This is a genomic window from Bacillus sp. VA13, assembly GCF_055710085.1.
The window spans coordinates 403,357-461,027 of the sequence record NZ_JBVQPP010000001.1; the positions used below are offsets into that span (position 1 = coordinate 403,357).

General features: G+C 43.9%; 21 protein-coding genes and 1 pseudogene (1 of these 22 running past the window's edge). 6 read left to right on the forward strand and 16 right to left on the reverse strand.

Annotated features, from left to right (window positions below):
* Nucleotides 1-402 precede the first annotated feature (402 nt).
* The 6 genes from AC0C66_RS01785 (at nucleotide 403) to uptA (ending at nucleotide 6,238) form a co-directional block, all read left to right on the forward strand.
* Entirely contained in the window at nucleotides 403-1,800 is a 1,398-nt protein-coding gene (locus tag AC0C66_RS01785; protein ID WP_072566340.1) for an alanine/glycine:cation symporter family protein, read from the forward strand.
* Between the two features lie 321 nt (nucleotides 1,801-2,121).
* On the forward strand, nucleotides 2,122-3,621 hold the full coding sequence (locus tag AC0C66_RS01790) for a cellulase family glycosylhydrolase (protein WP_088679170.1): 1,500 nt from the start codon (nucleotides 2,122-2,124) through the stop codon (nucleotides 3,619-3,621).
* Between the two features lie 74 nt (nucleotides 3,622-3,695).
* Complete coding sequence (locus AC0C66_RS01795; RefSeq protein ID WP_072181945.1) at nucleotides 3,696-3,962, forward strand: YnfE family protein; 267 nt, start codon at nucleotides 3,696-3,698, stop codon at nucleotides 3,960-3,962.
* A 289-nt stretch (nucleotides 3,963-4,251) separates the two neighbouring features.
* Nucleotides 4,252-4,656, forward strand: a complete 405-nt coding sequence (locus tag AC0C66_RS01800) for a GtrA family protein (RefSeq protein WP_242733173.1) — start codon at nucleotides 4,252-4,254, stop codon at nucleotides 4,654-4,656.
* Nucleotides 4,657-4,680: 24 nt separating this feature from the next.
* The gene (gene galU / locus AC0C66_RS01805; RefSeq protein WP_242733171.1) at nucleotides 4,681-5,571 is read left to right on the forward strand and encodes a UTP--glucose-1-phosphate uridylyltransferase GalU; all 891 of its coding nucleotides are present in this window, start codon (nucleotides 4,681-4,683) and stop codon (nucleotides 5,569-5,571) included.
* A 70-nt stretch (nucleotides 5,572-5,641) separates the two neighbouring features.
* Nucleotides 5,642-6,238 carry an undecaprenyl phosphate transporter UptA gene (gene uptA, locus AC0C66_RS01810; RefSeq protein ID WP_014113955.1) on the forward strand — a complete coding sequence of 199 codons (597 nt, stop codon included), beginning with the start codon at nucleotides 5,642-5,644 and terminating at the stop codon, nucleotides 6,236-6,238.
* Nucleotides 6,239-6,286: 48 nt separating this feature from the next.
* On the opposite strand, the gene nrnB is transcribed toward uptA, so the two are convergent.
* The 16 genes and pseudogenes from nrnB to dacB form a co-directional block, all read right to left on the reverse strand.
* A complete protein-coding gene (gene nrnB, locus AC0C66_RS01815) occupies nucleotides 6,287-7,486 on the reverse strand; it encodes an oligoribonuclease NrnB (RefSeq protein WP_072181942.1) in 1,200 nt (399 codons plus the stop codon).
* A 171-nt stretch (nucleotides 7,487-7,657) separates the two neighbouring features.
* Nucleotides 7,658-9,193, reverse strand: coding sequence for an acyl-CoA carboxylase subunit beta (locus tag AC0C66_RS01820; RefSeq protein ID WP_327816398.1), 1,536 nt, complete (start codon nucleotides 9,191-9,193; stop codon nucleotides 7,658-7,660).
* A gap of 10 nt (nucleotides 9,194-9,203) precedes the next feature.
* On the reverse strand, nucleotides 9,204-9,986 hold the full coding sequence (locus AC0C66_RS01825) for an enoyl-CoA hydratase (RefSeq protein ID WP_461845571.1): 783 nt from the start codon (nucleotides 9,984-9,986) through the stop codon (nucleotides 9,204-9,206).
* 17 nt (nucleotides 9,987-10,003) lie between these two features.
* Entirely contained in the window at nucleotides 10,004-10,906 is a 903-nt protein-coding gene (gene ldeG / locus AC0C66_RS01830; RefSeq protein ID WP_061186382.1) for a hydroxymethylglutaryl-CoA lyase, read from the reverse strand.
* A gap of 14 nt (nucleotides 10,907-10,920) precedes the next feature.
* Nucleotides 10,921-11,142: an acetyl-CoA carboxylase biotin carboxyl carrier protein subunit gene (locus tag AC0C66_RS01835; protein WP_072181940.1), complete on the reverse strand. Its 222-nt coding sequence runs from the start codon at nucleotides 11,140-11,142 to the stop codon at nucleotides 10,921-10,923.
* Nucleotides 11,143-11,156: 14 nt separating this feature from the next.
* Nucleotides 11,157-12,485 carry an acetyl-CoA carboxylase biotin carboxylase subunit gene (locus tag AC0C66_RS01840; protein WP_061186380.1) on the reverse strand — a complete coding sequence of 443 codons (1,329 nt, stop codon included), beginning with the start codon at nucleotides 12,483-12,485 and terminating at the stop codon, nucleotides 11,157-11,159.
* Between the two features lie 9 nt (nucleotides 12,486-12,494).
* Complete coding sequence (locus tag AC0C66_RS01845) at nucleotides 12,495-14,144, reverse strand: AMP-binding protein (protein WP_461845572.1); 1,650 nt, start codon at nucleotides 14,142-14,144, stop codon at nucleotides 12,495-12,497.
* 42 nt (nucleotides 14,145-14,186) lie between these two features.
* Nucleotides 14,187-15,329, reverse strand: coding sequence for an acyl-CoA dehydrogenase family protein (locus tag AC0C66_RS01850; protein WP_461845573.1), 1,143 nt, complete (start codon nucleotides 15,327-15,329; stop codon nucleotides 14,187-14,189).
* Nucleotides 15,330-15,439: 110 nt separating this feature from the next.
* Nucleotides 15,440-15,947: pseudogene (locus tag AC0C66_RS01855) on the reverse strand (GNAT family N-acetyltransferase).
* A gap of 113 nt (nucleotides 15,948-16,060) precedes the next feature.
* Entirely contained in the window at nucleotides 16,061-17,593 is a 1,533-nt protein-coding gene (locus AC0C66_RS01860) for a glycoside hydrolase family 10-like protein (protein ID WP_072181936.1), read from the reverse strand.
* A 154-nt stretch (nucleotides 17,594-17,747) separates the two neighbouring features.
* Nucleotides 17,748-18,140: a DUF1360 domain-containing protein gene (locus tag AC0C66_RS01865; protein WP_003220186.1), complete on the reverse strand. Its 393-nt coding sequence runs from the start codon at nucleotides 18,138-18,140 to the stop codon at nucleotides 17,748-17,750.
* Nucleotides 18,141-18,294: 154 nt separating this feature from the next.
* A complete protein-coding gene (locus tag AC0C66_RS01870) occupies nucleotides 18,295-26,130 on the reverse strand; it encodes an amino acid adenylation domain-containing protein (RefSeq protein WP_461845574.1) in 7,836 nt (2,611 codons plus the stop codon).
* Between the two features lie 97 nt (nucleotides 26,131-26,227).
* Nucleotides 26,228-42,325: a non-ribosomal peptide synthase/polyketide synthase gene (locus AC0C66_RS01875; RefSeq protein ID WP_461845575.1), complete on the reverse strand. Its 16,098-nt coding sequence runs from the start codon at nucleotides 42,323-42,325 to the stop codon at nucleotides 26,228-26,230.
* 56 nt (nucleotides 42,326-42,381) lie between these two features.
* On the reverse strand, nucleotides 42,382-54,303 hold the full coding sequence (locus AC0C66_RS01880) for an amino acid adenylation domain-containing protein (protein WP_472973478.1): 11,922 nt from the start codon (nucleotides 54,301-54,303) through the stop codon (nucleotides 42,382-42,384).
* Nucleotides 54,304-54,323: 20 nt separating this feature from the next.
* Nucleotides 54,324-55,523 (reverse strand): ACP S-malonyltransferase, encoded by a 1,200-nt coding sequence (gene fabD, locus AC0C66_RS01885; RefSeq protein ID WP_088679182.1) that lies wholly within the window; start codon nucleotides 55,521-55,523, stop codon nucleotides 54,324-54,326.
* Between the two features lie 971 nt (nucleotides 55,524-56,494).
* Nucleotides 56,495-57,671, reverse strand: the 3' portion of a protein-coding gene (gene dacB / locus AC0C66_RS01890) for a D-alanyl-D-alanine carboxypeptidase/D-alanyl-D-alanine endopeptidase (RefSeq protein WP_090557896.1). 299 nt of this gene lie beyond the right edge of the window; the window shows 1,177 of its 1,476 coding nt (coding positions 300-1,476); its start codon lies beyond the right edge, outside the window — the gene reads right to left on this strand; it ends in the stop codon at nucleotides 56,495-56,497.

Genomic DNA, 57,671 nt, shown 5'->3' on the forward strand with positions numbered 1-57,671 from the left:
AAAATAAATTTCACTTTGTTAAGTATATATCTTTTTGCTTATTTTTGAAAGAGAAATTTCTTTTATTAGTGTATGTATACCCGGTCTAAGATGTGAATAAAAACACATTTTAAAAGATATGTTTGTTGTTTAGGAATTATGATTTTATTTATCAAAGGAAACGGAAGGTGGCAGGAAAGAAATTCTTACTTTTAAAAGAGAAATCTTGCTTATAAGAAATATTTTTATTCATAGGAAAATAATAGAGAGGGAGACCAAAGGAGTGAAGCATCAATCTAGGACAACAATCTTCACGAAAAAACTTCCTAATTCGACATATTGTGATATAATAAAACTCGTTATGTTAAAAAATCTAACATCAAATATGAATTCACAATGAATTGATGAAAACGGGAGGTCAATATGGAGTCTTTTTTCAACAGTTTGATCAATATTCCAAGTGATTTTATCTGGAAATATTTATTTTATATTTTAATAGGACTTGGACTATTTTTTACACTTCGTTTTGGTTTTATCCAATTCCGTTATTTTATTGAAATGTTCAGAATAGTAGGTGAGAAGCCTGAAGGAAATAAAGGTGTTTCGTCTATGCAGGCGTTCTTTATTTCTGCTGCATCCCGAGTCGGTACAGGGAATTTGACTGGTGTTGCCTTAGCAATTGCGACAGGCGGACCAGGCGCTGTATTTTGGATGTGGGTTGTAGCTGCTGTAGGTATGGCTTCAAGCTTTGTTGAGAGTACGTTAGCACAGCTTTATAAAGTGAAGGACGGAAACGATTTCCGCGGCGGACCGGCCTACTATATTCAAAAAGGTCTTGGAGTCAGATGGCTCGGCATCGTATTCGCTGTCTTAATTACCGTGTCATTCGGTTTAATCTTTAACGCTGTTCAATCCAATACCATTGCGGGAGCGTTAGAAGGCGCATTTCATGTGAACAAAACAGTTGTGGCTATTGTTCTTGCTGCTTTAACGGCTTTTATTATTTTCGGCGGTTTAAAACGTGTAGTCGCAGTGACACAATTGATTGTTCCAGTGATGGCTGGCCTTTATATTCTCATTGCACTATATGTTGTATTCACCAATATTTCTGCATTTCCAAGCGTTATTGCGATAATTGTCAAAAATGCTTTGGGATTTGAACAAGTTGTCGGCGGCGGACTGGGAGCTATCATCGTCATCGGTGCACAGCGCGGGCTTTTCTCTAACGAAGCGGGAATGGGTAGCGCGCCTAACGCTGCTGCGACAGCTCATGTTTCGCATCCGGCAAAGCAGGGCTTTATTCAAACATTAGGCGTGTTTTTCGATACATTTATCATATGTACGTCTACAGCGTTTATCATCTTACTATACAGTGTAACACCAAAAGGTGACGGCATCCAGGTTACACAAGCTGCTCTGAGCCACCATATTGGAGGCTGGGCGCCTGGTTTCATAGCAATTGCAATGTTCTTGTTTGCCTTTAGTTCAGTTGTCGGAAACTACTATTATGGTGAGACAAACATTGAATTTATTAAAACAAGCAAAACATGGCTGAATATTTACCGCATCGCGGTTATTGCTATGGTTGTCTTTGGATGTGTAGCAGGGTTCCAGATTGTGTGGGACATGGCGGACCTCTTTATGGGTATCATGGCGCTGATTAACTTAATTGTTATTACACTGCTGTCGAACGTTGCTTACAAAGTGTATAAAGATTACGCGAAGCAGCGTAAACAAGGACTTGATCCTGTATTCAAAGCGAAAAACATCCCGGGTCTTAAAAACACTGAAACTTGGGAAGATGAAAGACAAGAAGCATAAGAACACGGCTGCATTCAATCAATTGAATGCAGCTTTTTATTTGGCGAAAAGAAGCGGAATGTTTTGATTTCATAAAAAAATAACGTGTAAAGTCCTGGTTACATACTTTTATATGTGGTCCACATGTATCAGCAGTATCTGAAACAAGACAAAAAGAGCAAATTGGCAGGCTTTTAAACCGCCTAAAAACAAGAAATTAGGTTGATAGACAATCATGAGAAAGATTTTTACAATGAGTCCGTGCTAAAAAAGCGAAAGGGAGGAGAACGGTACTAGGCATATGTTTTACATAATCATTTGAAGGAGGAAAGAATATTCTATATGAAACGTTCAGTCTCTATCTTAATTGTATGTTTATTTATTGCATTACTAGCAAATAGCGGCTTGACTGCTCCAGAAGCATCTGCAGCAGTGACAAAAACGCCAGTATCCATAAATGGCCAGCTTAGCATAAAAGGTACACAGCTAGTCAATCAAAACGGCAAAGCGGTGCAGCTGAAGGGGATCAGTTCACACGGATTGCAATGGTATGGCGATTTTGTCAATAAAGACAGCTTAAAATGGCTGAGAGACGATTGGGGCATTACGGTTTTCCGCGCGGCGATGTATACGGCCGACGGCGGTTATATTGATAATCCGTCTGTGAAAAACAAAGTAAAAGAAGCGGTTGAAGCGGCAAAAGAGCTTGGGATATATGTCATCATTGACTGGCATATCTTAAATGACGGCAATCCAAATCAAAATAAAGAGAAGGCAAAAGAATTCTTCAAGGAAATGTCAAGCCTTTACGGAAGCACGCCAAACGTCATTTATGAAATTGCGAACGAACCAAACGGCGATGTGAACTGGAAGCGTGATATTAAACCGTATGCGGAAGAAGTGATTTCCGTTATTCGCAAAAACGATCCCGACAACATCATTATTGTCGGTACCGGTACATGGAGCCAGGATGTGAATGATGCTGCCGATGATCAGCTAAAGGATGCAAATGTCATGTACGCACTTCATTTTTATGCCGGCACACATGGCCAGTTTTTACGGGATAAAGCAAACTATGCACTTAGCAAAGGAGCACCTATTTTTGTGACGGAGTGGGGGACAAGCGATGCTTCCGGAAATGGCGGAGTATTTCTTGACCAGTCGAGGGAATGGCTGAATTATCTCAACAGCAAGAACATCAGCTGGGTAAACTGGAATCTTTCTGATAAGCAGGAATCATCTTCAGCTTTAAAGCCGGGAGCATCTAAAACAGGCGGCTGGCCGTTATCAGGTTTATCCGCTTCAGGAGCATTCGTAAGAGAAAACATTCTCGGTACCAAAGATTCGACGAAGGACATTCCTGAAACGCCAACACAAGATCAACCCACACAGAAAAACAGCATTTCTGTGCAATACAGGGCAGGTTATGGTAGTGTGAACGGGAACCAAATCCGCCCGCAGCTTCACATAAAAAATAACGGCAACACCAGGGATGATTTAAAAGATATCACTATCCGTTACTGGTATAACGCAAAAAACAAACCTCAAAACTTTGACTGTGACTACGCGCAGATTGGATGCGGCAATGTGACCCACAAGTTTGTGGCGTTACATAAACCTAAGCAGGGTGCAGATACCTATCTGGAACTAGGGTTTAAAAATGGAACGCTGTCACCAGGAGCAAACACAGGGGATATTCAGCTTCGTCTTCACAATGATGACTGGGGCAATTATGCACAGGGTGAGGATTATTCCTTTTTCCAATCAAATATGTTTAAAACAACGAAAAAAATCACATTATATAATCACGGAAAACTGATTTGGGGAACAGAACCCAAATAGTTTAGCTTTTGGCGGGCATCAGCAATGATGTCCGTTTTCATCATCTTATACAGCAAAACAAGGAGGTATAGGTTGTGGATGAAACACTGAAGCAGTATATGATGCTGTTCAAAGAAATGAATAATGCGATAAATGGTCCGGACTATCCTGGTAAGGAAAAAGACATCCAACATCAAAAAGAACAGATCGAAGCTTACGAAAAACAGCTGCAGCAAGGTTTTTCTACAGATTATGACTACGATGTATTTGCTGACTCGGTTATCAAATGCGCATATGGCGATATGACGCTGGAAGATTTGGAAGCAGTTTATTATGGATTGACAACGCCATTTTTTGATTAGACCTCCAACAGTAAAATTTCAATTTCTGTCTCACTAACTTAAGTATACTTTTGTATTGAGACAGAAATTCATTTATTTTGTTTACTTCCTAGAATATATATTATGTAAACTAAAAAATGAAAACAGGCAGCAGTTGTATTTCATTATCGTCCTCCCCTTCTTTTTTAATGGTTTGTTCATATTTTAGTAATTGTTTATTCAACTCTATTCTTTAAAGTGATTTGTACATAAGATGGCTTCCGCGGCCACTACTGAATTTCTTCGATTGGAGGTAAAATGGAATGCCGTTATGCTGAAGAAACAAATGACTACGCTTATACGTTTTTGTACCGTCGGAGTTGGCAACACGCTTATTGACTTTTGTGTATTTTTCCTTTTAACCGCTTTACAGGTGCCATATCTCATTGCCCAGGTTTGTTCTTATACGTCCGGAATCGCCAACAGTTATATTTGGAATCGGATTTGGACGTTTGAAGTGGCGAAAAAAGCCGACAAACAGGAAATGATTCGGTTTATCGCCGTTAATCTCGCAGCGTCCGGTATGACGTTTTTGCTGCTATTCGGCCTTCAAAAAGCCGGATTGTCTCTTCTGATCAGCAAATTGATTGCAACTGTCGGCGGTATGGTGATTAATTTTATCGGGAATCGCCTCTGGGTCTTCCGCGATCCGTTGAAAAAATCAGAATCAATGTAAGAAAACTGAAATGGAGTGAAGGAAATGAAAAAAATCAGAAAAGCCGTCATCCCTGCAGCAGGTCTAGGAACACGTTTTTTACCTGCAACGAAAGCTCAGCCTAAGGAAATGCTCCCTATCGTTGATAAGCCTGCTATTCAATATATCGTTGAGGAAGCGGTTCAGTCAGGTATTGAAGATATTTTGATTATTACAGGGCGAAACAAGCACGCGATTGAAGATCATTTTGACCGTTCCATTGAGCTTGAACAGAATTTGATTGAAAAAGGGAAAACAGACATCTTAGGCGAAATGCAGGACATTGCAAATCTTGCGAATATCCATTATATTCGTCAGAAGGAGCCGCTTGGCTTGGGACATGCCGTTTTGTGCGCGGAGCATTTCATTGGCGATGAACCGTTTGCCGTCCTTTTAGGCGATGATATTATGGTGTCTGAAACACCGGCTCTTCGGCAATTAATGGATGTATATGACGTTTATGGCACAGAGGTTGTCGGTGTACAGTCAGTTCTCCCTGAGGATGTCAGCAAATATGGTATTATCAATACATCAGGGTCTCAAGGGCATGTATACGAAGTGAACGATTTAGTGGAAAAGCCTTCTCCTGAAGAAGCGCCTTCGGAAATCGCCGTGATGGGACGTTATGTGCTGAATTCATCGATCTTCCCCGTTTTAAAGTCCATTGGCAGAGGCGCGGGCAACGAAATTCAGCTTACAGATGCGCTTCGTGAGGCTTGCCGTAAGCAGCCTATCCATGCCCGGCTGCTGGAAGGAAATCGATATGACATTGGCGATAAGCTGGGCTGTTTTAAAGCAAGCACTGAAATCGGCTTAATGCGCCCCGAAATGAGATCTCAGCTTTTGGCCTATTTAGAAGATGTGATCAAACGGGAAACGAAAGAAATGCTGCGATAAAAAATTGTAACCATCTTGCTCGTCAATCAGTCATATAATAGAGAAAAAGATTAGGACAGGTGTGAAGAATGTGGGCAGTTTGATAAGCGAAATTTTAACATGGCTGACGAACATGGGATATGCGGGCATTGCGATTGGCTTGATGATTGAAATCATTCCGAGTGAAATTGTATTGGCCTATGGCGGCTATATGGTATCGGAAGGCACGATTGGGTTTATTGGCGCCATCATTGCGGGTGTTATCGGGGGCACCATTGCCCAGATCTTTATTTATTGGATCGGACGCTATGGTGGCAGACCGTTTTTGGACAAATACGGGAAGTACTTATTGATTAAAAAGCATCATATCGACATGTCAGAAAACTGGTTTCAAAAGTACGGCACGGGTGTTGTCTTCTCGGCACGTTTTATACCAGTTGTCAGACATGCGATATCCATTCCCGCAGGCATTGCCAAAATGCCGTTTCTCAAATTTGTGGTACTGACTGTACTTGCTATCATTCCGTGGTCTATCCTCTTTGTTTATTTAGGTATTCAGCTCGGAAGCCAGTGGGATGACGTTGAGAACATTGCGGGCACTTATACAACGCCGATAATGATACTGGCTATTGTCGTTATCGCCCTTTATTTTGTGATTAAAAAACGTACAGCGATATTTAAACGATAGCTAGCGGATATGCATAAGGATGATTGATTCATCCCTATGCATATTTTTTTATCTGCGATGCTGGTTTGCCAGCTTCAAATGCTCCGCTAAAAAAGCGACAAATACTTCATCCCGCACGAGCGATGCGGCATAATTTCTTTTAATAAACCATTCTGCTTCTTCAAAAGCTGCGAATGTTTCATCCTGTGTTTCTCCGTTAATTTGGATATTCCACTCGTTGTCTAAAGGAAACAGAAAAAATCTCATTTGTGCGCGATTTTCATATAATGATCCGTTCGCCGATCCCTTTAGGTTATAGATATTACGGAAAGCATCTGGACGGACAGGTTCAATCCGGAATGCTTCAGCAACAAACAATTCGTATACTTCGTCGGTGATTGAACATCCAGATGCCTTTGCATGCCCCCCGCCTCCGTATCGGCCGGCGATTTCTGACACATCGATGTAATCATGAATGGTGCGCAGGCTGACTCGTTTTGACCCCATGCTTAAAATCGCAATGTAATCGAGGTGGGGATTTTCTTTTCCTAGTCTGTTTCCAAGCTCTGAATGATACGATTCTGCGTGGACAATGCCCACACAATGTTCATGAACAAAGGTTTGCACCATCTCCCTTTTCTTTCTGCGGAGGTAGCGCTCGATTTTTGCATCTTCTAAATCAAGCAGTTTCTCTTCAAAATCATCAAAGAAAAATTCATCATGCGCAGAAAGACGCTGAATCATTTTTTCTTCAAATTCATCGATTGACAGCAGAAAGAAAAGATCATTAAGCCGCTTCGCCTGTTTTTGATCATACTGCTCCCACTCCCATGTATCATATTGGCGGACGAGCTCTGTAAATTGATCTAAGGCATTTGTCGGTTTCATAAAACCATTTTCAACGAGATAGCCATATAAAAGCGATGTGGCCGATGAGAGCCTTCCATCATCGTACTCCACTTGGACAAATCCCCATTCATGCTCATTCAAATGAAGCGCTGTTTTATGATGGTCAATCAGCTTCACTTTTCCGCCCGCATGAACATACTTATTTAATCTCTCTTCGTTTTCTTCGTTGACGGCGAGATCGGTGATGAATAATGCGTCTTGTCTGTTGCTCTCCTTCGCTTTTTCTAAAAAGTACTGCACTTGAGCGTTTAAGCCGTTGACAGAGTTATACCGGACCTCAACATCTTTCCCGAATGCCAATTTTGCTACGATTCCGCATCCTACTCCGTCCAAGTCGTTATGTGAATATAAATGATACATAATGTAGGCCCCTTTTTATGATGAACTGACAATTGCCGCTAGAGGTGCGGCACCCTTTATTTACTATTCTAAAAACCATGGTGTTTTATGCAAAGTTAATTGGTTTACATAATATTATTATTGCAAATATAAAAAAAGAGCGCTTTTTGCGCTCCTTAAGTCCTTGCTTTTTTATACAGGGTAAACCGGATGCTTTCGATTGGTAAATGTCATTTCCTTTGTCATGTATGCCTTGAGCCGTTTGGCCAGCTCATCACGCAGCGAATTGGCTGGGATCACGGCATCAATGATCATTTCTGAAGCCAGGCGGTAGATATTGATGTCCTCTTTGTATTCCTCCCGTTTGCTGCTGATAAATGATGCCCTCTCTTCTTTCGGCAGCTCAGCGATTTTTTTTGCATAGACGGCGTTTACAGCTGCTTCAGGGCCCATGACGGCAATTTGGGCGGTTGGGAGCGCTAAGCAGCAATCCGGTTCAAACGCAGGCCCTGCCATTGCGTACAACCCCGCTCCGTACGCTTTGCGGACAATGACAGAGAGCTTTGGAACAGTTGCTTCCGACATCGCTGAAATCATTTTTGCTCCGTGCCTGATAATGCCCGCTTGTTCTACCTTTGTGCCGATCATAAAGCCGGGGATATCCGCTAAGAACAGCAATGGAATATGAAACGCGTCACATAAGGTAATAAATTTAGCCGCTTTGTCTGCTGAATCGTGAAATAAGACGCCTCCTTTTACCTTTGGTTGATTAGCAACAATGCCGACAGGCTGTCCGTGAATTCGTGCGAGTCCCGTTATTAATTCCGGTGCGAATAAAGCTTTGATTTCAAAAAATGAATCTTCATCAATAACCCGCTCAATCAGCTCATGCATATCAAAAGGCGCATTTTGATTTTGCGGAATGATGTCGGCAAGCGGGATGTCGAAGTGTTTTGGCGGGCGTTTCTCTTGCATAGGCGCTTTTTCTTGATAATTAGCCGGAAAATACGATAAATAAGCCCGTGCCAGACGTATGGCTTCTTCTTCAGTTTCTGCAAGAATATCTCCGCAGCCGGAGATTGAGCAATGCATACGTGCCCCACCCATTTCTTCGAGAGACACTTTTTCGCCAATGACCATTTCCGCCATCCTCGGCGAGCCTAAATACATGGAGGCGTTACCCTCTACCATAACGACAATGTCACAGAAGGCTGGAATATAAGCGCCCCCTGCCGCAGACGGTCCGAAAAGCAGGCAGATTTGCGGAATGCGTCCCGATAATTTGACTTGATTGTAAAAAATTCGTCCTGCTCCACGTCTCCCTGGAAAGACATTGATTTGGTCAGTGATTCTGGCGCCAGCCGAATCGACTAAATAAATGAGCGGACAGTTTAACTTTTCGGCTGTTTCTTGAATTCTGATGATTTTTTCAACGGTTTTGGCTCCCCATGAACCTGCTTTCACTGTTGAATCATTGGCCATGACGCAAACGGTTTGGCCACCGATTTTGCCGATAGCCGTCACCACTCCATCAGCGGGAAGCCCGTCTGACATACATTCCGCAAAAAAAGCGTCTTCAAGCTCGATATCATTGTCAAACAAACGAGCAAGCCGCTCTCTGACAAAGAGCTTGCCTTTTTCTTGGTTGCTCTGATGATACTTTTCCGCCCCGCCTTTTCGAATCTGTTCGGCCCGTTCTGTTCGTTCCTTTTCATAGTCCATGAGCATTGCCTCCCTTTTATATTCCCTTATATACGGCCCGTCTTTTTTCTTGAAACGCTTCAAGTCCTTCTCTCCTGTCTTTTGTCGGAATGGTATGTTCATATGCTTTTTGTTCAATTGCCAGGCCTGTAGCAAGATCTGTCTCCAACCCTTTATTAATTGCGAATTTAGCCTGACGGACAGCAATCGGCCCGTTGGCAGAAATAGCTGCGGCCAGTTCCTCTGCTTTTGGCATGAGGTCACGAGGAGCCGTGACATGCTCTACAAGGCCTATCTCTTTTGCTTCGTGTGCGGTTACGCGTCTGCCTGTATAAATTAATTCTTTTGCTTTTCCTCTGCCAATCAGCCGGGGCAGCCTTTGGGTCCCACCAGCGCCTGGGATAATAGCTAACCCTGTTTCCGGGAGGCCCAGAACAGCTGATTCAGCTGCGATTCGAAGGTCGCATGCCAATGCCAATTCTAGCCCGCCGCCTAATGCGCTTCCGTTTATCGCGGCTATGACCGGCTGCGGCAAGGCTTCAAGGAAAGCCGCCGTTCTTTGAATGAGAGATACACTTTCCAGAACCTGATCTTCTTTTAGTTTTATCCGTTCTTTCAGGTCTGCGCCCGCGCAAAACGCTTTTTCACCGGTGCCTGTGAGGATGACGCAGCGGATGTTCGAGTTGAATTCAATTTCCTGAAGAATCAATTGCAGGCTTCTAAGCATTTCCTCTGAAAGAGCATTTGCCGCCTGAGGCCTGTTTAAGGTGATCAACGCAATATGTTCATTTTGGACAGTAAAAAGAACCGATTCTCCCATTGTATTTGCCCTCTCTTTTATGAAGATGATTTAAATACCTGTAAATTTCGGCTTGGCAGCTGCTTGCCCATTTTTTCTTCTATCCATTTGGCTGCGGATAGCAGTTTATCAAGATTTACATTTGTTTTGATGTCCATCTGTTCAAGCATGTATACGATATCCTCAGTTGCAGCGTTTCCGGAGGAACCTGGGGCATATGGACAGCCTCCGAGTCCGCCTGTCGAGCCGTCGAACACAGTGATGCCCATTTGGAGAGCTGTGACCATGTTGGCCAGCGCCGTTCCTCTCGTATCATGAAAATGCAGGGCAATTTGATTGGCCGGGAATCGTGCCAAAAGAGCTTCAAGCACGGTTTCAACTTGGGCGGGATTTGCCGCTCCGATCGTATCTCCAAGCGATAGTTCAGAAATCCCGAATTCAAATAGGGCTTCAGAAAGGCGGATGACTTGTTCAATGGGGACATCTTTCTCGTACGGACAGCCGAAAACGGTTGAGAGGTAGGCTCTTGTTGAGAGGTTTGCTTTTTTTGCGTCATCGTTTACTTGTTTTAGAATATGAAGGGTTTCAGTAGTAGATTTGTTGATGTTCTTTCTGTTGTGCGTCTCGCTGGCGGACATAAAGACGCAAGCTTCGTCAATGCCTCCTTCAAGCGCATTCTCCAGCCCCTTTTGATTCGGGACAAGTGCCGCGTACGTTACCCCTTTTGCACGGTCGATGCCTTTTGCCACGTCTATAGCATCTCGAAGCGCCGGAATCCATTTTGGGTGAACAAAGGATGTGATTTCAATATACGAAAGCCCTGTCCGGGATAGCTGGTTGATCCAAGCGATTTTATCTTCTGTTTGTATCCATATGGGCTCGTTTTGTAAGCCGTCACGCGGGCCGACCTCTTTGATTTTCACTTTTTTAGGATATGACATGGTCTTCCTCCAAATTATTGAGTGGAATCGCTCAATTCGAGCAACACGTCTCCTTCATTTACAAAATCGCCTTCATTTTTTTTGACTTCTTTTACGGTTCCGCTTCTGTCTGCAACGATCGGGATTTCCATTTTCATTGATTCCAAAATGGCAACTTCCTGGCCTTTTTCAATGTGGTCGCCGGCTTTGACGTGCACTTTCCACAGGTTTCCCGCCATTTGTATCATAACCGTCATGACAACTGCCTCCTTTATAGGTGTTGTTTCAAAAAGTCAGTCGTGACATCCCCTTTTTTAAATGCTTTTGATGCCGCAGCCTGTATGAGAAGCGGAAGATTTGTTTTGATTCCCTCTATCCGATAGTCGCGGAGCGCTGTCTCCAGCTTTTCAATGGCCTCCGCTCTGGTTTGGCCTTTGACAATCATCTTGGCGATCATCGGGTCATAAAAAGGGGTAACGGTGCTGTCTTTTGCTACCGCACATTCGTGTCTGACCCCTTTTGGGAGTGAAAACGCAGTGATTGTACCTGGTGACGGATAGAAGGTCTTGGGATCTTCCGCGTATATTCTAACCTCTATCGCATGCCCATTTCGTTTGATGTCTTGCTGGGAGAATGTGAGAGTATGGCCCGCAGCAATCCGTAACTGATGCTCCACTAAGTCCAGGCCCGTTATTTCTTCAGTCACGGGGTGTTCAACTTGCAATCTCGTATTCATTTCAAGGAAATAAAAGTTTTGATTCGGGTCAACTAAAAATTCGATTGTGCCTGCATTTGTATAGCCGATCGCTTTCGCTGCTTTTACGGCCGTTTGCCCGATCTTCATTCTTAGTTTATCGTCTAAAAATGGTGACGGCGCTTCTTCAATGACCTTTTGATGCCGCCTCTGAACAGAGCAATCGCGTTCAAACAGGTGTATTGTATGGCCATGCTGATCGGCCAAAAGCTGAACTTCGATGTGGCGGGCATGTTCAATGACTTTCTCTATATACATTGAACCGTCACCGAAAAAATCTGCTGCGCGCTTTTTGTTCCCCTCGTACGCCTTTCTTAATGCTTCCTCGTTTTGAACAAGCTGCATACCGATGCCGCCTCCGCCTGCTGAAGCTTTCAGCATGACAGGATAGCCGATTTGTCTTGCAGTGCGGCAGGCTGCCTCTATGTCTCCGAGGGATTCTGAAACGCCGGGCACCACAGGGACACCTGCCGCTTCCATTGCTTTACGTGCTTCAATTTTGCTGCCCATCTTTGCGATGATATCGGGTGCAGGGCCGATAAACACGATGTTTTCTTGCTTGCAGCGTTCAGCGAATCGGCTGTTTTCTGATAATAACCCGTATCCCGGGTGGATGGCGTCGGCGTTTGCTTTTTTCGCTGTCTCTATGATTCTCTCTATATTTAAATAACTTTCACTGACTCTTGATTCCCCGATCAAATAAGCCTCTGTGGCCGCCTTTGTATGGGGAGCATCTCTGTCTGCTTCAGAATAAACCGCGACCGTTTTGATGCCGAGACGGCTGCACGTTCGGATAATTCTCATTGCGATTTCTCCACGATTGGCGATCAGTACTTTTGTAAACATGACTTCACCTCATTGACATGATGATAAGTTGAACATTTCAATCGTTTTTTCACGCAGTTTATATTTTTGAATTTTGCCTGAAGCCGTCATCGGGTACTCGTCTGTAAAAATAACATAACGCGGAATTTTGTGGCGGGCGATTTTTCCTTTGCAATAGTCCTTAAGTTCTTCAGGTGAAGCGGTTTTTCCGTCTTTCAGTTTAATCCAGGCTGCGGCCTCCTCCCCGAATTTGGCGTCAGGCACACCAACGACCTGTACATCTAAAATATCAGGATGCCGATATAAAAATTCTTCGATTTCCCGCGGGTAAATGTTCTCACCGCCTCTAATGAGCATGTCTTTTAATCTTCCGGTGATGCGGCAGTACCCGTCTTCATCCATGACAGCAAGATCTCCGGTAAACAGCCATCCAACGGGATTGATTGCTTTTCTGGTCGCTTCTTCGTCTTTATAATAGCCTTTCATAACGTGATAGCCGCGGGTGCAAAGCTCTCCCTGCACGCCTCTTTGAACTTCTTGACATGTCCCGGGTTCTACAATTTTCACTTCTGCATGAGGCAGGGCACGGCCGGTTGTTTCGACTCTCCTTAAGAAGGAATCATGCGCCCTCGTTTGCGTAATGACCGGTGAGGCTTCGGTTTGTCCATAGGCGATCGTAATGTCTTTCATGCCCATCTTTTCAATAACAGCTTTCATCACTTCACTTGGGCAGGGAGAGCCGGCCATGATGCCTGTTCGGAGCGTCGATAGATCATATGCATCAAAATCCGGATGATGCAGCTCGGCGATAAACATGGTCGGCACACCGTGGAGCGCTGTGCATTTCTCTTTTTCTACCGTTTTAAGGACGGTAACGGGATCAAATTCTTGTACAGGTATCATGGCTGCCCCGACGGACACACACGCTAAAACCCCAAGCACGCATCCGAAGCAATGGAAAAACGGAACCGGGATGCACATGCGGTCTTGCGAGGTTAATGCCATACATTCAGCGATATTGGCAGCATTATTGATGACATTAAAATGGGTCAGCATTACCCCTTTAGGGAACCCTGTCGTTCCTGATGTGTATTGCATGTTAATCACATCGTCTTTTTCAAGGCTGTTCATTCTGGCTTCCAGCTCAGCATCCGACACTGTTTTCGCCAGTATCTCTGTATCGTTCCAATGATACATGCCCGGCAAACGTTTATCGCCAATATAGATCAGCGTTTTTAAAAAGGGATATCGTTCTGATTTCAGCTGGCCAGGCTCTGTTTCTTGCAGCTCTGGAATGAGGCTCTTCAGGATGTCTGTGTATGAAGTGCCCCGGTATGAATCCATGACAATAAGAGCGGCAGCATCCGATTGCTTTAACAAGTAATCGAGTTCGTGTGCTTGATAATTAGTATTGACGGTCACGAGCACAGCTCCGATTTTTGCGGTGGCGAACTGAACGGCAAGCCATTCGGGGATATTCGAAGCCCATATGGCTACATGGTCTCCTTTCCCAATCCCCATCCGCATGAGTCCTTTAGCGGTTTGACGGCACAGACTGTCAAATTGGGCGTACGTATAGCGAATTTTTCTGTCTGGATAAACAACCGCTTCTTGATCGGGATAGGTTTCAGCGATTTGTTCCAGCAGTCTGCCGATTGTGGAATGGATGAGTTCAGCCATGCATTGTTCCTCCTTTCTAAGTAATTGGAAAGCGTTTACATTTTATTTCAATAGCTGTCTGGCAATCACGATACGCTGAATTTCAGAGGTGCCTTCACCGATTTCCATTAATTTTGCGTCCCGCAGCATCCGTTCTACCCCATATTCCTTCATGTAGCCTGAACCTCCATGGATTTGAATGGCTTGATTACAAGCTCTTGTCGCCATTTCAGATGCAAACAGCTTGGCATATGCTGCTTCTTTTGTGAACGGACGGTTATGGTCTTTCAGCCAAGCGGCTTTTAACACCATTTGCCGTGCAAGATCAATTTCCATCGCCATGTCAGCAAGCTTAAATTGGATGGCCTGAAAGGAAGAAATCGGCTGTCCGAACTGCTTTCGTTCTTTCGCATATGCCAATGATGCTTCAAGTGCCGCTTGGGCGATGCCGACTGCAAGAGCAGCGATGGAGATTCGTCCGCCGTCCAGCGTGTATAGAAACTGCTTAAACCCTTTTGTTGGATCGCCAAGTAAGTTGCCCGCAGGCACTTTCACATCCTCAAGCAAAATTTCCGCTGTATTTGAACCGCGGACACCCATTTTATCGTACGGGCTCGTAATCGTAAGTCCGGCTGTGTCAGTTGGCACGATCAATGCGGAAATGATGTTTTTTCCTTCTTTGTTTTTGCCTGTTACTGCGGTTACAATCACCGTTCGTGCGTAACTTGCATTCGTGATCCAGCACTTTTCGCCGTTGATTACATACTCATCACCATTTGTAATGGCTTTCGTTTGAGTCCCTCCTGCATCTGAGCCGGCATTTGGTTCCGTCAGGCCGAATGACCCGAGTGCTTTGCCTGAAGCCAGCGGAGTCAAATGCGCCCGTTTTTGTTCTTCTGTTCCGAAGTAATAAAGAGGACTTGCGCCGAGCGAGACCGCTGCAGCGTAGCTTAATCCAGTACTTCCGCAGGCTTTGCCGATTTCTTCAACCGCTAAGGCATATGAAATCGTATCGCCGCCTGATCCGCCGTATTCTTCGGGAAATGGAATACCCATCAGCCCGAGCTCACCCATTTTTTTAAATGTTTGTATCGGGAACTCGCCCGTTTGATCTATATGTTCAGCGTGAGGAGCGATTTCTTTTTTCGCAAAATCCTTTACCATTTCACGAACCATTTGTTGTTCTTTTGTCAGCTCAAAATTCACTTGATTTCCTCCTTCACATCTTTGTAACATCCTATTAGGCGAGTTCTGTAATCATTCCCTGACAAAAGAAGTCTGAAAATTAAAACCGAGTCATTTTTTACGTGAAAACATCAATGGGAAGCTTGTCTGACTAACCCTTCTTTCATAAAATTGTTTTTTAAGAGGACGTTTTTTGAATTCTCGTTTGCTGGCATGACTTCAGCTTAAATTCTATTTACATTGACTTTCTCAAATAAAAATGAGACAAGCATGCGGACGGATTCAGTGGCGAAGCCTTTCCCCCAGTATTTCTTCAGCCAAGTAGTATCCAATCGATACCATGTTTACTTTTTGGTTAAAATCCATCGCTTCAATGATTCCCGTCAATGTATTCTCTTGACTCTTCGGAAAAATTCCCCACTTGATTCTGCTTTTTTTGTTGTAATCCCTATCAAAATGGCTAATCATTTTCTCTACTGTTTTTATGTTATGTTTCGGAATGATGCCGCAGTATTCGAATACTTTGTCATGATCGTAGATTGAAAATACATCCTGTGCGTGCTCCTCTTCGATGTTACTTAAAACTAGATTTTCAGATTCCAATACTGGGAAATGTCCAAAAACCGCTTCCAAATTCATATGAGTCTCTCCCCTTCTTTTCTTTAACCAATTCAGCGGCTCATCATAAGTATCTTATCTCCCAAAATAACTTTTTAAAAAAAGACGACTTAGAAAGCCGTCCTTCTCATTTCTTATTTTGTCTTTCGTTTGGAAGCCTTGCTTTCGTTATGGAGCCGGTCTGCTGAAGTGACATAATACGTATATTTCTTGTTTGGTTCTGCCGTCTCATCTAAGAAGGTTTGCTGCTCATTTGTTTTTCTAGCGGTTGCCAGCAATGTTTTGTGCTTTTTCCCTTCGGCTCTGTATATCGCATAATAGGCTGTTTCTTTCGTTTCTTGATTTGATGGGTGGTCTTGTATGTGCAGAAGATTGCCGTTTTTGTCTTCGGTGACCTTCGTAAGCTTCGGTTTATTTGGGGCGGTACTGTCAAGCCAAGGCATTTGCGGAACCAGTGCCGGTTTGCTGTAAAGCTCGATAATGAGCCTGTCTTTGATGCCAAGCGGATTTTTGTTGAGGTCTTTGAGGCTGAAATGCATGCTTCCTTTCACAAGCTCAAGCTGACGGTTCAAGGTGATTTGTCTTACATACTCCTCCGGGTCGGACCATGGCGGATCAAAGTTATTATTGATTTTATAGGCTGCCTGGCCAATATATAAATGAACAGGCCTATTTTTGACTTCATTGCTCCACCAATCAGCCAGTACGTCGTAAGCTGCTGCATTGAAGCCGATGCTCCAATAGATTTGCGGAGCAATATAATCGATGTCGCCTTCTTGGATCCAATGTCTCGTATCTGCATAAAGGTCGTCATAGTTCCTGACGCCTGCTTTGGTATTCGATCCGGTTGGATCATCTGCCGCGTTTCTCCATACACCAAAGGGACTGATGCCGAATTTGACATATGGCTTTGCAGCTTTAATTGTTTGGTTGATTTGTTTGACAAGCTGGTTCACATTATCCCGCCGCCAGTCATCAATATTGGAAAAAGTGCCTATTCCGTATTGTTCATACTGTGTTTGATCAGGAAATTCCTGTCCCGCTATTTTATAAGGGTAAAAATAATCATCCATATGAACGGCGTCGATATCATAATGTTTTACCACTTCTTCAATACCTTTGACGATAAAATCTCTCGCTTCAGGAATGCCCGGATGATAATAAAGCTGGTTTCCATAAGCGGCAACCCAGTCTGGATGCTGTCTTGCCGGGTGATCCTTAGACAATTTATTGAGGTCCGTATGATTCATTGTAATGCGGTAAGGATTAAACCATGCGTGAAATTCTAAATTTCGTTTATGGGTTTCTTCAATCATAAATGCAAGCGGATCATAGCCCGGGTCTTTCCCTTGGACACCGGTTAAGTATTCAGACCAAGGTCCGTAAGCGGACGGATAAAAGGCATCTGCCGTCGGTTTAATCTGAACAATAACGGCATTCATCCCCATTTTTTGTACATCGTCCAGCAGTTTGATATACTCCTGCTTTTGCTCTTCCACCGATAAACCTTTTTTTGACGGCCAATCAATGTTCAATACGGAAGCAATCCATACGGCTCTCAGTTCCCTGTCAGGCTGCGCATTGGCCATAAACGGAACGGAGATGACAAACGTTCCGATGATCAAGCTGACAAGGAAACGGACAATCGACTTTTGACAAACCTTCATTCTGTTTCTTCTCCCCCATTACATCACTTTCACTATTCGCTATTACGGTATTCCCGGGCTGTAAAAGGGTGCTTAATCGGATTGAAGAAATCAGGATTTATGTCTATATCACCAGATAAACGAAAAAAGTCCTGAAGCATTTTGTTCCGCTGCTTTAGGACTTTTTATCATTTATCATGGTTTGCAGGCTCTTTAACACATCAATGAGTTTTACGCCGACACCGACAGCTGTTTCAAGAATCGCCTGTGCTCCTGCGATGGCTAAAATAAAGATGACTGGAACTGCAATACGAGGCAAAAAGAGATAACCCAGTCCAATCAAGATTGCACACCAAACGCCGGCACACCAGTAGCAATTGAGCATGTACCCAAAGTTAGAAGCCGGCACGCTTTTTTCGTCTACATGTCCGTTTTGATCAACGATCCTTTTCTTTTTCATAAAAGGTTTTCGGATAAATTCCGTGATTTTATCGAAGACAATCAAATGTGTCAGCCTGTAACTGGCTAGAATCAACATGATAAAAGTAAGCAAAGAAAGACGATCCATGACAAGCCTCCAAGAAAAAGGATGATGTTATCATTCCCAAGTGTCTGCTATCCATTCTTAATACAAAAAGAAAGACGGACAGAGAATGGCCCCTGTCCGCTAATCTGCTGCCTCAACTTTATGGGTGAAGTTAAAGCGTTCTTCAACCAGCACCTTATTTTCGCTCAGATTTTGTGCGACTCGTATATGGCAATTGTTCATGAGGTACAAGCTCACCAAAATGCCGTTCTTCAATACTTTTCATGATAGACCGAATCGTATTCACGTTCTCTTCAATATATTGAGGATCAAATATTGTAACGTGGCCTCCCTTTAATTCATATTCCTGGTAATTGTGAGCGGTTGAGTGCGTCCAACCTCTTTCGGTCATATCGTCGCATAACAAGTGATGAATGTTGGCATTGACGGTGCCGGAATTGATCAGTTGATTATGATATGCAAGATAGCCTCTAATTTTTTCTTTTATTGAAGGAATGGTTAATATCTCTCTATAATAAATCGGAATAATATCCAGATTTAGATGGACGATCTCTTCTACTTCCTTTTCAGATAAATGAGTCAACGAAGTGGTGATTTGAGAGTCCAGCATAATCACATCAGATACGGTGCGTCCTCGCTGCTCCAAGGCTTTGGCCACTTCAAAAGCCAAATTCGATCCTGAAGAATATCCAAGCAAAACAAATGGTCCCTGTTCTTGAATGTCTATCATGCTTTCTGCATACCGGTCAATTATCGATTTCTCATAGGATGGGTCTTCTGTAAAATCAGCGGCATAGACAACGCAGTCGCCATCAAGCCTGTTCGCCATTTCATTATAAACCAACCCATATCCAATTAATGGAGGGAAACAGAACACAGGGATCGAACCGTTTTGATTCAACTTGACGAATACGTTTTCCGTCTTGGACGGTAAAGCCGCGGCTTGAATAGCCCGTGCCATTGTTTCGATGGTAGAGGCTTCGTAAACGACGTGATAATGCAATTTGATTCCCATAACGGCTTTAATTTGATCAACTAATTGTAATACTTTGAGTGAATGGCCGCCAACGTCAAAGAAGTTATCTTTAATCCCCAGCTCAGAATGAGCCAAAACGTCTTTCCATATCTCAGCCAGCTGCTTTTCAATCAACGTTCGGGGAGCAGCATACTCGGTTCCGGCCAGCATATTTCCATCAGGAGCGGGCAAAGCTTTTCGATCGATTTTGCCATTGGCTGTTAAAGGCATTTCATCTACCCGTACAAAGTAGGCTGGAATCATATAAGCGGGCAGTTTGTCCTGCAATTGCTGCTTGAGCTGGAGCGTTTTTAATGATTCGTCTCCTGTCACATAAGCACACAACTGGTTGGAGCTCTCTTCTTCGACCGCGAGGACGACCGCTTCTTTAACAGATTCCACTTGCAATAAAGCCGCTTCGACCTCGCCAAGTTCAATACGGTAGCCTCGGACTTTCACCTGATGATCGATTCGTCCCAAATACTCTATATGTCCATCCGGCAACCAGCGGGCGGCATCGCCCGTTTTGTACATTTTCTCGCCTGCGGCAAACGGATGTTCAACAAATTTTTCAGCCGTTAAGTCAGGACGGTTCAAATATCCCCTGGCTACTCCGGCTCCGCTAATATACATTTCTCCGGGGACACCGATCGGCACCGGTTTCATACCCGAATCCAGCAGATAAATGTTCATATTGGCCGCAGGTGTACCAATTGGCACCGATTCCTGTCTGTCTTTCTTCGGATCGTAGAGATAAATCATACATCCGACTACAGTTTCCGTTGGCCCGTATTCGTTAAAGATTTCAATTTGATCTTGAAATTGTGCGCTGATGCTTTTTGCCAGCCGTGTACTTAAATTGTCGCCGCCGACAATCATTTTCCGGATCGTGCACTCAGGCGAGATGTTCATTTCTTTCAATAACTGCAAATGAGCCGGGGTCAGCTTGATAATATCAACCCTGGAATCCTCAACAATGGATGAAAGCAAAGTCGTCCTGTCTTTATCTCCGTAGACAATGATGGCATTGCCGCTGATGAGCGGTGTAAAAATAGATGTTACCGTTAAGTCGAAAGCAATGGATGAATATAGCGGAAAGGTCGTTTTCTCACCTTTTACATACACCCTGTCAGCCCACCAAATATAATTGGTTAAGCCTTGATGCTCGATTAATACCCCTTTAGGCTTTCCTGTAGAGCCCGATGTATAGATGACATACGCCAAATCTTTTATATTGCTTATCCGCTCAAGATTAGAGCGCTCTTCGTGATAAGAATTTTCATCATCCAATAGAACGATCGTGCCTTCAAGAGCCAATCGCTGCTGAAGATGGCTCTGTGTCAAGACAATTTCTGTTTTGGAGTCGTCTAATATATACTGTATGCGCTGCTCTGGATAATCCGGATCAATAGGCACGTAGGCGCCGCCGGCTTTTAATACGGCCAGAATTCCCACAACCAGTTCAATGCTGTGGTCGCTGACGATAGCTGCGGTTCGGTCCGGCCTCACTCCCTTGGCCCTTAAGGTTCGTGCCAATTGATTTGCTTGTTCATTTAATTGGCGGTAGGTCAGTTTCTGATCCTCAAAAACAATTGCGACCTGCTCAGGTGTTCGCGCCGCTTGTTCCTCAAACAATTGATAAATTGTTTTTTCCTTTGGATACTCGGTCGCTGTATCGTTACATTTTTCGATAAGGAGCGATCGCTCATCTGCCGAAAGGATATCGAGTTCTTGAACATGCATCGCCGTATCGTTTACCATTTGCTTGATGATTTCCATAAAATGCGCTTGTATCCGTTCAACAGTTGCTTGATCATAAACATTGGCATTGTATACAAAATGCATTTCCATATCTTCAGCCGGCATTACAATGAAATTAAAATCGTAATGAGTATGTTCTTCCAAATGGAAATCACTAATGTCTAAGACGTCGTGATCCCGCTTCATATGCTTCATTTGTTTCTCGACCGGGTAATTCTCAAAAACCATAATATGATTGATCAACTGCTGCTTTTGTTCGGTTTGAGCCTGAATTTCATACAATGGAAATGTATCGTATGGTTGAGATGCCAGTGCATGCTCCTGGTTCATTTTCAATACTTGTGCAACTGTCATCTCTGGTTGAGCACAAACACGTATGGGAATGGTATTAATAAATAGGCCTACCATTGATTCAATACCCGGAATGTCTGCCGGCCGGCCGGATACGACAGTGCCGAAAACGACATCCTGAGTACCGTTATATCTTTGCAGCAACAAGCCCCATGCGGTTTGCATCCATGTATTAACGGTGACATGATGTTGGCTTGCGGCTCGTTTGATTTCCTCTGTGAGCTGCTTTCCGAGACGGCACGCAAGCTTTTGTTTTTGATATCCTCTGGCCTGATCGGAAAATGGTTCTTTCAACAAAACAGTTTGCCCTTCATAACCGTCCAAATAATCCCGCCAATAGACTGCAGCTTGCTCGTGATCTTGTTCATCCAGCCATTCGATATATCGTCTGTACGGCGTCACGGCGTCACGCTTCGGTTGCCTACGCTCAATAATCGCATAATAGGTTTCAAACACTTCTTTCGTAATCAGCGGCAAGCACCAGCCATCCATTAAAATATGATGAAAGCTCCAAATCAATCGCGCTTTGTCTTCATCGGTTCGCAGGATCGATACGCGCATTAAAGCATCGCGGGTAAGATTGAATCCCCGCTCCTTATCTTTTTTCGCAAAAGCGGAAATGAACTCGCTGCGTTGATCAACATTCATATTGCGAATATCTTCAACGACAGTTTCAATCGGCTTATGCCGGAGCACAATTTGCAAGGGCTGTTCTTTCCATTCGGTATAAAATTGAGTTCGCAGAATGTCATATCTTTTGGCCAACTGCGACAAACTCATCATAAAAGCCTCGATATCCAAGAGGCCCTTCAAATCAAAAGCCGCTTGTTCAAAGTAAGCTCCGGAAGCCGAATCAATTAAACTATGGAACAACATTCCCTTTTGCATAGGGGTTAACGGATATATATTTTCAATTTCGCCAAGATGCTGTGCTTGTTGCACAAATTGATCTAGTTCATCGATAGATATTTCTTTTAACGAAATATCGCTTGGTGTCAGCTGAACTTGATTCTGGGCCGTACAATGTTCGATGACTTGTCGCAAACTGCTTTTTAACAGATCGGCGCATGTTTCCATTGTTTCTTTATGATATTGTTTACCGCAGTAGCTGATTGCCAGTGACAATTGTCCGTTTGAAATCATGCCGTTAATATCAAGGGCATAGGTGATGGGATGCTTGTCGCTGGCTATTTTTCCGCTGGGGTAAGGTGATACTTCGATACCCCCTTTTTGTATATCTTGATCAAATTGCCCCAGAAAATTAAAACTAATTTCCGGTTGTCCGGTAAATTCCCGAGCCTCTCGGTGATCGGATAAATACTTGATCATGCCGTAACCTATTCCTTTTTGGGGAATCTTACGCAAATGTTCTTTCACGGTTTTAATCCGCTGCGAGATATCTTGGTCCGCCTTGATGGGAAGGAATACCGGGTATTGGCTCGTAAACCAGCCCACTGTACGTGAAATATCGAGGTCTGGAATAATAGACTCTCTGCCATGTCCTTCAAGATGAATGAGAATGTCTTCGTGTCCAGTCCAACGATGAATAGCAATTCCCAGCCCGGTCAGCAATAAATCGTTTATTTCAGTCGTATAAGCTCGATGAGCGTTTTTTAATAACCGCTCTGTTTCCTCTGCCGTCCATTGGACGATGATCGTTTCCCGGTCTTCGGCTAGGCCGATTTCCTGCTCGTTATCCTTTAGCAGTTTAGGTACTGGAATATGTTCATGCTGGAACCAGTATTGATTTTTCATTTCAAACTCCGGACTTCCTGCATAACGTTTCAACTGTTCCGCCCATAACAGGTAGGAATCCGTTTTCTTTGGAAGCTGGATCGCTTCTCCGTTTTGCAGCTGCTCGTAAGCAGCCGCTATATCTTCGATTAATATTCTCCATGAAACGCCATCGATGACCAAATGATGGGCCACAATCAGCAAATGATCTCCATCACAACACTGAAACAATCCCAGTTTTATGAGCGGGCCTTCAGCTAATTGAATGGATTGCTGAATCTCATTGGATAATGTTTCAATCGCTTGGGCAACATTGTTTTCTTCGAGTAACGAGAACACTTCAAGACTGAATAGATCCCCTTCGTCGATCCCCCGATTTCGAGCTTCGTATCCATGTTTTGCAGGAACATAGACCATGCGCAAAGCATCATGATGCTCGACGATATTTCTCATGACTTCCTGAAGCATCGGTACATTCAATCCCTCTTTCCAATAAAGCATGACCGCTTGATTATAGTGGTGCAGATCGGGGTGTTGCTGGTCAAAAAACCAATGTTGAATAGGCGTCAGCAAAGCCGGACCTTTGATTTCCCCTTGTTCTGCAACTCGGGTGACCGGTTCTACATAGGGAACAAGTTCAGAGATCGTTGGATATTTAAACAAGTGTTTGATTTCAAACTTATATCCGGCTTGGTATAATCTTGAGGACACTTGAATCGACTTAATGGAGTCCCCCCCTAATTCGAAGAAATGATCCGAGACTCCGACCCGCTCTAAGCCTAATACTGACTCCCACGTTGCGGCTAGTATTTTTTCCAGTTCTGTCCGCGGAGCTGTATAGTTCATACCTGTGAGATTCTCTCTCGGAGAAGGCAGTGCCCGGCGATCTATTTTTCCATTCAAAGTTAGCGGCATCGCTTTCAGCTGAATGAAATAAGCAGGTATCATATAGGAAGGCAGCTGTCTGGATAGATGCTCCCGAAGCTCGCCTGCCGTTAAAGTATCGTTTGCGGTGTAAAAGGCGCACAGGGATGTTTCCCCGTTGATTTCTTGTGCTAGAACGATGGATTCCTGAATTGACGGGATATGGAATAAAGCGGCCTCGACTTCGCCAGTTTCAATCCGATAACCCCGAATTTTCACCTGGTGGTCGATTCGGCCCAAATACTCGATATTTCCATCCGGCAGCCACCTTGCTAAATCTCCCGTCCGGTACATCCGCTCTCCCGCTGAAAACGGGTTATCTACAAATTTCTCCGCCGTCAGCTCTGGGCGGTTCAAATAGCCCCGCGCAAGTCCATCTCCTGCTATGCACAGTTCTCCTGCCACACCAACTGGCTGCATATGTCCGGCCTGTAATATATACAATTGAATGTTTGAAATCGGCTTGCCTATAGGAACCGAGGTATACCTTTTGTCCGCCTTGCATTCAAAGTACGATACATCGATCGTTGCCTCAGTCGGTCCATACAGGTTGATGATTTGAGCATGGCTCACCGGTGCTATAATGCGCTGAAACCCGTCCACATGTTTGGGCGTTAAGGCTTCGCCGCTTGCAAACACATATCTTAACGACGCCAGCTTTCGCTTTAGCTTTTCGCCGGGCTTCTGTTCCATTGATTCCAGAAAAGCATGCAGCATCGCTGGTACAAAATGTAATGTGCTGACACCTTTTTGTGCAATTGTATCCAATATCAACTCAGGGTTCTTTTCTCCTCCGTTTGGCAACAATACCACTTTAGAGCCTACGATCGACCACCAGAACAGTTCCCATACCGATACATCAAAAGTGATCGCGGTTTTTTGCAGAATTGCATCCCGTTTATCCAGCGGGTAATTTTCCTGCATCCACACCAGTCGATTGATCACTGAGCGGTGCTCCACCATAACCCCTTTCGGCTTACCTGTTGATCCTGATGTATAGATGACATATGCCAACTGATTCGGGCCGGAAGTCGATTCCAAGTTTGAACCGTCTTCGCTGAAGGTTTGCGGATCTTCCATATCCAGCACTTTCCCCGTAAAAGGCACTTTCTCCCGCAGATGACTTTGCACTAATAGCAACTTCGTATCTGAATCTTCCAATATGTATCGAATCCGTTCCTCAGGATAGCTCGGATCAATCGGCACATACGCACCACCAGCTTTCAAAATCCCAAAGAGCCCTATGATCATTTCCAGGGAGCGTTCGGCCATAATCCCAACCGGCTGATCCGGATGCACACCTTCGGATTGCAGCGTTCGAGCGATCCGATTCGCCTTTTCATTAAGTTCCTTGTACGTCAGCTGGCTTTCCTCGTACACGACAGCCACTTGATCCGGCGTACGATTCGCTTGTTCCTCAAACAATTGGTGAATCGTTTTTTCTCGCGGATACTCGGCCGCCGTTTGATTATAGTCCTGAAATGTATTAATTTCCGTGTCACTCAAAATATGGAGTTGGCTAATGGTGATGTCAGGTTGAAATAGTATGATTGAATAAAGGCGATTTAAGTGTTCGATCACTTGCATCATATACTGATGATCATAAGCTTGTTCGTTGTAAGTTACTTTTAAATGAATAGCGTCATTCTTGATGTCAAATTGAAATAATGTATCTGAAGCAGCTGTCTCTTTAAAATGGGTGAGGTGAATTTGATCTAATGATACGATCGCAGGAATCATTGGCAAATGGTTGGAATTGTAGGTTAGATTTAATGGACCGACCATTTTATCAAAAGGAACATCCTGATTTAAGATGGCATCGTTCAGCGTATGTTTGAATTCATTAAATATGGATTTAAACGTACTGTTCTCATTTATGTTTTGTTTGAGCAACATGATTTGATCCAAACGAAGGTCTTCATCGGTTTCGTCTTCGAAGGTTGGGACACCTACAATAATACTCTCTTCCCCTGTATATTTGTGCAAAAGGCACTTGATACCAACCAGGAGAACCAAATAAACGGCCATTGGTGATTGATTCGCCATCGTCATGATGCGCAGGGATACATCGGATCGCAATGAAGTATGAATACTGTTAGAGGTGTTTAATGCATCGTGCTCTAATGCTGATGAGTCCGACATGTGAAACGAAGGGAATGCAATGGGACGATCTTCCGCGTCGAACATGTTGCTCCAGAACAGTTCCTGTTGTTTAAATTCTGACATTTAAATCCCTCCAGTAAATTTAAATTCTTGCTTCGAAGGCGGCTGACGGCTGTCCCCGCATGATCAACATGATGGAGACAGCTGCTACCGACTGTTTTTAGAAATCTAATTCGATTACGCTTGCAAAGTGTTCCTTTTTGTTTACTTTCTCGCTTAATTGGATTTCTTTTAATGGAATTGATGAGTTTTGTATAACTGCTGACAGGATCATCACGTAATCCTGTGCCAGCGTAGCAATGGTTCTCTTTTTAAATAGCTTCGTACAGTAGTCAAAGCTGCCTTGAATCTCGTGCTGGTTCATCTCGAAGGTCAGCTGCAAATCAAATTTTGCCACTGTATGTGTTTCTTCATAAGGTCTGACGGCAAGAGAATCTATTTCAATATCCGTTTGCTCTGTATTTTGCAGAACAAACATCGTATCGAATAGCGGATTACGGCTTAAATCTCGTTGCACTCCCAGCTTCTCAACCAATTCCTCAAAAGGATACTCTTGATTTTCATAAGCTTTTAGCATTGTTTCTTTGGTTTCTGTTACATAATCTATAAAGGTCTTTTCTCCAGCCGGAGCCGTGCGAATGGCTAATGTATTCACAAACATCCCGATGATATGTTGTAAATCTTCATGCACTCTTCCCGCAACAGGTGTACCAACAACGATATCTTCTTGACCGCTATATTTGGCCAGCAGTATGGTATAGGCTGCGAACAAGATCATATACGTAGTCGATCCCGTCAATTCTTCCAGCTGTTTAACGCCTTGGACAACAGACTCGTCGAGAACAAAGTTGTATCGTTTCCCATCAAAGCTTCGAACTTGCGGTCTGGCAAAATCTTTCGGCAACTCAAATGACGGAAGCGCCTCGTGAAATACATCCAGCCAATAGTCTTCCTGCTTCTTCATCCGTTCTTTCTGCGCTGCTTGCTGCTGCCATGCAGTGAAGTCTTTGTATTGAATCCGGAGCGGTGCTAATTCTTTACCGTCATACAATTGAATCATTTCTTCGACAAAAATGTTCATAGAAGCGCCGTCCGTAACGATATGATGCATGTCAAACATGAAAATATGCTTTTCTTGTTCCAATTCAATAAGTCCAACTCGAAGCAATGGGGCCTGGCTTAGATCGAATGTACGTACGAAGGTGCGGAACAGCTCCTCGACCTCCTCAGTCGTTGCCTTGTACCTTTCGATAGTGAACTCCACCTCCGGATTGACCATCTGCATCGGTTCTCCACGGATCATTTCAAATCCGGTTCGCAGCGATTCATGGCGCTGAATCAGTCTATGAAACGCAGTTTGTAAACGATCCATGTCGATCCTTCCCTCCAGCGTCAAAATCCCCGGCATGTTGTAACTTAGTTCTCCGCCTTCAATTTGTGTGGATAGGTAAACCATCTTTTGTACGGAAGATACAGGATAAACATCCTTCACTTCTACAGCAGGGATATAATCCGGTCCGCAGGTTTCCGAGTTTGCGATGACTTTTGCTATTTCCTCAATGGTCGGCCCTTGAAACACTTCTCTTAACGAAATCGTTTTGTTGAATTGCTTATGGATTTTGCCAACGAGCGTCATCCCCCGTAACGAATGCCCGCCCAGATCGAAAAAGTTATCTTTCACGCCTACTTGTTCTACCTTCAATACTTCTTTCCAGATGAGAACTAACTGTTCTTCCAGTCTCGTTCTTGGAGCAACATAGTCAATCCCGGTTTGCATGCCTGCTACGGGCAGCGGCAATGCACTGCGATTCACCTTTCCATTTGATGTTAACGGCATTTGCTCCAGCTGCATCAGGTATGAAGGTATCATGTAGCCAGGTATTTGCTGAGCAAGCTTTTCTTTGAGTTGACTGATTGGCAGTGCTTGCTCCGCTACAAAATAGGCATACAAATCGCTTTGCCCTTCTGCGTTTTCTCTGGCCAGAACAACTGCTTCCTGTACATGCTCAATGTTGAGAAGAGCTGCCTCGACCTCGTTTAGTTCGATACGGTAACCGCGAATTTTGACTTGATGGTCCATTCTTCCCACATATTCAATGTTGCCATCAGGAAGGTAGCGGGCAAGATCACCAGTTTTATACATCCGTTTATTTGCATCATAGGGATACGGAACAAATTTTTCGCGTGTTAAGGATTCCCGGTTATGATAACCTCTTGCCAAACTGACCCCCGCAATACAAAGCTCACCAACGATACCAATAGGCTGTAACGTCCCGGCTTCATTCAGGATTAGAATTTCTGTGTTCGAAATCGGTTTACCGATTGGCGGCATCTCCTGATGAATTTCCGGATCGACGGTACACATGGTCACGACATGCGTTTCTGATGGACCGTAATGATTATGCAGCGTAACTTGGTGACGCATCAGCATTTCACGCAGCGTATTCGTCATAATAAGCTGCTCTCCCGCTGTGATAATATGATCCACACATTCGGCAAACGGTTCAAAATATTGTTTCTCCGATGCAAGGAGCTTGAGGAACGCAGTCGGGAGAAATGCCGTTTGTATCCTGTGTGTCTTGACAAATTCGTTGAGCTCACGAATCTCCCGTTTTGCCTCGTTGTCGATAATATAGAGTGTCCCTCCGCTTAAGATCGTGGAGAAAATCTCTTGATAGCAAACATCGAAACTCATTGCGGCAAATTGCAGCACTCTGTCAAAGCGCAGCTGTGTATATTCCCGCTCATAAGCGAGTAAATTCAACATGGTTTTATGCTCCAATTGAACCCCTTTAGGTTTTCCGGTAGTACCTGATGTGTAAATGACATAGAATAAATGATTTTCCGCATAGGAAAGGTTAAGATTGCTTGCATCACCCTGATATACCAATGGATCGTCAAGCAGAACTACAGATCCTTCGAAGGAAGGAGGAACGGTATGCCCTGCACAAGTCACAAGTACATCGGCGCCGCTGTCTTCCATTAAATACGCACGCCGTTCATCAGGGAGTTCCGGGTCTATAGGAAGAAATGCCCCACCGGCCTTTAATATCGCTAATATTCCGATCATCATATTTGCCGAGCGCTCCGTGAGAATGGCAACCACCCGATCGGCACCTACGCCTTGATTCCGAAGCACACGCGCCAGTTGGTTGGAGCGTTCATTCAACTGACGATAGGTAAAGGTTTGATTTTCAAACAAAATGGCGACACGATCAGGAGTATCCTCAGCCTGCTGCTCGAATTGTTGATGTATTGTTGTTGGCATACGTTCATCGATTACTGCAGTATCATTAAAAAGATTCCAAATTTCATTCTTTTCTCGCGGTCTCATCATCTCCAAAGAAGCGAGCCTTGCCTCAGGATGTTCGATGATCGCATCGATCAGCTGCACAAAATGCCGCATCATGCGTTCTACCGTTTCCGGTTTGAACAGTGTCGTCAGGTATTCCATTGTGCAATGAATGTGTGTCTCTTCTTCTACAGCCGTTAAGGTTAAATCAAATTTAGCCATCGTATGCTTGCTAGGATAAGGTTTAAACGTCAAACCATCCATCCCTAATTGTTCTTGCTCTGTGTTTTGCAACACAAACATCGTGTCGAACAACGGATTACGGCTTAAATCCCTGGCGATGTTCAGCTGGTCGACGAGCGCTTCAAACGGATAATCTTGATGCTCATAAGCTTTTAATGCATTTTCCTTCACTTCAGCGAGGTACTGAGAGAATGTCTTCTCTTTGGCAGGATAATTTCGCATCGCCAGTGTGTTGACGAACATCCCGATGATGGAATCCAAATCCGCATGCGGTCTTCCTGCTATGGGACTCCCCACAACAATGTCTTCCTGGCCGCTGTATTTGGACAGCAATAAGGTGTAGGACGCCAGAAGCACCATATATAAAGTGGATTCGGTTTTGAGTGCCAGTTGTTTTATTCCCTCGCTTCTTTTCTCATCAATCGTAAAGTGCAGCGTCGCCCCGGTAAAATCCCGTGTGGAAGGCCGTATATAATCGGTTGGCAAATGAAGGACAGGGATATCGCCGCTGTACAGCTCAAACCAATAGTCTTCTTGCTTTTGGATTTGTTCTAATCGCGCTTCTCCGGTTTGCCATACTGAGTAGTCTTTGTATTGGATTCGCAGGGGCGGTAATTCCGCTCCTTGATATGCTCTTACAAATTCTTTGATCAGTACATTCATGGATGTTCCGTCAGAGATAATATGATGCATATCAAACATCAGTATTGCGTGATTGGGTTGAAGCTCAATCAGCCCGACACGAAGGAGCGGAGGCTCCTCCAGTTGAAATGCACGAACAAATTGACTGATACAATGATCGATTTCATCTTCCTTGGCATAATACGACTCTACTGCAAATTCAACGTGATCTAAGACGTACTGAACAGGTTCTCCGTCCACCATTTTGAAGCCGGTGCGTAAAGATTCATGGCGATGAATCAATTTGGCAAAGGCCTGCTGCAGCTTATCCCGATCCAGCTCACCTTTGACAGTCATCAGGCCCAGCATGTTGTAGCTCAGCTCTCCGCCTTCCAAATGGTTGAGAATATAAAGTCTTTTTTGTGCAGAAGAAACTGGATAATATGGCCTCTTTTCAATTAGAGGAATAGAAGCATACCCGGTTTCCTCCATCGTCATGATTGCCTGTGCGAGCTGTTCAATTGTTGGGAACTGGAATATGTTTCGCAATGGAATTTGAACATGCAATTGCTTTTGAATTTTTGCAATGAGCGTCGTCGCTCGCAGGGAGTGTCCACCGATATCAAAAAAGTTATCTCGAATCCCCACCTGTTCTAAACCGAGAACATCCTGCCAAATCTTTGCGAGCTTCATTTCTATTGAATTTCGCGGCGGCACATATTCCGAGCCCCCATATCGCTTTCCATCCGGTTCTGGTAATAAGTTGCGATTCAGCTTTCCGTTTGGCGTTAATGGCATTTGATCCATTTGCACAAAATAAGCCGGAATCATATATCCTGGTAAATGCCGGGTGAGGCGATCCCGAAGCTGACTCGTCGGGAATGGCTTGTTCGCTACATAGTACCCGCATATATAATGCTCGCCATCTGCATCTTCAAGGACAGAAGCGACGGCTTCTTGAATCTCAGGAATGTTCAACATTATCGATTCAATTTCACCGAGTTCAATCCTAAAACCATGAATTTTCACCTGATGATCGACGCGCCCAATAAATTCTATATTGCCGTCCGGCAAAAGACGGGCCAGATCTCCGGTTCTATACATTCGACCCGAAGGAACAAACGGATCGTTAACGAATTTTTCATTCGTTAATTCCGGCAAGTTCAAATATCCGCGCCCCACGCTATCCCCAGCAATGTACAACTCGCCTTGAACGCCCACTGGCTGTAATCGCTGCTGCGAATCGAGAATGTACATGCGATTGTTGCCCAGCGGCTTGCCTATAGGGACATGAACTTGACTGCGAGTCCAAGCGTCCGCAGAAACTTTGATGTTGAACAAGGAAGCATCGACACAGGTTTCGGTTGGTCCATATACATTTGTGATGGCAGGTACTGCGCCATCAGCGCCAAATAAGTGCATGAACTTGGTTACCGTCGTTTTCGGAAGTGCCTCTCCTCCGATTAACAGATGACGAAGCGGTACTCCTTCCCTATCATCTGCAGCTACCAGCAGCTTCAAATGGGCAGGCGTCCCGTCGGTTACGTCAATGTGATGCTGTCGATAGTATTGGCATAAGGCCTCGCCATCAGACACAGCCTCTTTGGGAACGATAAACAAGGTATGTCCTAACAACAAGGAAGCATACATTTGCTGGACCGAAGCATCAAAATAATATGGAGCGAGCATGGCCACATGCAAAACCCCATCATAAGCGGAGTAAACCTCATTACGCAGTCCTTCGATGAGATGAATCACCTGGCGATGTTCAATCAACGTGCCTTTCGGCGTACCTGTCGTGCCAGAAGTGTAAATGCAATAGGCCAGTTGATCGAACTGGCATGGCACCGCCAGATTGATATCTGTTTCATGGTAGGCTTGTTCCTCTTTCATATTGATACATGTTCCGGAAAAGTTGAGTTTTTCAGGCAGTTCGCCGTGTGTAAGCAATACGTTAATGCCTGAGTCTCTTGCGATATAATGAATTCGTTCTACAGGAGAATCAGGGTCTATTGGCAAATACGCCCCGCCCGCTTTTAAAATCCCGAAGATCCCTACAATCATCTCCAGAGAACGTTCAGCCATAATGCCGACGAGTTGACCCGCTTGTATTCCTTCGACTCGCAAGGCTTGCGCAAGCTGATTGGCTCGTTTGTTCAGTTCGCCATAGGTTAACGATTCTCCCTCGAATACAACTGCTGCACGATTTGGCGTACGGAGCGCTTGTTCCTCGAATCGCTCATGAATTGTTTGTTCACGTGAGTAGCGCATTTCTCTAGTCTGAAAACGGCTGAGCAGCTGTTCCTTCTCTTGCTGAGTCAAAAGCTCCAATTCTTCTATTTTGATGTTTGGGTGCTCTAATACCTGATGCATTAGCTGTTCAAAATGCCCGCTAATCCGCTTCACTTCTGATTGTTCATATACGTTTTGGTTATAGCCAAAATGAACGTTCAGTTGTTCGCCAGGAATGACAACCATATTAAAATCGTAATGTGAATGCTCTTCCATATGAAAATTCATAATGTTTAGCTCTGCAGCATCATGGCCTTGCTCCACCTGTTGTCCTATCGGATAGTTTTCAAAGATCAGAATATGATCAATTAAGTTTTGCTTTTGCTCCGTTTGTGCCTGAATTTCATATAACGGATAGGTATCGTATGCTTGCGAAGCCAGTGCCTTGTCTTGAACCATTTTCATCGCTTCAACGAAAGAGCTGCCCTTATCACAGCAGATTCGAACTGGAATTGTATTAATGAACAGACCGATCATTTGTTCCACTTCAGAGATTTCTGCCGGCCTTCCCGACACGACACTGCCAAAGACAACGTCTTCGGTCCCACTATATTTCTGTAATAAAATTCCCCAAAGTGTTTGAATCAACGTATTTACCGTGACATGATGCTGGTTTGCGATCCGCTGCAATTGTCTTGTTTGTTTTTGATCGAATCGGCTGATCTCATTGGCATAAGCATACGCTTTTCGTTCATGCTGCGGTCTTTTGTGAAGAATACGGTTTTCACCTTTGTAGTCTTCAAGATACTTACTCCAGTACCGTTTGGCCGCATTTTGATCCTGCTGATCAAGCCATTCGATATATTTACTGTAAGGATCAGTATACGCAAGGTCTGTTTCCCTGCCCTCTTGCAAACCGATATAGTGTTCAAATACTTCCTTCGTAATAAGAGGCAGGCACCAGCCGTCCATAACAATATGATGGAAACTCCAAATCAAATGATACTTGCGCTCTTCGATACGGAAAATCGCGATGCGCATCAATGGATCCCTAGCCAAGTCAAATCCTTTCGCTTTATCCTCACTTTGGTAGGATGCGATTTTATCCTTACACCGGTTCTCATCTATGTCACGTAAATCTGTAAAATGAACTTTCATTCTTTGTGTCTTATAGACAATTTGTAAGGGGATATCATTCCAGCCGCTATAAAAACGGGTTCGCAGCACGGCATACTTAGCAAATAAATGATCCAAGCTTGCTTCAAACCTGTCAATCTTTAATTCTCCCTGTAAATCAAATGATGCTTGTTCGAAATAAGAATTTGAATCCTCATCCAGCAAGCTGTGAAACAGCATCCCCTTCTGCATCGGAGTTAACGGATACACATTCTCGATCTCGCCTGAATTCGGCAGTTGGATCAAAAGCTGGTCTAATTCGTCAATGGTCATGCCTTTTAACAAAATATCGCTTGGCGTCAGTTCCGTTTGTTCTTTATGAACACAATGCTCAATGACTGTTCGAAGGTTGTTTTGAATAACTGCCGATAACTGGTCGATCGTTTCTTTTGCGTATTGTTTGGTGCTGTAGCTAATCGTCACCATCAATCGATCATTGACAATCATCCCGTTCATATTCAATACGTATGGTCTGATTTGATTTCCGCTCGAGTCTGAACCGCAGGAGTAGGAAGATAATTGAACCGCATGATTTTGAAAATCTTGATCAAACTGCCCCAGGTAATTAAAACTGATCTCTGGAGTCATTTTCGCTGGGAGTGGCGCTGTTGATCCGCTTAAATACCTTAGTACTCCATAGCCGATCCCTTTATGCGGGATTTGGCGCAGCTCTTCTTTGGCCGTCTTGATGTAATAAGATATTTCTTTGCCTGGTTCTATGTGAAGCACAACCGGAAACAGACTTGTAAACCAGCCCACCGTGCGAGAGATATCCATATCCGGGATCACTTCTTCTCTTCCGTGTCCTTCTAAATGAAATGCAATCTGTTCAAGTCCTGACCAATGTGATATGGAAAGTCCTAAGGAGCTTAACAGAAGATCGTTTATTTCAGTGTTATAAGCGCGATTGGCTTGTTTTAATAATTGCTCCGTCTCCTCTTTGGTCCATTCCACAGTTACTGTTTCACTGTCTTTTGAATACGTATGCGATTCCTGAAAATCTTTAGGCAACGGTTTCACATCGGTTTGTTCAATCCGTGCCCAATACTCTTGTTCTTGCTTTATGGCATCACTTTGCGCATATGACGAGAGCTTTTCGGCCCATAGCCGGAAAGAGTCTGTTTTGTACGGCAATTGAATGTCTTGCCCGTTCTCGGCTTGCTTGTAGCCGCTAACGATATCCTCCATTAAAATGCGCCAGGAAATCCCATCTACAATTAAATGATGGATTGCAATGAGCAAATGATCCCCATCCACACATTGAAACAATCCTGCTTTCATCAATGGCCCATCGCTTAACTGCATGCTGCTCTGTATCTGGTTAGCCTTGGCTTCAATGGCCGGACCTGGGTCGGCTTCTGCTTTTAAATTGATGACGTCAAGATGATATAGCTCGCTTTGAGCGATCTCTGCATTCCAGGATTTGTATCCGTGTTCTGTCGCATGGAACGTCATGCGGAGCGCATCGTGATGCTCTCCAAGCTTTTGCAGCGTTTGGCGAAGCGGCGATTCCTGAAAGCCTTGCGGCGCATACAGCATGACAGCTTGATTATAATAATGCGGATCTGTCGTTGTTTGCTCAAAGAACCAGTGCTGGATTGGAGTCAGGCTTACCTTTCCTTTGACTTCATCTTGATCGGGAATGCGCACGTTCTGCTCGATATGCGGACTCAATTCTGCAATCGTCGCATATTGAAACAAGTGTTTGATTTCCATTTTGTATCCCAGTTGATTTAGTCTGGAAGACACTTGAATCGACTTAATGGAATCCCCGCCAAGATCAAAGAAATTATCCAGAATGCCAATCTTTTCAGCGCCTAATACTGACTCCCAAGTCGAAACTAATAGTTGTTCCACCTGAGTGCGAGGAGGCTTATATGCTACTCTGTCCTGCAGCTGTAAATCAGGGGCCGGCAGCTCTTTTCGGTTTATTTTTCCATTCGGCGTTAAAGGCATTTTCTCCAGTTCGGTAAAATAGGCTGGAATCATATAGCCAGGCAGGGATTGAGACAATTGCTCCCGGATCTGGGATACCGTTATGGATTGGCCGCTCACGTAATACCCACACAGCTGCTTCAATCCATGTGCATCTTCTCTGGCTATGACAACGGCTTCTTTGATCTCTTCTGCTTGAAGCATCGCTGTTTCAATCTCGCCTAATTCGATGCGATAGCCTCTGATTTTGACTTGCTCATCCATTCGGCCCAAGTATTCAATGTTCCCATCCGGGAGCCACATCGCCAAATCCCCGGTTTTATACATCCTGGCTCCGGTTACAAACGGGTTTTCAACAAATTTCTCAGCTGTTAATTCCGGCCGGTTCAAATATCCTCTGGCAACACCGGCTCCACTTATATACATTTCTCCAGGTACGCCGATCGGCACCGGTTTCATATCCTCGTCCAACACATAAATGCTCATGTTTGCCGCTGCTGTTCCGATTGGCACCGATTCTCGCAAGTCTTTGACTGCATCGTAACGATAAAGCATGCATCCCACAACAGTTTCCGTCGGCCCATATTCATTGCATATTTCAATTTGGCCGTCGAATTGCTCATGAATGCTTTGGGCTAACTGAGTGCTGAGATTCTCTCCTCCTACGATCATTTTTCGGATCGCTGTCTTATTGGCGATATTCATTGCTTTCAATACGTGCAAATGAGCCGGGGTCAATTTAATGATATCCACCCTTTGGTCCTGCACAATCGATGAAAGCAAAGCAGTTTTGTCCTCTCCGTCATAGACAATAATCGTATTGCCTGTGACCAAAGGTGTAAAAATAGAAGTCACTGTTAAATCAAAAGAGATGGACGAGTATAATGGGAAATTGGTTTTCTCTCTCTTCACATAGACCTCTTTCGCCCACCAAATATAATTGCTCAATCCCCGGTGCTCGATTAATACGCCTTTAGGCTTGCCTGTGGAACCAGACGTGTAGATCACATAAGCCAAATGGTTCGCATTGCTGAGCGGTTCAAGGTTAGAGGCTTCTTCGTGATAGGCGCTTTCCTCATCCAATAAAATCACGACGCCTTCATAGGTAATCTGCTGTAGGATGTCACGCGGCATCAAGATGATTCCGGCTTTTGAATCTTCCAGAATGTACTGAATTCGGTCTTGAGGATATTCTGGATCTATTGGGACGTAGGCGCCCCCGGCTTTTAGAATGGCAAGTATCCCAGTCACCAATTCGATGCTGTTCCTGCTGATGATGGCCACAGGTTGGTCCGCTTGCACACCCCTAGCTCTCAATGTTCGTGCCAGCCGGTTTGCTCGCTCATTGAGCTGATGGTAAGTAATCTGCTTGTCCTCATCAATAACAGCAGCTTGATCTGGTGTTTGCTGCGACTGCGCTTCAAACCATTGATAAACCGTTGTCTGCGGATATGGCGCGGCTGTATCATTCAGGGTCTGAAGAAGCTGTCTTTTTTCGCCTTCCGTCAACAATTCCAATTGTTCCACCCGGATATCCGCATCAGCAACGACTTGATGCAAAATTTGCAAGAGGTGTCCGCGAACCCGCTCCATGCTTTCGCGATCATACACCTTAGCGTTATATTCAAAATTAATATTGATTACATCACCCGGTATAACAGTTAAATTTAAATGGTAGTTGGTTTGCTCTTCCATTTTAACGTTTGAAATTGCGATAGGCGATTCGTTATGTTGACCGATACTTTCCATGTACTGATCTACAGGGTAGTTTTCAAATATCATTAAATGTGTAATTAAATTTTGTTTTTGGGTCGTAAGAGCTTGTATATCGTACAACGGATACGTCTCATACTTTTGAGAGGCTACTGCCCTTTCCTGCGTCCGTTTCATGAGCTCAGCAAAAGTGGTTCCAGCTTCACATTGGATTCGCACAGGAATGGTGTTAATGAATAAGCCAATCATGGTTTCCACGTTTGGAATCGCCGAAGGCCTTCCGGATACAACACTTCCAAAAACGACGTCACGGCTTTGACTGTATTTCTGCAGCAAAATCCCCCACGCCGTTTGCAGCAGTGTGTTCAGTGTGACATGGTGCTTGCTGGCCGTTTGCTTCATTTTCAAAGTGAGATCGGTGTCGATGGCACATGACACTTTCTCCGGAAAATAATGCTCATCCTCTGCTTGGTGACTGTCCTTGAGAAGGACGGTTTGTTCTTCATACCCTTCCAAATATTGATCCCAATAACGCTTGGCCTCTTCTTCATCTTGACGATCAAGCCATTCAATATATTGACTATATGGTGTAATCGCTGATTGTTCGGGCTGCTTTTGCTGGAGCAAAGCAAAGTAATGATCAAATATTTCTTTCGTGATAAGCGGCAAGCACCATCCGTCCATCAAGATATGATGAAAACTCCATATAAAGCGATATGTCGTATCATCCTTGCGAAGGACAATTACGCGCATTAACACGTCTTTCGCTAAGTCGAACCCCCGAAGCTTATCTTCTTTGGCGTATGCACAAATCCGGTCATCTTGCTGCGCTTGATCCATCTCACGCAAATCGATGAATTGGAAACCAATCTTTTTCGTTTTACATATGATTTGCAGCGGCTGATCTTTCCCTTTGAGAAAGTTCGTGCGGAAAATTTCATATCGTTTTGTTAAATCATCCAAGCTTTTTGAAAATGAATCGATATCCAAATCTCCATGCAAATCAAACGTCGTTTGCTGAAAATAGGCGCCGGAACTTGAGTCAAACAAGCTGTGAAACAGCATGCCCTTTTGCATCGGCGTTAACGGATATATATTTTCCACTTCGCCTAATTCACGCGTTTGGTCCAAAAGCTCTTCCAATTCGTCTATTTTGATATCCTTTAACAAAACATCACTTGGCGTCAGTGACGTCTGCTGCTGGCTTACGCAATGCACAATGATTTCTTGCAGACTTTCTTTTATACTTCGGGCAAATTGCTCCATGGTCGATCTTTCATATTGCTTATGGCTATAGCTGAGTGTCAGCGATAATTTCCCCTCTGCAATCATGCCATTCAAATCAAGTACGGCCGTTCTCGGCTGGTTTTCATTCATCGATACACCTGTCGAATAAGGAGATACCTGTAAAGCATGCTGCTGCAGGTCTTGGTCAAACTGCCCTAAGTAATTAAACCGAATTTCGGGATGAAGCTGCAGGCTGTCAGCTTCCGCACGGCCGGATAAATATTGAATGACACTATAATCCATTCCTTTATTGGGAACCAGGCGCAGCCCTTCTTTCACAGTCTTAATGCGCTGCGACAGCTCTTTTCCTGCTTCCATCTTCAGTACGACAGGGTACTGGCTCGTAAACCACCCTACCGTGCGAGTGATATCCACATCTGGAATAACCGGTTCTCTTCCGTGACCCTCTAAGTTCACGACAACTTCCTCCATGCCTGTCCATCTGTGAACGGCCAGCCCTAGCGAAGTCAGCAAAAGATCAATAATTTCTGTGTTATAAGCGCGATTCGCTTGTTTTAATAATTGCTGTGTTTCTTCTCTTGTCCATTGAATCGTTACGTCATCGCTGTCTTTCAATAATGAATCTTCAACAGCGTTATCCTTAGGCAATGGTTCCAGCTCTAACCTTGTAAGCTCGTTCCAATAGGCAAGCTCTCGCTCCATATCGGTTTCCTGTGCATACTTGGACAATTGCTCCGCCCAGAATGGAAACGAGTCTGTTTTTTGCGGAAGCCGAACCATTTGCCCGCGCTCTGCCTGCTCATAGCCGCTTGCGAAATCCTCAAGTAAAATGCGCCAGGATACCCCGTCAATAACTAAGTGATGAATCGCAATAAGCAAATGATCTCCGTCTGCACATTTGAACAAACCAAGCTTCATCAAAGGTCCTTGGCTCAATTCCATACTGCTTTGAATCTGATTCGCTTTATTGGCAACAGCATGAGCCGGATCGGCATCCTCTTTACAATTCATCACTTCCAGCTCGTACAATTTACTTTCTTCTGTGCCCGCAATTCGAGCTGCATATCCGTTCGGCGATTCTTCAAAAACCATCCGCAATGCATCGTGATGCACAGCAATACTTTCTATCGCTCGGCGAAGCGGAGTCTCTTTAAATCCTTGCGCTGAATATAACATTACGGCCTGATTATAATGGTTCGCATGAGGCATATTTTGTTCAAAAAACCAATGCTGAATCGGGGTCAGGCTTGTCCTTCCCTTCACTTCTCCTTGATCCGCCATTCTGCTAACCGGCTCTACAAATGGGCTTAGCTCAGCAATGGTGGGATATTTAAACAAGTGTTTCATGTCAATCTTGTATCCGGATTGATACAATCTTGAAGAAACCTGAATTGATTTAATTGAATCTCCGCCAAAATCAAAGAAATTATCTAGAATTCCTATACGCTCAGTGCCTAGTACCTCCTGCCAAATAGACGCCAGCAGTTCTTCTATTGAGTTTTGCGGTGCTATGTATTCATTTTCCATCCGCGTTTTTTCATCAGCAACAGGTAAAGCTTTCAGATCGATTTTTCCATTAGAAGTGAGTGGTATTCGTTCTAAATGGATAAAGTAAGAAGGAATCATATAATCCGGCAGCTCTCGTGATAATATCTCTCTGAACTGCCCTGTACTCAAAGATGGTTCTCCAACATAATAGGCATACAATTGCTTGGTTCCGTCTTGACCCTCTCGCGCAACGATTGCCGTCTCACGAACCTCTTCCAGGTTGGATAGGGCCGCCTCCACCTCGCCAAGCTCGATACGGTAGCCGCGGATTTTCACTTGATGGTCGATTCGTCCCAAATATTCGATTTTTCCATCGGGTAGCCATCTAGCAAGATCCCCCGTTTTATACATCTTGCGGCCGGGGATAAGCAAATGGTCAACAAATTTTTCTTCAGTTAAATCAGGTTGATTAAGGTATCCGCGGGCCACTCCAGATCCTCCGACATACAGTTCTCCGGGTACGCCTATCGGCTGGATTTGGCGGTGTGCTCCTAAAATATAGGCTTGGTGATTGGCCACCGGCTTGCCAATTGTGATCTGTTCCTCAGCAGAATAAACAGGTTGAAACGTAGAAACCACGCTATTTTCCGTAGGGCCGTATTCATTATTGATGCGAATCTGAGGCTGCAGAGAAAACAGCCGCTCTACCGTGTCGGGTTCAAGTTTCTCTCCGCCTACAACGACATGTTGAACATGAAAGAAGTCCTCTGCGCTCATCTGTTCGGTCATTGCTTGTAACAGCCGGGGAGAAGTCGAGAAATGGGTAATCCTCTCCTGCTTCAGAACGTTTTGTATTGCAAAAAGATCTTTGTTGTCTTCATTAGGCAAAAGATACAAAGCAGCGCCAGAGATTAGCGGACCGAAGAAATTTAAAATAAACGCATCGAAAACATAGGGATACAAAACAAGGACGCGATCCTCAGCAGAATGCTTAAAAAACGCCTTTTTCCACTGGAGCGAATTCACAATCCCGCCGTGTTCGACCATAACCCCTTTCGGCTTCCCTGTTGTGCCTGAGGTATAGATGACATAGGCCAAATGGCTGTGTTCTGCAATCGGCAATAACAGTGAGCAATCAGCATGGTAAGATGTTTCGTCATTTAGATCGATCATCGGGCCGTCAAAGACAAGGCTGTTTTTGAAATGCCGCTGAACAACAAGCACATCTGCATTCGCATCATTCAGCACATATTGAAGCCGCTCTTCCGGATATTCAGGGTCAAGAGGCACATAAGCGCCCCCTGCCTTCCAAATGGCCATAATGGACACGATCATTTCTAATGAACGCTCTGACATGATGGCGACCAATGTATCGGCTTGAACACCGTAGTTTCGCAACGTTCTTGCCAAACGATTAGATTTCTCATTCAATTCTCTGAATGTCATATGGTTGTTATCGAACTTAACAGCTACATAATCAGGCGTTCTTTCCGCCTGCTCTTCAAATAATTGACTTACAGTCTTGTTTCCAGGATAATCTGCGGCGGTGTCATTAAAGTCAAACAAAATTTCCTGTTTGACCGCTTCGGGTATGACTTGTGCTGTATGGATTGCAGCTTGGGGCTGGAACAAGATCACGGACAGCAGCTGATCGAGATGGGACACGATTTGGTCCATATAGTCCTCATCATAAAGATTTCCGTTATAAATAAGTTTCAAATGAATCTCGCTATTCTCCAAGTCAAAATGAAACAACGTATCAGTTGCAATGTCTTCCTTAAATTGCAAGGAATGAATTTCATTGAGCGAAACAACGGTATGAATTAACGGGATGTTCTCATTGTCATATTGCACATTTACATGCTGGACGATTTTTCTAAAAGGCAGGTTTTGATTTTTTAGCGAATCATTAACCGCTTTTTTTAGTTGTTCGAACACAGTTTTAAATGTACTTTGGCAGCTAAGCGTATTTTTCAATAGGACAATGGTATTGACAGCTGAAGAGCTGCTTTTTTGCTTAGATACCGTTGGAATACCCAGAATCGTGCTCGCTCGATCCGTATATTTATACAACAAACATTCAATGCCTGCCAATAAAATCAAATAGGTTGCCATTTCGGAATGATTGGCCATTGTCAATATTCTTTGAGATACTTCTGGAGATAAGGAACGATAGATGCTTTTTTCCTGATAGCCAACACGGGTTAATGATGCGTTTTCCGCTGTTTTAAAATACGGGATTACACTAAGGCTATCCTCTTCATCAAACAGATTATCCCAGTACGTTACTTGATTTTTAAACACCGACATTGGAGCACCTCATTTTTTAGAGTATAAAGAAAATAATGTATGCTTTCCCATGCTTTTTAAAAGTTCAGTTCAATAGAATGGATCATGTTATCATCTTCCGCGGTGCTGCCGTTTAATTCGATATGTTCGATTTGAATACTTGGCTGTTGACTGATAGCGGATAAGATGTGTAAATAGTCTTTTGACAAAGCTTCGATTCTGCTTTTCTTAAATAGTTTCTTCGAATATTCGAACAGACCGTGATGTTTGTCTTGATTTGTCTGAATCGACAAGGTGAGATCGAATTTTGCAACTGTATGATGAAGCTTATAAGGCGTAAATCGAAGGGAATCAAGGTTTAATTCAGCCTGATCAAGATTTTGCAGCACAAACATCGTATCGAACAAAGGGTTGCGGCTTGAATCTTTTGGAAGATGTACATGTTGGATCAATTCTTCCAATGGATAGTCTTGATTTTGATAGGCATTTAGCATGTTTTCCTTCACTTCGTTTAAGTAATCCTCGAATGTTTTACGGCCTGCTGGGTGATTGCGAATGACTAAGGTATTGACAAACATTCCCACAACAGACTCTACATCCATATGACTTCGGCCGGCGACCGGGGTACCTACGACGATATCTTCCTGTCCGCTGTATTTGGATAAAAGAATCATATAAGCTGCCATTAAAATCATATACAATGTTGTTCCTGTAGCTTCTTCCATTTGACTTAAGCGCTGTTTTAATTCTTTCGGTATAAGAAATTCAAATGATTCGCCTTCGTAATTGCGTATGGCAGGTCTCTCGTAATCCGTTGGCATATCCAATACAGGAATCTCATCATGAAAATGATTGAGCCAATACGCTTCCTGTTTTTTGATGTTTTGCCTTTGAGTTTCCGTTTGCTGCCAAACCGCATAGTCCTTATATTGAATGGGAAGCGGATCCGGTTCGTTTCCCTCATAAAATTGGTTTAAATCTTTCATCAGAATGTTCATAGACACGCCATCGGAAATGATGTGATGCATATCGACCAGCAGCACATGCTTTTCAGGTGTAAGTTCAATCAGTCCGACTCGCATTAACGGCGGCTTGGTTAAATCAAACGATTTGATAAAATCAAGCACACGGTCTTCCACTTCCTCTTCTCTCGCTTGAATCTGTTCTATTGTAAATTCAACGCTTGGATGAATTCGCTGTGCCGGTTCGCCTTCGTATAGTTCAAAGCTGGTCCGCAAAACTTCATGACGTTCAATTAATTTTTGAAAAGCAGCCGTCAATCGGTCTAAATCAATAGCCCCTTCTACACTCATGGCGCCCGTCATATTGTACGTCAGCTCGCCTCCTTCTGCATGACTTAACAAATACATCCGTTTCTGTGCCGAAGAAACCGGATAATAGGACATTTCCTGTGCAGACGGAATTGATACATATCGAATTTTCTCCATGCGTAACGCCATGTTAGCCAACTGTTCAATAGTAGGAAACTTAAATATGTCTTTTACAGACAGATTGACATCCAGTTCTTTGTGGATTCTGGCAGCTAAGGCCGTCGCTCGTATGGAATTTCCTCCAAGGTCGAAGAAATTATGCTTGATCCCCACACGATGTATTCCGAGCACCTCTTGCCATAAGGCTGCAAGCTTAGATTCAACCTCAATGCCTGGCGGTACATATTCAGCTATCTGCTCTAAACTTACCTCTGGTGCAGGCAGTGCTTTACGATTTATTTTCCCGTTGGACGTTAACGGTAATTGCTCAAGTTGGACATAATGGGACGGAATCATGTAGTCCGGGAGCTCCTGTGATAATTGTTCTCTAATCTCCGCAATTGTTATAGGTTTATTGCTCACATAATACGCACACAATTGTTGTAAGCCATCCTCTTCTTCTATTGCTATAACTACAGCCTTTTGGACCGCTTCCACTTTATGCATGGCAGCTTCAACTTCACCAAGTTCAATTCGATGTCCTCGGATTTTGACTTGTTCATCGATTCGGCCTAAATATATGAGATTTCCATCACGTAATCGTTTTGCCAAGTCCCCCGTTTTGTACATGATCGTTCCCGGAGCAAACGGGTTGTGAACGAACTTCTCTGCTGTTAAACCCGGACGATTCCAGTATCCTCTGGCTACACCGGCTCCACTGATATACATTTCACCCGGTACGCCGATCGGAACCAAGTTCATGCTGGCATCCAACACATAAATGCTCGTATTGGCGGCCGGTGTGCCTATTGGCACAAATTCTCGCCTGTCACGTTCAGCGTCGTACCGATAAATCATACATCCGACGACCGCTTCTGTCGGCCCGTATTCATTGAATATGTCCAGTTGGCCTTTAAACTGCTCACTGATACTTTGGGCAAGCCGGGTGCTTAAATTTTCTCCGCCGACAATCATTTTCCGAATTGTTGTTGTTGTTCCATCTGCTATATTCATTTCTTTAAGCACATGCAAATGCGCCGGCGTCAATTTGATGATATCTATTCTCTGATCCTGCATAATTGTTGATAGCACCGCACTTTTGTCTTCGCCATCATAGACAATAATGGTATTACCTGTGATCAGCGGTGTGAAAATCGACGTCACCGTTAGGTCAAAAGAGACGGACGAGTATAAAGGGAAGTTGGTTTTCTCATCATTCACATAAACCTCTTTCGCCCATCCAATATAATTGGCTAACCCTCGGTGCTCAATGAGTACACCTTTCGGGTTCCCTGTGGAGCCAGATGTATAGATCATATAAGCCAAATCATTTGCACCGCAGATCGGTTCAAGATTGGAACGATCCTCATGATATGAGCTTTCCTCATCCAAAAGCACAACGTCAGCATCAAGCGTTAAGTGTTTATGCAAATCGAGCTGTGTCAAAACGATCTCAGCCTCTGAATCCTTCAGCATATATTGTATCCGGTCCTCAGGATACTCCGGATCAATTGGCACATATGCTCCGCCGGCTTTTAGAACAGCCAAAATCCCAACAATCAGCTCGATGCGTTGCGGGCAGATGATAGCAACGAACTGATCCGCTTGGACACCCTTTGTTCTTAACGTTCGCGCCAATTGGTTTGCCCGCTCATTTAGCTGTCTATACGTGCACCGCTCATTGCCGAATATAACGGCTTCATAATCAGGCCGCTGTTCTGCTTGCTTTTCAAACCATTGACATACTGTGTCGCTGTGCGAAAGCGGCGTCTCTGTGTCATTACACTCCATCAGAAGCTGGTGCCTCTCGATGTCAGAAAGCATAGGAACGGAAGACAAGGATTTCTCCGGCTCCTTAACAAGGCTGTCTAAAATACGGGTGTAGTGCCTTATGATTTGCTCCACCGTTTCTTGTTCAAACTGGTTTGGGTTAAAATCGAAATGAATATCTAACTGTTGTCCTGCATCCTCGATCGTTAACATCAAATCATATAAAGAGACTCCGGGATTACGTTCTTTTACCCTAAATGTACACCTATCTTGATGAATCTCTTGGAATTCAATATTTTGATACACGAACATTGTGTTAAACAGTGACTTACCCGTTGTTTCCCGTTGTACGTTTAATTTTTCTACTAGCCAGTCAAACGGATAATCCTGGTTTTCGAAAGCATCAAGCGTTTGCCGTTTTACTTCCTCCAAATAATCCGTAAACCTTTTATTAGCCTGTGGTTTCGTGCGAATCCCCATGGTTTGAATGAATATACCGATCATGCTTTCGATATTCGGGTGATTTCTTCCGGAAACAGGCGTGCCTACGACGATATCTTCTTGGCCCGTATATTTGTGAAGCAGCACGTTGTAAGCAGCCAGAAGCACCATATAAAGAGTCGTTCCCGTCTGTTGCGACATTTCTTGAAGCGAACGGATTAAACTCGACTGCAAGGAGCAGGTCACACGCTGTGCTTCGGAAGACCATTCCATCGCTCTTGAACCGTCTGCCGGCAGTTGAAGGACAGGAACTTCTTCCTTGAATTGCTCGAGCCAGTATGTTTCCTGCTGCTCCATGACCTCTCCGATTAACAGCTGGTTTTGCCACTCTGCGAAGTCTTTATATTCAAATTTAATTTCCGGTAATGGGTTACCATGATAAAAAGCGAACAATTCATTTGTAAGTATGCTCATGGAATAGCCGTCGGAAATGATATGATGCATATCGATGAGCAATTCAGCCTGTTCATTATCGATCTTGATCAGCTCCGCACGAACCAAAGGAGCTAGTTCCAGACGGAAAGGTTGTACAAACCCATCTGCGTAGGCTTCAAATTCTTCACGGTCCATCGAATGGACACGAACGTTAAAACCAAGCTCGCCAGCAATCTGCTGCACAATTTCACCATCTATGATGTGAAAAGAAGTGCGAAACGCTTCATGCCGCTTCATGACCTGTTGAAGGGATGCGATCAAGGCTTTTTCATCGTACTTCCCTATAATCGATATTTGGCCAAACATGTTTTGTGAAACTTGATTCGGTTCCATTTGATGGAGGAAATATACTCTTTGCTGAGCTGGAGATGTCCGGTAAAAGACTTTCTGCTCAACAGGCTTCATTGGGGGATAATTGACATTCTTTTCACCCCGGATGACATTCGCCAACTCCTTAACAGTCTGATGGCTGAAGAATTGCCCTATAGATACCTTTTGATTAAATGTTTGCTGAATCTTAGAAAGCATAAGCGTCGCTTTTAGCGAGTTTCCTCCCAGAGACAGAAAGTGGTCAGATCTGCCCACTTTCTCCAGGCCGAGAAGCTCCGCCCAAATCTGCGCAATTTGCCGTTCTGTTTCATTTTCCGGCTCTTCGTAAACGGCACGAACACCCTTATGGTCTAATGTTGAAGAGATACGCAGCTGATGATCGGCATACAGCTCAAGCAAGTCGAATTGATCTTCCTCGGAAAACATGATTAAGGCATCAAGAGGAGCCGAGTCTCCCTCAACCATTTTTTTCAGCAAGTTTACAAAGCCCGCTCCCCACTTGTTCATGATTTCCGGACTGATGACGTTCGTATTAAAATCGAAATCAAGAACATACTCTTGATCCAACTCCGTTACGTTAAGAAATAAATCGTATGAAATGCATTTTATAGGGTACGCAATGAGCTCAGCCTCCATCTGTCCGAAGTCAAGCTTTCGAAAAGGTCTGTCCAAATTAAAAATAATACGCATATCCGGCATTTGATCGTGCGGAAGCTGGCTGGCCACTAATGTCATCGGAACATCTTGATGTCGCATGACTTGATCCATGGTTTCCTTCATATGACCCAGATAATCGGCTAATGTGCTTTCTGAAGAAGCAGTGTTCTTCACGGGAACCATGTTGACACAATTTCCAATCAGCATATGTTGTTTCATATGCAATTGGCCTGCGGTTGGAATCCCAATTACAAGGCCATCCTGCTTGGTAAGCTGCTGCAAAAAAAGATGAAATGCTCCCAGAATAGTTACAAATACGCTATTTTTCATCCGAATGCTTAATGACTTTATCGCCTCGCTCAATGGACGGTCCAGTGTAACTGTATAGCGATCTCCCTCGTAACCATGCGGATAACGGGAAGAACTCATGCTGGGCAAGAATGCCTGCGGTATTGGTTCAGAGAGATGCTGCCGCCAATAACGAACTCCTTCTTCATAATGACCATTCTCTATCTGAGCTTGCTGCCAATCTAAATATTGGCGAAACGAAGCAACCTCATGAGATGGAAGCGGGCTTCCTTGTACGATGGCAGCGTACGTGCTCTCTAGCTCTTGTACAAAAACAGCGATCGACCAGCCATCGGCGATGATATGATGAAATGTCAGCACTATCAGATGTTCGTCTTGATTCGACGTAAGCACATGAACTCTAAACAAGGGCTTCTGTTCCTGGAAATGAAACGGGCGCTTGGCATCTTCCGTCAGCCATTTTTGAACCTCCGACTCTCGCTGTTCATTGGGGTAACCGGTAAAATCGATGACAGGAATTTCAACATTTATTCGAGCCTGCACTTGCTGTACTTCGGCATCGACATGAATGACCGTGCGTAAAGCGTCATGGCGTTTTACAATATTTCGCACCGCTTGTTCTAACAGCGTATGCTGCACCGCCCCTTTCACTTTGAGCATAATAGATTGATTCAATGCCGCAGAAGCATCATTCCTATACTGGGATACTACAGCCAATTGTTTTTGTTCAGGAGAAAGCTCATATGTTTCGGGTTCTTTATGGCCTCCTTCATCAGGAGAATTCGGCCCTTCTGGAATAAATCCGCCACGGCGAAGATCTTTCACCGTTTCTTGAACGGCTTGAATGATATAAGCAATATCATCCGAAGTATGAGCCGTAGACAAGAAGCAGTTGCGTCCTTCCCAAACATAGACTCCTTTATAATTGAGATGGTAAAAGAACAAATCATTATCAACCGAAGAGACAAACCGGAATAAGGAACCAAATTGAACCATACGAATGGGCACTTGCGATTGTTCAAAATAGGAATTCAATTGATCAACCAAGTAGGCTGTCTTTTGATTTAACCGTTCATACAAAGTTTCTCCCTCGGTTTGAAGATGTCGAAGCACGGCTAATGACATTCTCATCGTAAGCGGGTGAGTATTAAAGGTGCCCGCTACAAACGTGCGTTTTGCCTCATCCGTTGGATAGGAGTCGTCTCCATACTGCCATGTTCCGCCATCGATCGTATTCATGAACTCAGATTTTCCGGCAACAATACCTAGAGGCTGGCCGCCGCCGATGATTTTCCCATAAGTGACCAAATCGGCTTGAATGTCGAACCATTCCTGCGCGCCGCCGAGACCGATCCGAAATCCTGTAATAATTTCATCCATAATCAGGGCTGTTCCGGATTGCTGTGTGATTGCCCGTAGTTCTTTCAAAAATGATTCCGGCTGCAAATCCGGCCTGCGGCTTTGTACCGGTTCCACCAGGACGGCTGCCAATTCATTTCCCAAATTGCGAATCACGTCCAATGAATCAGGATTGTTGTAATGCAAAATAATCAAATCATTCATAAAGCTTTGCGGTATGCCCGGAGCCAGCGGATTCGCAGGCGCAGACCCGCCTTTTGTGTTGGCAACACCTAATACGCCGTCAAATGTGCCGTGATAAGAGCCCGCAAACACTACCACTTTCGTTCTTCCTGTTGCCGCTCTCGCCAAACGTAGGGCAACCATGACTGCTTCCGTGCCGGAATTATAGAAAGCGACCCTTTCAACTCCTGTACATGCACGAATTCGATCCGCAACTTCTCCGGCAACATTCGACATCGGACCAAGCGGCGGCAATGCAGAATGTGTTGAATCAACGACAGTTTGAGTAATAAAGGACGGATGATGTCCAAAAAGGTTTACCCCAAATCCCATGGTGATATCGATATATTCGTTTCCATCAATATCCCACATTCTAGAACCATCCGAACGTTCAGCGATGATCGGGTAAACCATTTCCTTCCAATAAGATCGGAAGCTGGACAAGTTGCGGTTATTGGCATGAGCAAATCGGGTTTCGTCCGTATATTGCTTGGAACCTTTCGTTTTGTCTACGTATTTCTCTATAAATGATTCTAAATATTGTCTTTGCTTCGGAGTATAGTTGACCTGTTCATTCAAGGTCTGACGCTGAAAAGGAACATAAGGTTTTGCTTCTTGAGCCGAATTCTTTTTTACAGTGACAGGTTTGGGAGAAAGGCTCGACTTATCTTGCGAAATCTCGTATTCTTTCGATACAGAATGGCTGTTGTTTCTCAACAAATTAAAGCTATCCAATTGAGCTTGTAAAGTTTGCTGGATTAATTGATTCTGTGAAGCAATAATTTTGTCCAACATATGCTCTTGATGTTCCAACTCGGGCTGTGCTTCTGAAATAACAAGCTCTTCCTGCGCCGCAACATTTTCTTGAGGTGGAGTGAATGCAGCTGATGGAACAGCCTCTGCCAAATAATCGACAACATTTTGAATGTTGTTCATCGTATCAAAAAAACGTTCCATCGGAATATCCACATTAAATTCATCTGCGATCGCTTTTTTGAACTGTGTCAGCATGATGGAATCCAATCCGAACCCGATAAAATGGGCATTCGAATCGATCTCATCCGCTCTGATTCCCGATGCATTGCTGATGACAGTCTTCAGAAAGGATTCAATATGCGTCTTCGTATGATTTATATCCAATGCTACTTCCCCTTTCTCTTTTCTTTCCTTGGCGCTTTCATGGACAGCCTCAACCCAACAGCGATTCCGTTCAAATGGATACAAAGGCAATGGCGTTTTTTGTACAACTTCATTGGAATAAACCGCTCGCCAGTCGATCACGGCTCTTTGCACATATAATTCCGCAATACGATTCAACCAAATGATTCGTTCATCCTTTGTGCAGGCCCGATGCTGCATGAGATCAGAGACTTGTTTACTCAGATCGTCTTTTTCGGCAGGCTGCATTTCCTTGATGTTTTTATAGCCAAAGTGTACTTGGGGAAGATTTCTTTCGCCTTGAATCAAACTGGTCAGCTTATCTATTAATTCTTGTTTGCTGGATACAATCAGGGCTAAACAATAATCTAAATGAGCCCTTCCTGTACTGGCCGTATAGCAAATTGACCTCAATGATGATTGACTGTCATCCGAAATATATTGCCGATACTGATGAGCCAGTTCATATAGTGAAGTTTCAGTATGGGCGGATAACACAAATAAATGCGGATCATGCCCTTCCTCCGGTGCATACTCACTTTCAGGAGTATATTCTTCCAGTACTACGTGTGCATTCGTTCCGCTAAAACCGAATGAACTGATACCACCCCGCAGCGGTCGGTCTTCAGGTGTGAAATCCATCACTTCTTGATTCACATAAAATGGAGAAGAGTGAAATGGAATTAATGGATTCGGTTTATTAAAGTGAGCCAGCGGAGGGATTTTTTTGTGATTCAACATAAGGACAGATTTTATCAGTCCAACGATGCCTGCCGCTTCAAACAAATGACCAATGTTTGCTTTAACAGAGCCGATCGCACAAAACTGTTTCTTTTCCGTAACCTTCTCAAACGCTTTACAAAGACCGTTAAATTCAACAGGATCCCCGAGCTTGGTTCCGGTGCCGTGCGCTTCGATGAAAGACAGCGTTTCAGGAGTAATGCCAGCGTCTTTCCAGGCCATCTCAATCACCTCGGTCTGAGCTGCCGGGCTCGGTGCGGTGATCCCAACAGTTGTCCCGTCTTGATTCATCGCGCTTCCCTTGATCACACCATAAATATGATCTCCATCGCGAATCGCAGCCTGCAAAGGTTTCAACAGGACTGCTGCCACGCCTTCGCCAGAGCCTGTTCCGTCCGAATCCTCGCTGAACGTTTTCGTGAGCCCGTCGGAAGATTCCATATCGAGACCGATACGCATCGGTAATAGCGAAGTTCGAATCCCCCCGGCAAGAGCCATTTCACAATCGCCTGTAAGCAATGCTTTACATGCCATATGAACAGCAACAAGTGATGAAGAGCAAGCTGTATCCACGGTAACCGCTGGCCCTTTCAAATTTAGAAAGTAAGCAATTCGGCTCGCCAACACCGAGGGAAGATTGCCCACAATATAATGATGAAGCTCCTCCGGATAATTCGCAGAAAGGAGACGTTCGTAATCGTAGCCCACCTTCGAGTACCCTACATATACCCCGACATGACTCCCGCTAATGGTGTCGCCGGCATAGCCTGCATCTTCAATTGCATGCCATGCAGATTGCAAAAATAGCCTTTGATTGGGATCCATGAATTTTGCGGTTTTGGGAGCTAAACCAAAGAACGAATAATCAAAACGGTCGATTTCATCTAAATAGCCGCCCTTTACAAATTGTTTTTCATTAAATTCGCTTTGAATGGATCGTAAATAATCCATCGCATCTTTGACTCTTGGTGCAGGATATTCCCGAATGCCATGCTCGCCGTTTTCGAGCAGGTGCCAAAAATCACTCTTACCCGATGCTTCTGGAACATTGAGAGACATTCCAATAATGGCAATGTCTTTTGACGAGGAGCGGCTTGGCTTTGCTGTATCAGTTTGTTTGATTTCGGAATGGCTTTCGACAAGAAATGCCGCTAAATCAGCGATTGAAGGATACGTAAAGAGATCAGCAACCGTAAGCTCGCAACCAAACCTTTGTTCAATGCGTTCGGCAATTTGAGATAACTGTATTGAAGTTGCACCCATGTCAAAATATTGATCATTTAGGTGAATCTTTTTTCCATCCATCACTTCGGAAAAGATAGACAGCAATGCTGTTTCGATTTCATGAATAGGAGTCTGTACCGGTTCCGTCGAATGACTCTCCAGAAATTCCTTGATTTTGGTTGACTCTAGCGCAAATTTCCCCGACTCATACTGCTCAGCCAGCTCATAGCGTTTAACTTTCCCGCTTGTCGTTTTTGGCAGCTTTCGGATCGGCAGGACTTCTTTGATGCTCCATCCGCCTCGCTGGTACAAATGCTTTTTAATGTCTTTAACAAGTGGTGCAAACTGCTCCGCTGATTTTTTGTAAACAGCAAAAAGTACGATTTCTCTGCTTCGTGACTCTTGATCATATACACCGCAGGCTGCAACTCTTCCTAAATCAATGTCTTTCATCTCAAAGGCGACTCGTTCAATATCGTGGGGGTACACATTTTTTCCGTTCACAAAAATAATGTCTTTTTCCCTTCCAGTTACGACTAAATTACCTTTTCTAATGAAGCCAAGATCTCCCGTTTTCACCCATCCATCAGGAGTCAGCGCTCTGTTCGTACTTTCGGGGTTGTTATAATACCCTTGGGTTACATTCTCACCCTTAATATGGATATGACCGATAAATCCGTCTTCCAATCTCTCGTTTGCTTCATTACAGATTCGAATTTGGCAGTAATCAATAGGCTTTCCCACTTCGACGAATGAAGCACAATTTTGATCCTCTTTGCTTACTTCAACGGCTCTTTCACCTAGATTTAGATGATCGCGATGCAAATAAACAGGGACAAATTCTTCTCCAATTTTAGAGAATGTTGCGCCAACCGATGCTTCAGCTAAACCGTAGACATTTAAGATGGCAGATCTTTTCATATTGAACGCTGCGCATCTGCTCAAAAATTCATCACATAGCTCTGGCAATATAGGTTCTGCTCCGTTTGCAATGACCCTGATATGGGATAAATCCCAATCGTAACTTTTTTTGTCTTTCAAAAATTTAAGGAAGTAATTGTATCCAAAATTAGGTGACGATAGAATGCTGGCTTTATGTTCATGAGCTTTTTTCATCCAGAGAATAGGTCTTCGAATAAATAATTCTGTCGGCATTAAATTTTGATTGATGCCGGCCAAGGCAGGAACAAGGTGGCAAGCAATGAGCCCCATGTCATGGGTTAAGGGCATCCAAGATAAAAGAGTGTCTTTTAAGTCGATAGCCAGCGCATTCCGGATTGCACATGTATTATGTATTAAGTTATGATGGGTTAACATGACTCCTTTCGGGTCTCCTGTCGATCCGGAAGAAAATTGAATAAAGGCCAATTCATCGGCCTCAGGTTCATATAGCGAAGCGGGGTGGTCGTAGATTCGATCCTGAATGATGTCGGATTTCTCGATTAATTGATGATGGAAATCTTGTAAATCGTGATCAGCAGCAAATTTTTTCATTTTATCTAATACTGTTTCAGAGGCAATCAAGAATGGATTGTTTAAGATATTCCAAATGCGCCATACCTTTAACTTGTGGTCATCATCTTCTCCGATACTGACGGGTACCGGAATCATTCCTCCTAATAAACAAGCCCAAAAAGCGACGACAAATGATTTGTTTTCTTGGATTTGAAACACAATTTCTTGCTTTGGCTGAATGCCGATATGTTGTAAGTAGCCAAGAAAACCTTGCGCCTCGTCAAACAATTGGCGATAAGAGACAAATGTCTCGATTTTATCGGATTCGATAAAACGGATCCCGCGATCTGATATATTGCTTCTTTCCCGAATAACATCGACTAAGGTTTGAAATTGACTGGTATACATAGGTCCCCTCCTGGGCAGCTTTATTTTAAAATCCGCAATTGTTCCCAAGTCGGAAGTTGTTTAGCCTCACAAATTAATTGGCATAAATGGATCGAATGTTCGAGTTCTTCTGCTGAAAGCTCTTCTTTTCTTTCCACTCTCTCTTTGAGCAGTTGTATTTGCGGAAATAATGGGGTCGTCAGGTTGGAATAGGTCTTTGCATCCTTGTTATAATTTCGCGCAACGATGGATTGAAGCATCATTTTATTCAATTGCTCCTTACGTAAATTAACAATATTTTCATTTCTTTCTGCAGAATCGGAAAGCAAATGCAAGTCAGATGTTTGACCAAAAGGGTAAGCTGCAATATGCTTCGTTATTTTTTTCAATAGACCGATCAAGACGTTCTTGGGACCCATTTCGATGACTTCCGTGACTCCATGCAAAAGCAAGTAGTGCATCGACTCCACCCATCTTACCGGCATAGTCATGTGCGATTGCAAATGTTCCCTGACCGAATGCCCATTGTTATACGGAACCGCTGTAACATTCGAAATGATCGGCCATGCAGCATCTTGGAAAGAATATTGATTTAATGCATTCTGGAATTGTTCAGACGCTGATCTCATCATTGAACTATGAAAAGGGGCGCTGACGTTCAAATAAGTGTGATTAGCCCCCATTCTCTCAGCTTTTTTAATGACCAATTCCACAGCCTGCCGATGTCCTGAGATGACATGCTGTTGATCCGAGTTCATACATGCCACGCCTACTGGAAAGTCTTCCGTCGAAATTTCCGTACACAGGTCTTGCAGTGGTTGGATATTGATCTGTGTGATTGCGGCCATCGTGCCCAGTTGCTCAGGATCTGCATTTTGCATGAGTACCCCTCGCTGCCTTACAAGCTTAACGGCATCCTGAAAAGAAAGGACACCTGCACAGACAAGCGCTGAATATTCGCCCAAGCTGTGACCTGCCAAAAAGTGCGGTTTAATTCCTATTTCCTGCATATATACTTGATAAGCGATGACACTAACCGTTAAAATGGCAGGCTGGGCATTCATTGTCCTTGTCAATTCAGTCATATCGCCATCAAAGCACAGCTTTTTTACATCCATGGAGATGGCATCGCTTGCCTCTTCAAATAATCTCTTCGCCAGCACAAAATCATTCCAAAAACTTTTACCCATCCCAACAAACTGAGAACCTTGTCCCGGAAATAAAAAGGCAAGATTATTCATTAGCTCCCTCCAATCTTTTCGAACGGATATACGTCATATACTTTTTGTACCGTCATAGCATCATCATCACAAAACATGCATATGGGATCATTGTCATAATTGCAGCTAAATGGAAGCCTAACGATTAAACGTCTTTTTTTAGTTGATGCGTTTGTATGTCTCTGAGGGTGTTCAAGATTTGATTGTGTTTGATTATAGTTGAATAGCTCTAGGTGGAGGAAAACAAAAGCAAGGGTGAAAACCCGCGGCAGATAAAACTGCCAGGGGCGGACAAAGATGTCGTTGCAAATCGGCCCAAAAACTTTACTGAATTGAGCCACGCGACATATGGAGTATCTACTTTAGAAGCTATTGTTTGCGGAAGCTTGTCCTGCTAGTCTTGGGAGAGGCCTATAACTTACCACGCTAAAATGAGACCGGCTAAGGCGATACAGGTTTAACTATGGCTTGGGTAGTACATCTACAACTATGGATGCTGAAATCACCTGCAAAAAACACTGAAACAAACCAGCGAGTCGATAAACTGTACTTTCCCTTTGGGCATAGGTTAAAGAATAAGGATGTTCGGCTCAATAATTCCCTCCAGTTCTAATAATAAGAGGTTAAGAAAGTGAAATAATGACAGAAAAAGAAATTATATGGCTATATAATCCATATATGCACTATATTAACGTATATTTTTTAAAGTACAATGAAAAATGTAAAATTTTTATAACGTTTTTTTAAAAATAGTATTATTTCTTTAGTTATTACTTCTTTTTTTGTCGTAATTTTGAATATAACGTGATAAAAGTATCGCTTTTTGTCAGGTCTTCTAAACTAATTTTTCGGTTGTGACAATTTTCTAAAACGTGTAAATGCTGTTATGTGTTATATGTATACTATTGGTTTATATGTAATTTTAAGGAATAATTAATGTGATAGGGGACATAAAAAAACCTGTTTTCGCTTGGAAAACAGGTCTGACGCTATTATTGATTTGCCAAGATGACAGCGATTTGATCCTCAATATCTTTTCCATCCTCGTCATCAATTAATCCGTTTAGAAGAATTGAAAAAACAAGGGTTTTTCCGCTCTTGGTTTCTGCGTACCCGGATAGAGAGCTGACCGTGCTTAGCGATCCGGTTTTCGCCCTTATTTTTCCTTGTGCAGGAGTGTCTTTCATCCGGTTCCTCAGCGTTCCGCCTATCATTCTGTCACTATTGCCCGCAACAGGCAGAGATTTTAGATAAGCTGAGAACCATTTTTTATCTTGAATGTCATATAACAGCTTTGAGATTTGATCTGAGGATACAGCATTAATATGAGAGACTCCTGAACCGTCCCTTAACACAAGTGATTTAGGATCAACACCGAATTCGGGAAGCGTACTGTTTAATACTTCGAGTCCCTTTTTCCAGCTCCCCTCTTCTTTTTTCACTTTCCCCATTTCTTTTACGAGCACCTCGGCATGTCCGTTATTGCTTAATTTCATAAACAGAACAAATAGTTTTGACAAAGGCATTGAACGATGAGAGATTAACACGTCTGAAGAATCGGGTGCAGCGCCCGTCTTGACGTTCCCTTTTACAGTAATTCCTTGTTTTTGTAGTGCCTGCTTAAATAAATCCAAGGCGTATCCGGCCGGCTCCCAGACAGCAATCCATTCCTTTGTCTTGCTTGCGCCAACCGGTACGCTTCCTTCAATAGTGATCGTGTTTTTCCCATGCTCTCTTTCGATCGTGAGGTCTTTCTTTTGGCCGGCCGAAGTCGTTTCTGCATTGTTCTTAATCGTTACATAATCTGTCTTTGGAGATACAGAAACTGCAGGCTTTTCCCCTTCTTTTTTACCTGGGGTGACCTCTACAATTACAGTGCCTGCATCATAGTCTTCATTCGGAGACGCTGTTAAAGCAGAGACTTGCGCGCCGTAATACGTGTATTCATCACTCCATGGCATATCAGGTGATAATCGGATGTCATCATACCACGTTTCATCACCGATCAGATTGCCTTTAATCACGTTCACGCCGGACTTTTTCAATTTCTCAGCCATTTCTTCAAAATCGGATGGTAAAAGTGTCGGATCTCCTTTTCCTTTCAGATAAAGGTTTCCATTCAGCTTTTTCCCTTTAAGTGTGCCGTCTGTCCGGACCTCGGTTGTAAAG

What these genes read in the sequence shown, in the direction of transcription:
- AC0C66_RS01785 (WP_072566340.1), top strand. Translation starts at nt 403, where the DNA reads ATGGAGTCTTTTTTCAACAGTTTGATCAATATTCCAAGTGATTTTATC.
- AC0C66_RS01790 (WP_088679170.1), top strand. Translation starts at nt 2,122, where the DNA reads ATGAAACGTTCAGTCTCTATCTTAATTGTATGTTTATTTATTGCATTA.
- AC0C66_RS01800 (WP_242733173.1), top strand. Translation starts at nt 4,252, where the DNA reads ATGCTGAAGAAACAAATGACTACGCTTATACGTTTTTGTACCGTCGGA.
- galU (WP_242733171.1), top strand. Translation starts at nt 4,681, where the DNA reads ATGAAAAAAATCAGAAAAGCCGTCATCCCTGCAGCAGGTCTAGGAACA.
- nrnB (WP_072181942.1), bottom strand. Translation starts at nt 7,486, where the DNA reads ATGTATCATTTATATTCACATAACGACTTGGACGGAGTAGGATGCGGA.
- AC0C66_RS01820 (WP_327816398.1), bottom strand. Translation starts at nt 9,193, where the DNA reads ATGCTCATGGACTATGAAAAGGAACGAACAGAACGGGCCGAACAGATT.
- AC0C66_RS01825 (WP_461845571.1), bottom strand. Translation starts at nt 9,986, where the DNA reads ATGGGAGAATCGGTTCTTTTTACTGTCCAAAATGAACATATTGCGTTG.
- ldeG (WP_061186382.1), bottom strand. Translation starts at nt 10,906, where the DNA reads ATGTCATATCCTAAAAAAGTGAAAATCAAAGAGGTCGGCCCGCGTGAC.
- AC0C66_RS01835 (WP_072181940.1), bottom strand. Translation starts at nt 11,142, where the DNA reads ATGACGGTTATGATACAAATGGCGGGAAACCTGTGGAAAGTGCACGTC.
- AC0C66_RS01840 (WP_061186380.1), bottom strand. Translation starts at nt 12,485, where the DNA reads ATGTTTACAAAAGTACTGATCGCCAATCGTGGAGAAATCGCAATGAGA.
- AC0C66_RS01845 (WP_461845572.1), bottom strand. Translation starts at nt 14,144, where the DNA reads ATGGCTGAACTCATCCATTCCACAATCGGCAGACTGCTGGAACAAATC.
- AC0C66_RS01860 (WP_072181936.1), bottom strand. Translation starts at nt 17,593, where the DNA reads ATGAAGGTTTGTCAAAAGTCGATTGTCCGTTTCCTTGTCAGCTTGATC.
- AC0C66_RS01865 (WP_003220186.1), bottom strand. Translation starts at nt 18,140, where the DNA reads ATGGATCGTCTTTCTTTGCTTACTTTTATCATGTTGATTCTAGCCAGT.
- AC0C66_RS01870 (WP_461845574.1), bottom strand. Translation starts at nt 26,130, where the DNA reads ATGTCAGAATTTAAACAACAGGAACTGTTCTGGAGCAACATGTTCGAC.
- AC0C66_RS01875 (WP_461845575.1), bottom strand. Translation starts at nt 42,325, where the DNA reads ATGTCGGTGTTTAAAAATCAAGTAACGTACTGGGATAATCTGTTTGAT.
- AC0C66_RS01880 (WP_472973478.1), bottom strand. Translation starts at nt 54,303, where the DNA reads ATGTATACCAGTCAATTTCAAACCTTAGTCGATGTTATTCGGGAAAGA.
- fabD (WP_088679182.1), bottom strand. Translation starts at nt 55,523, where the DNA reads ATGAATAATCTTGCCTTTTTATTTCCGGGACAAGGTTCTCAGTTTGTT.